The organism is Nocardia cyriacigeorgica (genome assembly GCF_005863245.1).
In the GTDB taxonomy this organism is placed as follows: Bacteria; Actinomycetota; Actinomycetes; order Mycobacteriales; family Mycobacteriaceae; genus Nocardia; species Nocardia cyriacigeorgica_C.
Genome location: NZ_VBUT01000005.1, coordinates 344,347 through 400,354, shown reverse-complemented (window position 1 = coordinate 400,354; position 56,008 = coordinate 344,347). Strand labels below are relative to the sequence as shown.

Genomic DNA, 56,008 nt, shown 5'->3' with positions numbered 1-56,008 from the left:
ACATCGCATCGACCTGTGGGGTTGGCATCGGTTCGCCAAATCCAAGACCACCGCCGAGATCGACGCCGGATTCTTCTCCCGGCTGGCGATTCTGGCGATGAAACGGCCGTGGCTGGTGATCGTGCCGATCGTGCTGGCGCTGCTGGCGTTGATCGTGCCGTTCCGCCACATCGAGTTCGGTGGCCTGAGCGAACGCTATCTCGCCGACGACAATCCGGCGCGCGTCGCGCAGGAACAGTTCGACGAGCTGTTCCCCGGTTTCCGCACCGAACCGCTGAAACTGGTAGTGGTGGGCGCGAACCCGCAGCAGCTCAGCGATATCCGCTTCCAGGCCAACCACACTCCCGGACTCACCGGGCCGTTCGAGCCTGCCGCGCCCACCAAAGACGGCATCAACGTCCTCAATGCCGGCCTGGTCGACGAACGCGCCGCCGACACCGCCATCGCCACCCTGCGCGCCATCGACGCCCCTGACGGGGTGCAGGTGATGGTGGCCGGGGTGCCCGCCCTGGAACGCGACAGCATCAACGGTCTCATCGAAGGTCTGCCGCTGCTGGCGGCGATCCTGGTGGCCGCGGCGCTGGCATTGATGTATCTGGCGTTCCGGTCGATGGTGCTCGCAGTGAAGGCCGTGGCCATGTCGGCGCTGAGCCTCGGCGCCACCCTCGGCATCCTGACCTGGATCTTCGTCGAAGGCCACGGGGCGGAGCTGTTCGATTTCACCCCGGGCCCGCTCATGTTCGCGGTGCTGGTGCTGATCGTGACGGTCGTGTTCGGGCTGTCCACCGACTACGAGGTGTTCCTGCTGTCGCGGATGTCGGAGGCCCGCGCCGAGGGCGCCGACCCGCCCGAGGCGATCCGCTACGGCATCGCCCACACCGGCGGGGTGATCACCTCGGCGGCGGCAATCCTCATCGTCGTCACCGGAGCTTTCGGGTTCTCCGATCTGGTGCTGATGAAATACATCGCCTACGGCATGATCGCCGCGCTCATCCTGGACGCGACGGTGGTGCGGATGCTGCTCACGCCCGCGCTGCTGAAAGTCATCTGGCGTGATCGCGGGCGGCCCGGCCGGGCACAGCCGGTCGCCATTGACGCCGAAAAGGCCTCAGAGCCGGCCTGATCCGTCGAGGTGTATGCCCCGGCACATGCATTGGGGGGAGGTCTCGCGCAGGCCGGCGCATCACAGAGTGTCGGGAACGCGCGGGATCCGAGCCACTGTGGCTGATCCCCGAACACCCGGGGCCAACCACGACCAACGGTGAGCCGCTGGACCCTCCTGCTACCGGAGGGCTCATGATCAGCACATGATCGTCGACGGTGTCCAGGCATGCGGGATGGAGCATTGCGAGACCACCACCCTCGGTGTGCTGCTGCGGCATCAAGGGCTGGAGCTGTCGGAGCCGATGCTGTTCGGGCTCGGTGCCGGGCTGTCGTTCATCTACTGGGACAGCAAGAGTCTGGATTTCCCGTTTCTCGGCGGGCGGGTCAAACCGTTCGAGCTGACCAGGAACCTGGCGAGCATGCTCGGGCTCGGCCTCGAGGTACGCGAAACCAGGTCCGCGCGCCGCGCGTGGGACAACGTGGTGGGTTTCCTCGCGTCCGGCCTGCCCGTCGGGTTGCAGCTCGACAGCTACTACCTGGATTATTTCGGGTCGCGGGTGCATTTCGGCGGTCACGTCGTCGCGATGTACGGCTGCGACTCCGACAACGCCTTTCTGGTCGACACCGAGCAACAAGGCGGCGCTGTCACCACCAGCCTGAGCAGCCTCGCCCAGGCCAGAGCCGCACGCGGACCCATGACCGCCCCGCACCGCTGCTTCACCCTCACCACCTCCGACGACCTGCCCGATGTGCGCGCCGCGATCGCCCCGGCCATCACCGCCTGCGCCGACGCCTTCCTGCACCCGCCGATCGCCAACCTCGGCTATCGCGGAATCGCCAAGGCCGGCACGCTGATCCGCACCTGGTTCGACCGGACCGAGGACCCGCGCCACGATCTGCCGCAGGCGGCGCTGCTGATGGAGAAGGCCGGCACCGGCGGGGCGCTGTTCCGCAACCTGTACCGCGACTTCCTCGGCGAATGCGCCGAGTTGATCGACAGCGCTGATCTGCGCACCGGGCACCGGCTCTACGCCGAGGCCGCCGACGGGTGGAGCGAGGTCGCCACACTGATCACCGAGGCCGGACTGACAGGGGATCGGCGGCTGCTCGACCGGGCAGGACAGTTGCTCGGCGATTTGTCGCGGCTCGAGCACGAGGCCATGCGGGTGCTGAGCGGTCCAGGGGCCGGCGACGCCGCTCGGCGCTGACGAAACCCGGGCCGCGTACGGAGGTCGCGTCGAGATCGGCGCCGGCGAAACCCACAGAGTTCTCTCACACGACAGGGGAGTTCGACTTCGTCCGCACGCAGTAGAGTCCGCCGGGAACGACGAGGAGAGCGAACATGGTTGGTGGGCGCAACGGATTCCTGTTGCCGGCTGGAGTGGCGTCGGTCGCGGCCGGTGCGCTGCATCTGTTCGGGGCCGGGCTACACACCGAGCACGCGACGCTGGCCCGGCTGATGGTGCTGCTGGCCGCGGCGCAGTGTGCGGCAGGATTGCTGGCGGCGGTGAGCGCACGAAAGGCCGTGCCCGCCATGGTGATCGGGGTGAACGCCGTCGCCGTGGGAGTGTGGGGGTACACGCGGTTCGCTGGGCTGCCCTGGCCCGATGGGTTGTCCGCGGCGGAGGCGCCGCAACTGCTCGACACCACGTGCGCCGTGCTGGGGGTGCTCGCGGTCGCGGGCGCTGCCCTCGCGCTGGCGCGCCCGGACGCGACGTTGCCCGGCGCGATGACCGCGACCGCCGCCGGTGTGGCGGGCGCCTTCGCTGTCGCGGCCATGCTCGGCGGTGCCGGGCATGTGCACAGCCACGGTGACGGCGGCGATCACGCGCACGCCGCGGGTGAGGAGCACACCGGCCACGACCACGACACCGGCGCGGGTTGGCCGCGCCCGTGGGATCCGGCCGATACGATCGATGTGTCCGGGGTGCCCGGCGTGACACCCGCGCAGGAGCAGCGCGCCACCGAACTGATCCGCGCCACCTTGGCCCAGCTGCCTGCCTTCTCCGACGTCAACACCATCGGCGCCTTGGGTTTCCGCTCCATCGGCGACGCGTCCACCGGTCACGAGCACTACATCAACACCGCCTACATCCGCGACGACCGCTTCCTGGACCCCGCCTACCCGGAATCGCTGGTCTACCGGGTCGACGGCGATCAACGCACACTGGTCTCGGCGATGTACATCGCGAACGACAAGAAGATCGACGACCCCGAACTGGTGGATTTCGCCGGCCCGCTCATGCAGTGGCACGTCCACGACAACCTGTGCTGGAAGCGAGGCGACAACGGTCCGGTGGTCGCCGGCGTCACCGACGACCAGGGCAGTTGCCCGCCGGGTTCGGTCAACCCGGGCGCGGGCAACCCGATGGTGCACGTGTGGATCACCGCCCACCACTGCGGACCGTTCGCTGCCCTGGAAGGCCACGGCGCAGGCCGAGCCGCCGGCACCGACGGCCGCCGCACCGACACCTGCGCCCACGACCACTCCGGTGGGCACCGCTGAACACCCCGCCGTGGTGTGAGAGGGTGGGATTTCAGTCGTGAATTCGGTACTGCCGGTGAGGGTTACGCGGCGCCGAAGGAATCCGGACAGAGGAGGGCCTTGGTGGAAGCGGCAGTGGATGTGGCCGGACTGGTGGGGTATCGCTACCGCACCGAGGACTACTACGAGGTGGGGCGGGAGAAGATCCGCGAATACGCGCGAGCGGTCCAGGATTTCCACCCGGCGCACTGGAGCGAGGACGCCGCCGCCGAGCTCGGATTCGCCGGGCTGCTCGCCCCGACCACATTCCTGTCCACCGCCGCGATGCTGGCCAACCGCCGACTACTCGAGACCGTGATGACCGGTTTCGACATGTTCGTGCAAACCGATCAAGTCTTCGAGATGTACCAGCCGGTGCTCACCGGCGACCGGCTGGCCAGCGATGTCGAGCTCTCCTCGGTGCGCCGCATCGCCGGTAAGGACCTGCTCACCATCACCAACACCTTCATCGACCAGACCGGCGACATCGTGCAGATCATGCACACCACCGTCGTCGGCATCACCGGCGCGGACGTCAGCGCCGATATCAGCGCCACGATCGAGCGCGTCGTCATGAGCGGGCTCGACACAACTCCGCGGACCACCGATTCGCCCGACCCGAACATGCCTGCGACCGCTCCGGATACGACTGCGGGTCTTTCGCCGATCTCACGCACCCGCCTCGCGCACACCGCGCTGCGATTCGACGACATCGCCGTCGGCGATGAGCTTCCCGCGCGGACGGTGACTCTGACACGCGGCGATCTGGTGAATTATGCCGGGGTCTCCGGCGATGCGAACCCGATCCATTGGCACAACGAAGTCGCCGCACTCGCGGGCCTGCCGGACGTGATCGCGCACGGCATGCTCACCATGGGCCTGGGAGCGGGATTTGTCACCGGATGGCTGGGCGACCCGGCCGCGCTCCTCAGGTACGGAGTCCGGCTGTCGAATTACGCGGTGATCGAAGCGGATTCCGCCGGAGCCGTCGAGTTCACCGGACGCATCAAATCGGTCGATCCCGATACCAGGACCGCTGTTGTCGTCATCGTGGCGAAATCGGGCGGGCGCAAGATTTTCGGGCTGGCTACCGCCGACGTTCGCCTGGCGTAGACGAGCCGAACCGGTTCCGGCCGAGCGACAATGATGCACCGCCGTTCTCGCGGCAACACCAGTGCACTCGCCGCCTGTTGTCGCCGATCTCAGATCGTGAACGTGAGCCGCCCAGGGGAGATGTAGTCGCCCGGGTCGAGCAGTGCGCGCAGTTCTGGGCGGTGGTCGGCCGGCATCCGATCCAGTTCGGCGTGCAGCGGGCGATCGTAGGTGGCGGCCGGGGCGGTGAAGCCGGGCAGCCAATTGTCGTGGTGGGCCGGGACGAAGATCTTGGGGCGGATGGCTTCGATGTAGGTGCGCGGGTCGCGCAGCCCGTTGGTGAGCTGGTTGAAACCTTGGATGGCGCCGATCTGGACGTCGGTCGGGGCGAGGCCGGCGAAGACGTCGAACACGTGCGGTGCTTTCTCCGTCAGCGGGCCCGCCGAATCGTGCCACACGAGCGAGAAACCGCCTGCACGTAGCTGATACAGCAGGCACCCGCCCTCTTCATCGCGCAGCCGCGGCAGGCCGACGCGCAGGTCGTCGAGGGTCGGCGGGTGCTGGGCGATCGCGCACAGGTCGGGCACCGGGAAGAACGGCGGCGAACCGTTCACCGGGTCAGGCGCGGTCGGCCCGGAATGCAGGTGGCGCACCGCCGTGACCTCGATATCTCCGATACGGAACTCGTGGGTCTGGCCAGGGGCGGTGCCCGCGTCACCGAGCGCGACAGTGCCGAACGCCGGATCCGGTACCTGTCCCCGGATGGTTGCGAGATGTTCAGCGGTGCCGTGCACGACCGCACCGCTGGCCTGCGCGATCCGCCCCGCGTCCCCGGCGTGATCGAAATGCCCGTGCCCGATCAGGATCGCCGCAGGCGCCAGATCAGCCAGATCTTGCGCGGTCGCAGGCACATACCCGGCACTGCTCAACCGCGGCACCCACGCATCCAGCAACACCACCGTGCCTGCGAACGCCACCGCATACGTCGCACACCCCACCCACGAGATCACCACCCGATCCGACCGCACCGCCCCCGTCCCGGCATCGACGACGTCATCGCCGAAAAACCGCCGCCGCGCCGCCACCGTTCGCGGCTCCGCCCCCGCCGTCCCAGCCCCGAGCGCCACCAAGACCCCACCACCGAGCACGCCACCCAACATGCTCCGCCTGCTCAGTAACCGCCGCGCTTCATTGCACACGCTGTAAGAAGATCACGTCCCGGGCCTGCGGACAAGGAAGCTGAACACCTTCATGGTGGCGGGTCGTTGTAGTCGCTGGGCCACCAGATCACCAGGGCCACGACCGCGAATGGAAGGCCGATCACGATGATCCAACCGAGTTGCGTCATGCTCATCGCCGTCGGCCTCCGAAGATCGTCCAGCGCGCGAACGACGCCCGCGGCGCTGCGCATTCGACGTCTGCGATGGCCATTACCCGGTTCAGCGTGATGGCGTCGATGTGTGCCACGGACGGCACGATCACGACATCGGCCCCGTGGGACTCGACCTGTTCGACCAATCCCAGGCACGGCGAGTCCGCCCAGTGCAACGGGTAATCCAGCCGCCGCGCCAGTCGACGGATCTGCGCTGGGTCCCACTCCGGGGTAGGCGATGACGGGTCGATCCAGCCACCGTCGACGGGACGGTGCGCCATTGCTGCGAGCGTCACCCGCCACAGGATGCGCCTCCAACGCTTTCGTGGTGTGGGTGCGTCGGGAAACGGCGTGCCGTGGGGGCTGTGTCCGCACGGTGTCGGTATTTCGCGTGCCCTATGCACCGGTGAGTGGGATACGCGCCGTCGTCTCCCACTGGTACCCGTGACCACGCCGTTCGAGTGCCACCATGGCGACATCCGAGACGGTCACCTCGATATGGCGGGTGCGCTGTTCGTTCGCGTCGACGGCCGCAACGGCTTCGGCCGTCAGCCCTTCGTAGATCGGATAAGCGACAGTGACATGTGGGGCGGTGGGGGTGTTCTTGACGCGCGCCTGCGGGAGTTCCGATGTTGTCGCAGTATGGAGGGCAGCGCGTAGCTCGCGTACCCGTTCGTCTGGGGTGACGAGGAATCCGATCGCCGCGCGAATATTCACCAGCCGCTCGAATGTCAGGACGAACGGCTTCTGTTGGGCGCAAGCGTGTTCGGCGGCAGCGGCGATACGGGCGAGTTGTTCGGGGGTGCTCCCACCGGCACGCGCGATCCGGTCCAGGGTGAGGTGCAGTCCCATGAGTGGAGTCGCCGCGAAGTGGTTCGGGTCCAAGCCGCGCTGGCATTCTGCCGTGGCGATATGCAGGGCGGGTGCGTGTTCGAAGGTGAGGAACCAGTAGTGGCCGAGTGGGCCTTGCTGCCCCTCGCGCGGTCGGAGCTCGCTCATGTCGGCCGATGGCGCCTACCCGGCGCCCCCGCCCCGCACCGGCAGCACCAGCTGCGCACCCGTTACCGGATGGTCGAGCACCTCGACCGGGTACTGGTAGACGCGGGTGAGTAGTTCGGTGGTGAGGACGTCGCGGGGCGGGCCGTCGGCGGCGATGCGGCCGGCGTCGAGGACGGCGACGCGGTCGGCGTAGGCGGCGGCGACGCCGAGGTCGTGCAGGACGACGACGACGGCCGCGCCGGCCGCGGCGCGTTCATCGGCCAGGCGCAGCACCGTTTCCTGGTGGCCGAGGTCGAGGGCGGCGGTCGGTTCGTCCAGTAGCAGGGTGGCGGTGTCCTGGGCGAGGACGCGGGCCAGGGCGACGCGGGCGCGTTCGCCGCCGGACAGGGAGGGGAAGGCCTGCTCGGCCAGGTGGGTGACGTCGGTGGCGGCCATGGAGGCGGCGATGATCTCCTGGTCGCGTTCACGCATCGCGGTGCGCTGCCAGGGGGCGCGGCCCATCGCCACCACCGCGCGCGCCGAGAACGGGAAGCCGACGGTGTGGCTTTGCGGCAGGACGGCGCGGCGGCGCGCCATGTCCAGTGGCGTCCAGTCGGTGACGGGGCGGCCGTCGAGTTCGACGCTGCCTTCGGTGGGGTCCAGTTCGCCGGCCAGCACCGCCAGCAGGGTTGATTTGCCCGCACCGTTGGGGCCGACCAATGCCACAACTTCGCCTGCGGCGACCTCGAAGTCGACCTCGGCCAGCACCCGACGCGGTTTCGCGCCGCCGCCGTGCCGGTCCACGCTCACACCGCGCGCACGCAGTGTCACCGCGCCGCGCGCGGGAGTGGAGGGCAGCTCATGTGCCCGCGACAGCACCGCTTCCCAACTGTTCTTCAGGCCCGTCACGCGGTCACCGCCATCACCGCACCGCTGCCCGGACGCGCGACCACCGCATTCGGCGCATGGCTCGCGACGTCATCCCAGCGGCGCAGGGCCGGTGCCGCACGGCCCGCGTGGTGTTCGCTCATGCCCATCCTCCCGAGCGTGCGCGGGTGCGGCGCAGCAGCCAGAAGAAGAACGGCCCGCCGATCAGCGAGGTCAGCATGCCCAGCGGCAGGTCGGCATTGTCGACCAGGGAGCGTGCGGCCACGTCGGCGGCCAGCAGCACCACCGCGCCGAGCACCGCGCTGAGCGGGATCAGTACCCGATGCCCGGGTCCGACCAGCATGCGCACCAGGTGCGGCACGATCAGCCCGACGAACAAGATGATGCCGCTGAACGCGACACCGGCGGTGGTCAGGATCGCCACCATCACGATCACATTGCGCCGCAACCGCTCCACATCGACGCCCAGGTGCCGGGCCGCCGATTCACCCAGCGACAGCAGATCCAATTTCGGTGCCACCACGATCGCCGCGCACACCCCGACGACGGTGAGCACGGCCACCACCCACACCGCCGACCAGGTGGCGCCGTTGAGGCTGCCCAACTGCCAGAACACGATCTGATCGCGTGCCGCGGGCGAGGCCACGAACAGCAGGAACGCGATGAGGCCGCTGGCGAAGGCGTTGATGGCGACACCGGTGAGCACCAGCGTCACCACTTCGGTGCGGCCGTTGGACCGGGCCAGCAGATACACCAGCGCCGTGGTCGCCAAACCGGCCACGAACGCGGCCGCGGCCACCGACCACGCCGCCACGAACGCCCCGCCCACCACGATGACGGTGCCCGCGCCGACCGCCGCACCCGCCGACACCCCGATAACACCCGGTTCGGCCAGTGGATTGGCGAACACACCCTGCAACAACGCACCCGCTGTCGCCAGCGCGGCGCCGACCAGGATCGCCAGCATCACTCGCGGGAACCGCACCTCCCACAGCGTCACCTCACCGGCGGGATGCGCGGGCATCGGCCCCCAGTCCAGGCCGATGCGGTGCAGCACCGATCCGGTGACTTCGGCGATGCTCGTCGGTACCTGCCCGATCGCCGCCGACGCCAGCGCCAGCACGATCAGCGCCGCGATCGCCACCACGAACACCAGCGTCGTGCGGGACCAGCGCGCTGTGGCGGGCCGTCGTTCGGCGAGCTTCACCTGCTCGCTCATGCGCCCGCCTCGCGGGTGACCGGCCGCCCATCGCGCGGCGAGGTGGCGGTGAACGGGCGGGCGGGGCGTTGGTTCATGCGCGCGCCGGCGAGCCCGCGGCGTCCGGGGATGACGCTCATGCCCCTGCCGGACCGTAGACGGCTTCGGCCAGCGCCTCGATGACGCGGCCGGTGTTGGGTCCGAAGCTCAGTAGCACCGCATCCGACATGTCCACGATGCGCTGGTTGCGGCCCGCCGGGGTTTGCGCGATCCCGGGGATCTTGGCCACACCTTCGACCCCGCCCACCGATTTCAGGCCGTCGGTCATCACCAGCAGCACATCCGGGGCCGCGGTGATCATGGCTTCGCTGGTGATCGCGGTGAACGGTTCACTCACCCCGGCTTCGGTGCCGGCATCGCGGCCGCCGATGGCGGCGATCAACGCATCGGCACCCGAACCGGGCCCGGCGAGCATGGTGATGGCGGTGGAGCGCAGGTACAGGAACGCGATCTTCAGCGGCGGATTCTGCGCGGGTACCGCGGCGGAGGCGGCGGCGATCTCGTCGCGGGTGCGCTGGGCCAGTGCCTGACCGCGCTCGGGGACGCCGAGCGCGGCGGCGACGGCCTCGATCTGCGGGACGACGCCCTCCATGGTGCGCTGCGGATCGAAGTAGACGACCGTGACGCCGGTGGCGCGCAACTGCTCCCGCACCGCCGGTGAGGCGCTGGTGGTGTCGGTGAGGAACACCGTCGGCCGCAACGCCAGGATCGATTCGACGTTCAGCGATCCGTTGCCGCCGGTGACGTTGGGCAGGTCGGCCACTTCGGGAAAGACACCGGAGGTGGAGCGTCCGACGAGGTTGTCGCCGAGCCCGAGCGCCCACACCGTCTGCATGAGGGTGCCGTAGCGGTCGGCGGCGATGATGCGGTCGGCGGAGGTGACGGTGACCTCGGTGCCGTCGAAGGAGCGCACCGTGGCCGGCAGCGCCGGGGTCGGTGCCGGGCCGATCGGGGTCGGTGCCGCGTCGGCCAGGTGCGCGGTGGCCGGGCCGCGGCGGCCGTCGACGGCGCCCTGACTGCCGGCTCCGCACCCGGTCGAGCACACCAGCACACCGAGAGCGAGCACCGCGAGCAGGGCTCGGACCCACCCGGATCGGACACGGTCATACCTCATGTAGGCAAGCCTAACGGCGGGCCCGGCAGCGGTGGGGCCTCGGTACGGCATATCACTGTCCGAATCCCCTGGCCCACGGGCAATCACCACGGCTAGTCCGTGCGCGCGCTCACATCATCGAGCGCCGCGGCGATGGCACGCGGCAGCTCGAGGGTCTCGGCGGCCAGCACGCCGGTCAACTGGCCGATATCGCGGGCGCCGACGAACATGCTCGCCACGCCCGGCCGGTCCCGGATCCAGGCCAGCGCCACCGCCAGCGGTGAGGTCGCCAACCCGTCGGCGGCGGTGACGAGCGCGTCCACCACGCGAGTGGCGCGGTCGTCGAGGCGGCCGCGGATCTCGGCGGCGGTGGCCTCATCGGCGCCGCGGGAATCGGCGGGGACCCCGTCGCGGTATTTGCCGGTGAGGATGCCGCCGGCCAGTGGTGCGGTGGCGATCATGCCGACACCGTGGTGGGCGGCGGCGGGCACGGTGTCGTCCTCGGCCGAACGTGCCAGCAGCGAATACGGTGTCTGGGTGACGGTGATCGGCGCCATCGCGGCCAGGCTCGCCAGCTGCCAAGCGGTGAACCCGCGCACCCCCGCATACCGGACCCGGCCCGAACGCAGCGCCAACTCCACCGTGGCGGCCACCTCCTCGAGCGGGGTGCGGGGATCCCAGGCCGCGATATGCCAGATGTCGAGATGATCGGTGCCCAGTTCCAGCAGAGTGCGATCCAGTTGACGCAGCAGCGTGCGGCGTGAGGTGTCCACGCCGATGCCCGGCGCCTGCGGCAGCGGCGGTGTGCCGTCGGCGGCGGGCGGGGCGGGGCGGGGATGCAGGCCCGCGCACCCGCTGAGCACCAGGTCGTCGCGGGAGACCAGATCGCCGAGCAGGTCGGCCAGGATCCGCTGCGCGGCGCCGCCGGCGTAGACCGGGGAGGTGTCGACGAGCGTGCCGCCGGCCTCGACGAACGCCATCAACTGCACCGCTGCCTGGTCGGCATCGGTGCGGCTGCCCCAGGTGTGGGTGGCCAACCCGATCCGCGACACCCGCAGGCCGCTGCGACCGACCGTCCGCTGTTCCATCACCGTGTCCGCGCATTCGTCACGGCGCCAAGCGTAGAGCCTGATCCGCCGGTGCGGCCCCTCTCGCGCGCCGGGTCGCGCGTCGTGTGGGCCACACCGCAGCCCGCCCAACCCCGTCCGGCACCATCGAGGTCAACACGGTACTGTCGCTGCGAGATAGCGGTCCGAACGCCGGGGTCACCCGCCGATGAACCAATCATCTTCTCGGAACGGACATTTCGGCGGCAGTACAGGAGGGTGAGTGATAGGCGAGTCGATGACCTGGCTCCAGGCGATAGTGCTCGGCCTGGTGCAGGGGCTGACCGAGTTCCTGCCGATCTCCTCCTCCGGACATCTACGGATCGTGTCGTCGGTGTTCTTCGGCGACGACGCCGGCGCCTCCTTCACCGCCGTCACCCAGCTCGGCACCGAGGCCGCGGTGCTGGTGTACTTCGCCAAGGACATCTGGCGCATCGTGAAAGTCTGGTGCGACACGGTGTTCGAGAAGCTGACCCAGCGCTCCCGCGAGACGGTGCCGCTGAGCGAACAGGTCACCACGAAACTGCCCGTCGTCACCGGATCCGGGCCGCTCGGCTACGACCCCGACGCCGACGCCCAACGCGAACTCGACTACCGCATCGGCTGGTATGTGATCATCGCCACCATCCCGATCGGGGTGCTGGGGTTCGTGTTCAAAGACGTCATCCGCACCGGTGCCCGCAACCTGTGGCTGGTGTCGTTCATGTTGATCGCGTTCGCGCTGGTCATCGCGGCCGCCGAATACTACGGCCGCAAGACCCGCCCGATCGAACAGCTCACCACCCGCGACGGGTTGATCATGGGCTTCGCCCAGTGCCTGGCGCTGATCCCGGGCGTCTCCCGCTCCGGCGCCACCTCCAGCGCGGGCCTGTTCCTCGGGCTCGAACGCGAGGCCGCGGTGCGGTTCTCGTTCCTGCTCGCCATCCCCGCCGTCACCGCCTCGGGTCTGTTCAGCCTCCCCGATGCCTTCGAACCCGCAGGTGAAGGCCTCAACGCCAGCGGCGCGCAGCTGCTGGTGGCCACCCTGATCGCGTTCGCCGCCGGCTACGCCTCGGTCGCCTGGCTGCTGCGTTTCGTCAGCAATCACAGCCTCTACTGGTTCGTCGGCTACCGCATCGTGCTCGGGCTGATCGTGATGGGCCTGCTCGCGGGCGGGGTGGTGTCGGCCACGTGATCGCTAGGCTGGCGCCATGACGGTGATCCTGCTGCGCCACGGTGTGTCGACCTCCAACACCGCGCACACACTGGCCGGCCGCAGCCCCGGCGTCGAACTCACCGACCGCGGCGCCGAACAAGCCCGCTCGGTCGCCGAACGCCTCGGCGGTCTGCCGATCCAGCAGATCGTCATCTCACCGATGCTGCGCTGCCAGCGCACCGTCGCCCCACTCGCCGAGAAGACCGGCCTGGAACCGGTCGTGGAGGCGCGGCTGGCCGAAGTCGACTACGGCGACTGGACCGGCCGAGCGATCTCGGAACTGCTGGAGGAACCGCTGTGGAAGGTCGTGCAACGGCACGCCTCCGGCGCGGTGTTCCCCGGCGGTGAGGGCCTCGCCGACGTCCAGGCCCGCGCGGTCGCCGCGGTCCGCGAACACGACCGCACCCTCGCCGAAGCGCACGGCGGTGACGTGCTGTGGGTGGCGTGCACCCACGGCGACGTCATCAAATCCGTCCTCGCCGACGCGCTCGGCCTGCACCTGGACGGCTTCCAGCGCATCGTGGTCGAACCGGCCTCCATCAGCGTGGTCCGCTACACCCCGACCGCGCCGTATGTGACCCGGATCAACGACACCGGCCCCGATCTCGACGGCCTGGCCCCCGTACCCGGACGAGCCGCCGCCGAGTCGGGTCCGGTGCCCGGGGGTGAGATCGGTGCGGGCGGGAACACGGATAATGGGAATGCGCGGCCCAGCGATTCCTTGTCATGAGTAGTCGGCCGAACCGGGCAGTCGCGGCCGCGTCGACCCCGACACGGGCGCCGCGGGCCGAACATGATCACGTATCAGGAGGTGCATGTGTCACGCGCAATCCATGTATTCCGCACCCCCGAACGTTTCGTCGCCGGAACCGTCGGTGAGCCGGGCGATCGCGCGTTCTACCTGCAGGCCGTGCAAGAACCCCGCGTGGTCAGCGTGCTGCTGGAAAAGCAGCAGGTGAAGGTGCTCGCCGACCGCATGGGTCTGCTGCTGGACGAAGTGGCGCGCCGCTTCGGCGCCGAGGTGCCGCCGCAAGCCGACGACGTCAGCGACACCGCGCCCCTGGTCACCCCGATCGACGCCGAATTCCGGGTCGGCACCATGGGCTTGGGCTGGGACGCCGACGCCGGCGCGGTCGTGGTGGAACTGCTCGCGATCACCGAAACCGAAGTCGACGAATCGGTGGTGCTCGACGACACCGAAGAAGGCCCCGACGCGGTGCGGGTGTTCCTCACCCCGATGCAGGCGCGCGAGTTCGCGCTGCGATCGGCGCGCGTGATCGCGGCCGGGCGCCCGCCGTGCCCGCTGTGCGGGGAACCGCTGTCGGCGCGCGGGCACATGTGCGTGCGCACCAACGGCTACAAACGCGGCGACATCTTCGGCGCCACCGAGCTGGAGGAATGAGCCGTGCCCGCGGCAGGTGACGAGTTCGGCACCGGCGAGCTGACGGTGATCGGGCGCGTGACCACCGCGAGCAACGTCACCCTCGTCTGCGATATCGGTGACGGCGAGAATCCCCTGCGGGTGGTGTACAAGCCGGTGCGCGGGGAGCAGCCGCTGTGGGATTTCCCCGACGGCACCCTCGCCGGACGCGAAGTCGCCTCGTACCTGATCTCCGAAGCGCTGGGCTGGTCGGTCATCCCCGAGACGATCCTGCGCGACGGTCCGTTCGGGCCGGGCATGGTGCAACGCTGGATCACCGCCGCCGACAATCACACCGACCGCGGCCACCGCCTCGATCTGGTCGACCTGTGCCCGCCGGGCGCGGTGCCCGACGGTTTCCGCGAAGTGCTGCGCGCCCTGGACCCCGAAGGCAACGAGGTCTCGCTCATCCACGCCGACGACCCGCGCCTGCACCGGATGGCGGTGCTGGATGTGCTGCTCAACAACGCCGACCGCAAAGGCGGGCACGCGCTGGAAGGCATCGACGGCCAGGTGTACGGCGTCGACCACGGCATCTGCCTGCACACCGAACACAAACTGCGCACCGTGCTGTGGGGGTGGGCCGGGCAACCCATCGACGACACCCTGCTCGCCGATATCGAAGCCTTCACCAACGCGCTGCCGGGCGAGCTGGCCGACACCCTGTCCGCCCATATCACCGACGCCGAGATCGACGCGCTCCTCGACCGCGCCAAACGGCTGCTCGACGAACCGACCATGCCGCTGCCGGTGACCGCGCGCCCCATTCCGTGGCCGGCGTTCTGAGCCCCGCGCGGGTCATCGGTTCTGTCTGAGCCAAACCCTTGACAACGCCGCGTGGCCGGTTCCGTGCAGGTCCGCGCCCGCGTATCGCATGCCGTGTCACGCGTGTGCGCCGGGGTGCGCGCCGACGGCCTCCACGACACCTTTACCCTCGAAGAATGCAGTCCTGGTCCGATACCCCGATCCCGACGGTCCCCGGAGCAGGACCCCCGTTGCGGTTGTTCGACACCGCCGACCGGCAGGTGCGCCCGGTGACCCCCGGCGCCACCGCGACGATGTACGTGTGCGGCATCACCCCCTACGACGCCACCCACCTCGGCCACGCCGCCACCTACCTGACCTTCGATCTGATCAACCGGATCTGGCGCGACGGCGGCCATGAGGTGCACTACGTGCAGAACGTCACCGACGTCGACGACCCGCTGTTCGAACGCGCCGCCCGCGACGGCGTCGACTGGCGCGAACTGGGCACCAGCGAGATCGAGCTCTACCGCGAGGACATGACCGCGCTGCGGATCGTCCCGCCGCGCGACTACATCGGCGCCATCGAATCGGTCGACGAGGTGGTGGAGTTCGTCGGCAAACTCGTCGCCTCCGGCGCCGCCTACACCGTCGACGATGCCGAATTCCCCGACATCTACTTCCGCGCCGACGCCACCGAACAGTTCGGCTACGAATCCGGCTACGACCGGGAGACCATGGAACGGTTGTTCGCCGAACGCGGCGGCGACCCCGACCGTCCCGGCAAACGCGACACCATCGACGCCCTGCTGTGGCGGGCGGCGCGCCCCGGCGAACCGTCGTGGCCGTCGCCGTTCGGTCCGGGCCGCCCGGGCTGGCATATCGAATGCGCCGCGATCGCGGTGAACCGCCTCGGCACCGAGTTCGACATCCAGGGCGGCGGCAGCGACCTGATCTACCCGCACCACGAGTACTCCGCCGCGCACGCCGAAGCACTCGTCGCCGGACGCCGCTTCGCCCGCCACTACGTCCATGCCGGGCTGATCGGTTTGGACGGGGAGAAGATGTCGAAATCCAAGGGCAACCTGGTGCTGGTGTCGAAGCTGCGCCGCGCCGGGGTGGATCCGGCCGCGATCCGGTTGGGTCTGCTGGCCGGGCACTACCGCCAGGACCGCATGTGGACCGACACCGTGCTCGACGACGCCCTCGCCCGGCTGGACCGCTGGCGCCGCGCCGCCGCCCTGCCCGCCGCCGGTGCCGCCACCGACACCATCGCCCGCCTGCGCCAGCACCTGGCCGACGACCTCGACACCCCGAAGGCGCTGGCGGCGATCGACAACTGGGCCGATGAGGCACTCACCTACGGCGGCACCGACACCGGCGCCCCGGCCGCCGTCGCCACCGCAGTGGACGCACTGCTGGGCGTGCGGCTGTGAGCTGCTGACCCCGACTCTTCCGCAAGGTCGGCCGGCCTATCGGTGGCCGACTGTGCGGCGGAGCCCCACTGATCCGAGTATTGGTCAGCGGTCGTAGGCGATCTGTGACCGAATGACGGGTGCGCCGGTGGTGTGGTTGTGTCGGCGTCGAGGTCGTTCGTCACCCGATGATCTTCGGTGCTCTCCTCCCACGTCCGGGCAACGCGGGGGCTTCGGACTTACTCGTCTAGGTGAGCGCTTGGACGGCGGTGGCGAACATGGTCTGTTTGATGGCGGCCAGGGTGCCGGGGTCCTTGGCGCCCAGCGGGGCCAGTAGTTCGGTTGCGGCGGAGACGAGTTCGCCTTCGGGTGCGGTGGCGTCGACGATGCCCGCTGCCGCGGCGTCCACACCGCCCCAGCGGCGGCCGGTCGTCATGGAGGCCACGGCGGTTTGCGGGGTGAGCTTGGCTTGGATCAGGGCCGCCATGCCGGGGGTGAACGGGATGCGGATGTCGACCTCGGGGAAACAGAAGTAGCCGCGGTCGGCGCGCATGATGCGGTAGTCGTGGGCGATGGCGAGCATCGCACCGGCACCGAAGGCGTGGCCGGGCATGGCGGCGACCGTGGGGACGCCGAGGGTGAGTACGCGTGCGAAGAGGGCGTGGACCTGGGCGACGTACCAGTCGGCGCGTTCGCCGTTGGCCGACAGCCATTCCAGGTCCAGGCCGTTGGAGTAGAACTTGCCGCTCGCGGTGGTGATGAGGGCGTGGGCGCCGTCGGCGAGGACGGCGTCGAGGTGGGCGTTAAGCTCGTCGAGGAAGGTGGGGGAGAAGCGGTTCTCGCCGTCTCCGAGGTCGAGGACGGCGATCTTGTCGTGGTAGTCGAGGGTGGGCATGGGGGCTCCTTTGTTGTTCGGGGTCGAGGGTTTTCCGGGGTCTAGTCGGGTGGTCCGATGTCGAGGACGGCGCGCACCGCGGCTTCCAGCTGACGCTGGGCGTGTGGTGCGTCGATCTGGTTGCGGCGCAACAGGATCGCTGTGGGGAGATCGACCAGGCAGGTGGTGATGACGGCGACGGCGCGTCCGTCGCGGCGATCCCACATCGCGTCCGCGAGCCGAATCATCAAGGCCACCAACGCCTGGTCGGTGCCGGCGAGTTCGGTGGCGAGGGTGTCGGGTAGGTCGTCGCCGAGGAGCTGTTCCCGCGAGATGGTCAGCAGCAGCGCCGAGGAATCCGGGTGCTCGCGGGTGAAGTCCGCGGGTGTGCGGGCGGCCGCGACGACGGCGTCGACGCTGGCGGCGGAGCCGGGTTGCGGCGTGGCCGGGAGGACGGCGTCGACGTGGGTGGTTTGCAGGTCCAGGAACCGGTGCGCGGCCCGCAGCCAGGCCCGTGCCAGCAGTTCGGCGCGTGAGCCGAAGCTGTGGTAGATCGCGCCGTTGGAGACGCCGGTCGCGGCGGCGACGGCGCGGATGGTCACCGCGGCCGGGCCGGAGCGCGCGGCCAGGTTCTCGGCGGCGTCGAGGACGGCGTCGGGGTCGTGGATGCGGGGGCGGGGCATGCGTCCACCATAACAGAGCGAGTGCTCTGTTATGGACTGGGGCGGGGCCAGTGGCCGGGGCGGCGACTGAGTCGTCGCGCATGTGGACGAGTACTGACAGTGCGGCCCCTGTGCCGCACGCTGCCGGATTCTGAACGGCGATCGGCCGCGCGGGCGCCTGTTTCCTTCCCGCGCTTAACGTTTCACGAAGTAACTGATACCCGATGACACTCTGTAATCGGCGTCGTGACTCGGCTACCCTCGGGCCAGCCGACGACACGATGGGGTACCGTTCGGTCCTTCCACCCAGCCCATACCAGAGAACGGCGCCGTATGTCACGAGTGGTCACCAAGGAGCAGTACTTCCACACCGGACTGGAAGTGCTGGCCGAACTCGGCTTCAAGAACCTCAATATCGGTGTGCTGTGCCGGCGCCTCGGTGTCACCAGCGGCTCCTTCTACCATCATTTCGGCAGCTGGCAGGGTTTCGTCGACGCCCTGCTCGATCATTGGGAGAACCGTCAGGTCCTGATCCTGCGCACCCTCAACTTCAACCAGGGCCATCCCGACGACGACATCCGCGCCATGTCCGATCTGGCGCTGGGCCTGCATCATGCCGCCGAAGCCGCCATCCGTGCGTGGGCGGCCAATGACGAATCGGTGAATCTGGCGGTCAAGCGGGTCGACGAATCCCGTAGGCGCACCGTGCACAAGGCGATCAAAGGGGTGGTCGGCGATGATGAGACCGCTGCCGTGGTCACCGAACTGGGGATGGCGATGCTGATCGGTTTCCAGCAGACCGCCACCGGTGAGCAGCCCATCGGCCTGGACCGGCTGCTCACCGAGTACGCGCGCCTGATCTACACCCACGCCCGGCGGGTAGCGGCCACCTCTTAGAGTGGGGTCATGGCGGGCGCGCTCGTCGTCGACCGGAGGCGGTGGCTGGGGCACCGCTGGGATCGCCATGGCTTCGGCGCCAGCGGTACGGATCTGGACGATCTGTTGCTGCTCGGTGTTCAGGACGGGCGACCCGATGGGGCGTTGCGGTCGCTGCGAGCACGGTCGATGACGGCGCGGATCGGGCCCGACGGACCGCTGGTGGCGATGTGGTCGGTGCGCGGCGCCCCGCATGTACACCGCCTCGACCGGCTCGACTTCGTCACCGCAGCCCACACCCCGATCCCGTCCGATTCCGGTGGCGCGGACCGGGTGCGGGCGGTCGAGGTCGTCGCCGAGGCCCTTCGCGCGGTGGTGACCGGCCCGATCAGCAAGTCCGACGCCAGTACCGCTGTCACTCGACGGGTCCCGGAGGAGCTGGTGTCGTGGTGTGCACGCTGCCGCGCCCACCATGTCCCGGACGGGTTGTTCCGCACCGCGGGCTGCCGGGCCCAGATCCTGGTGGGGGCAGACGAGCGGCGCGCGACCCTGCTGTTTCCGGCGCCCGAACACCCGCGCGAACATCCGCGTCGCCCGCGCGCCACGCTGCTCGACACCTTCTTCCGCGTGAACGGGCCGATCACCCGCGCCTTGTTCGCCGATTGGCTGGGCGTCGAGCCCGCCGATATCGCCGCGGAGTGGCAGGGCGCCGATCTGGTGCCGGTGCGTATCGACGACCGCCGCTACAGCCTGCCGGCCGCCCTGGCCGACGACCTGCTTGCCGCACCGGCCCCCGCCGGCACGGTCCTCGTACCGCCGCACGACCCGTATCTGCGCCAGGCCGACCGAGCGCTGCTGGTGCCGGATGCGGCGCGCCGCAAGCTGATCTGGCGGCCGGTGTCGGCGCCCGGTGCGGTGCTCGACGCCGGTGAGGTGATGGGCATCTGGCGTTACCGCAGCAGCGGCAATGTCGTCACCGTCACCGGATTCGATACACCCACCCCGGGGCTGCGCAAGCGGGTTCGCCAGGCGGCGGCGGCCGTGCTCGCGGTGTCCGGCACGCGCGACCTCGAGGTGGAGTGGGAGTAGCCGCTGCCTGTCGTCGGCAGGCCCGCTGCCGGCGCGGCGCGCGCTGCCCTTCCGGCGGTGAGATCGCCTCCGCGGCACCGCATCCGCCGCCGTGCGGGACTCGGCTCGGCGAACGGTGAGACAGTGCCGCTGTCATCGCGACATCCGGTTCTGCGGGATGTGCAGGCCCTGAGCGGGGCCGGCGCGAGACGGTGGCGGACCAGGTTTCCCGGGTGGTGCGATAGGCGTCGCGAACCAGCGCAGGTGCGGCGACAATGGATCGATCAGCTCGCCCGAGGAGGCACCGATGAGTCTCACCGCAGACGAGGTACGCGCGATCACGTTCAGTAGGCCGCGGTGGGGTGCGCGCGGCTATCGAGAGGACGAGGTGGATGCCTTCCTCGACCGGGTCGAAGCGACGTTGCGCGGCGCCGATCGGCTGACCGCGACCGAGGTGCGCGACATCGCGTTCCGGCGGCCGCGATTCGGTCACCGTGGATATGACGAACGCGAAGTCGACGCCTTCTTGGACCTGGTGGAGAAGACCCTCACCGGATAGCGGCGCGCCCGAGGGCTCTACTCGGCGCGCCGCATCAGGACCGGCGAATCATCCGTCGGCGTCGGCGAGGGCCGAGTTGTGGTGCCGGGTCAGTTCGGGGAGCGGTGGGTCAGTGCGGCGGTGAGCCCTCCCAACGGTGCGGCGAGGGCGTCGCGGTATTCGGTGGGGGTGATGGCGCGGTGGTCGCGCAGCAGGCGCAGCGCGGTGGCGAGGTCGGCGGTGAGCCGTTGCCGCTCGGAGTCGGGGAGGGCGGCGACGGCGTCGAGGGCGCGCTGGTAGCGGCGGCTGCCCGGGGCGGGGGTGAGTGAGCTGCCGTGCAGGCCGGTGAATCCCAGGGCCAGTGTGGCGAGCGTCAGATAGAACACCGGGGTGGGGGTGGTGTCCGAGGTCCAGATCCGGCTCTCGAGTATCCCGATCCCGAACGCGGGCACGAAGCCGGCCGAGAACACCACACCGCCCCATACCGCGTCGGCGCCGGTGCCGTAGCCGCGCCAGGCACGCACCCATCCGGTGATCTGCAATCCAGCGCAGGCCCCCATCAGCGTTGCGGCGAGCACCCACGCGGGGCGCGGGTGCGAGGCGCCGAGCCAGAACGCGACCGCACCGGCGGCGGCGACGGTGAGCGCGGCGGCGCAATACCAGCCACCGCGCCACGGCAGGACCCGTCCCCGGATCCGAAGCAGCAGCTGGATGTGCGGGTAGCCGGTGAACAGGTGCGCCTCGAGCGTCGCCCAGCTCACTGCGCGCCGTCGCCGCCGGGTGTGCGCCCAAGCGGTCGCCGGCGCCGATTCTGTTGACGCAATCTTCATCTCGGCCTCCCACCTGCTGTGGCACCAGTGTGGCAGGCGTGTTCGCCAGGTTGCCGAGCGCCGTTGCGGCTCGCGCAGGTGGATGGGCATGTGGACCAGTCCGTGCAGCGCGAGCCCGTCGCGGGGGACGGGGTCGGCGGCGAGGGAGAGACCGGGGAAGCGGCGCAGCAGGGCGGGTAAGGCGATCTGGGCTTCGAGGCGGGCCAGAGGTGCGCCGAGGCAGTAGTGGATGCCGCCGCCGAAGGACAGGGGTGGTTCGCCGTCGCGGTCCAGTCGCAGCTGGTGCGGGTTGTCGAAGATGTCGGGGTCGTGGTTGGCGGCGCCGAGCAGCATCACCACGCGCCGGCCGGCGTCGAGGTGTAGTCCCGCGACGTCGATGGCTTCGGGGGCGGTGCGTGAGGTGAGCAGCTGCACGGGGGAGTTGTAGCGCAGCAGTTCCTCGACGGCGGTGGTGGCCAATTCGGGGCGTTCCCGCAGCTGCCGGGCCTGGTCGGGGTGGTCGAGCAGGGCGCGCAGGCCGTTGGCGAGCAAGCCGGTGGTGGTTTCGAATCCGGCGGCGAACAGCAGCGCGGCCATGGTGATCAGTTCGTCGTCGGGCAGCCCGTCGTCGGGGGCGGCGAGCGCGGACAGCAGATCGTCGGCGGGTTCGCGGCGCCGCCTGGCGATCAGGTCGCGCAGGTAGTCGATGATGGTGTCGGCCGCGGCGTCGGCGGCGGTGACGGTGGGTTCGTCGAGCCGGTCCAGCACCGCGGTCCAGTCCCGCACCAGCGGCTGGAACCGCATCCGGTCGGCCTCGGGGATGCCGAGCAGTTCACCGATCACGGTGACCGGCAACGGGAAAGCGAATTCGTCGATGAATTCGACCGGACCGTTCATGCCCGCGGTGTCCATCCGGTCGAGCAGTCCGTTGACCAGTCCCTCGATCGCCGTCCGCATCCCGGCCACCCGCCGGCTGGTGAACGCACCGGATACCAGGCGCCGCAGCCGGGTGTGTTCGGGTGGATTGGCCACCAGCATGCTGGCGAAGATCAACCGCAGCCCGGGCCGCTGCCGCCAGTGCGGGAATCCGTTGGCGGCCAGCGATGTTTCCGGCCGTTTGCGGAGCCGATGGTCGCGTGCCAGCGCCGACACCAGGCGGTATCCGGTGACGACGATCGTCCCGTCGGGCGCGGGAACCGCGGGCCCACAGGCCCGCAGCTGTTCATACAGCGGATAGGGGTCGGCGCGGCCCTCGGGTTCGGTGAGCTTCAGCAGTACCTGTCCGACGACGTCCGCGGTGGTGGTGTCGACGCTCATGATCGGCCCCCTGATTGGTCGCGTGCGAGCTCACCGACGAGCGTACCGGCCCGATCCGGCCGGTACCCGCGGTCGAGCCGGCGACCCGGATCGCGTTGTACTTTTCTCCAATCCGCGCCCGGTGTTGCGGTGGGAATGCTCGGTTTCGGCGCGAATGCGATCCGCGCCGGTCACCGGAACTCGTAGCGTCGCCACGAATTTCGAATCAATTCCGGGTGCGGTGGCGCGCCGAGGATCGGCGCCTGCGCACCGGGTGTGCGTGAGAGGGCAGACATGGGTTGGGGAATGCGACGCGCCGCACGGGCGGCGGCGGTGCTGGCGGGCGCGGCGATCATGGCCGCGGGAGCAACGATGGGCCAGGTCCAGGCGGGTCCGCGGATACCGCTCACCGAACAGCTGCTGGCCGACCAGATCAATCAGGCCACCGCACGGCCGGGCGGCGCGACCGCGGTGGCGTCGACCGGGAGTGCCGGTGCGGTGGCCGGCCGGTCCACGGTCGCGGCGGGGCGCGCCGGTTTCTGCGTGTTCGCCCTCAACTACGGGCAGGCCGGTGTGCTCGAAGGCGGTGGTCTCGGCCCGCTGCTGCCTGGTCGCAACGCCGTCGGCCCGATGGCGCAATCGTCGCGTCAGCTCGCCGATTTCGTGGACCGGGTGCTGGGGGAGACGGGTGCGGAATCGGTGGATATCGTCGCCCACTCCCAGGGTGGCACCGTGTCGAACCACTGTCTGAAGTTCGACGGCGGCACGTCGAAGGTCGATCGGCTGATCACGCTCGGCGCCACCCATCACGGCACCAGCCTGCTCGGCATCGCCGCGCGGCTGGTCGGCGGTGGCGGTGACCTCTGAGGTCCGGGCCACCGCGCACCCAGCGGCCGACGATGGTCAGGCCGATGCGGCTGCTCGGCGCAGCGCGTCGAGGGTGGTCTCGGGTGAGGTGTTGAAGCAGAACCGGATTCCCGGTGCCGCCTCGGCGATGACGTTGACCAGGCGTTCGAACAACAGGGTGTGCTCGGGCAGGGCCCGCACCGCACCGCCCACCATGACCAGGTCGAACGATCGGTGGGCCAGCAGGTCGCGGACTTCGGCTTCGGCTTGTGCGGGGGATGCCTGGACCATGCAGGTCGTGACATCGAATTCGGTGTCGTGCAGGGCGGCGTTGGCGGCGTCGACCCTGGCCGTGAGGTGCTCCTCGTCCAAGTCGGGGAAACGACCGTAGTCCAGGGCGTGCGGATGCAAGCCGATGGTCAGAGCCCGCAGGCGTGTGGGTGTTTCGGGCATTCGGCAAGACCTCCAGGCAGGGTGCGGCCGCCCGTCGGCATGAGACGATAGGCCCTGTTCACCACATATAGCTTTAATGACAAAGATATTTTGGGGAGAAAGGTATGTCAACCGACGACGGTCTATCCCTGGACGACAGTGTCCGAGCCATGGTGGCGCTCATGCCGCGCCTGGTCGGCCGCGCGAAACGCCTGCCGGTGCCCGACGCGCTGCGATCGTTCGATCTGGCACCGCGGCATCTGTCGTTGTTGACCTACGTGCTGCTCGACGGACCGCTCACCGTGAACGAGCTGGCCAGGCGGCTGGAGGTGGCGCCGACCACTGTGAGCCTGATGATCGGCGACCTCAGCCGCCAGGGCGTGCTGGACCGCCGCACCGACGACAACGACCGGCGACGAACCCTCGTCTCCATCGCCGACGCGCACCGTGAGGCGGTGCAAGCCTGGCTCGGTGGTGCGGACCGGGGGTGGCGCGCCGCACTGGGCCCACTGACCGCCGAACAGCGAGCCTTGGTCATCGCCACACTTCGCGCGTATGAGGAAGCCGTCGGGCCCGGCTGAGGTCGCTGAGTCGTTCACGGCTGGTCACGGTCGTCACTGGGGCTCGGTCCAGTCGTAGCTCAACGCCGCGGCCCGGCTCCACTGCCGGTAGCCGCGGTCGCGGTCGGCGGCGCTCAGAGTGGGCTCCCAGCGGCCGGCGATATGGCGGTTGCGGCGCAGCCCATCCATATCGGGCCACAACCCGACCGCCAGCCCGGCCGCGTACGCCGCACCCAGCGACACGGTTTCAGCGAACAGCGGCCGCTGCACCGGCACTCCGAGCGCGTCGGAGATCTGTTGCATCAGAAGATAATTCGAGGTCATGCCGCCGTCCACGCGCAGCTCGTCCACGGGCCTGCCGGTGTCGGCGTTGAGCGCATCCACCACCTCCCGGGTCTGCCACGCGGTCGCCTCGAGCACCGCCCGCGCCAGATGCCCGCGCGTGATGTAAGAGGTCAGCCCGGCGATCACGCCGCGCGCTTCGGCCTGCCAGCGTGGTGCGAACAATCCCGAAAACGCCGGCACCACCGAGCATCCGCCGTTATCGGTGACGGTGGCGGCCAGGGTTTCGATCTCGGGGGCGGCGTCGATGAGCCCGAGCCGGTCGCGCAGCCACTGCACCAGCGAACCGGTGGAGGCGATCGATCCTTCCAGCGCATAGTGGGCGGGCTCGTCGCCGAGCCGGAAACCGACGGTGGTCAACAACCCGTGCTGTGACCGCACCGGCGCGATCCCGGTATTGGACAGCAGGAACGCGCCGGTACCGTAGGTGCATTTCGTTTCCCCGGCCGCGAAACAGGTCTGCCCGACCAGCGCCGCCTGCTGATCGCCCAGCGCGGCCGCGATCGGAATACCCGACGGCTCGATCACGGTGTGGCCGTAGATCTCGGCGCTGGACCGGATCTCGGGCAGCATCGCACGCGGAATATCGAAGAACTCGAGCAGCCGCGGATCCCAGTCGAGGGTGTGCAGGTTCATCAGCAGGGTGCGCCCGGCATTGCTGACATCGGTGACGTGCACGCCGCCGGTGAGATTCCAGATCAGCCAGCTGTCCATGGTGCCGAACAGGATGTCGCCGCGTTCGGCGCCCGCGCGCAGGCGCTCGTCGCGGTCGAGCAACCAGCGGATACGTGGTGCGGCGAAATAACCGAGCAGCGGCAGCCCACTGCGTTCACTCACCTCCTCGACCCCGGGCCGCGCGGACAACTCGGCGACGAGGTCGTCGGTTCTGGTGTCCTGCCAGACGATGGCGTTGCCCACCGGACGCCCGGTGCGCCGATCCCACAGCACCGTCGTCTCACGCTGATTGGCGATCCCGATCCCCACCACCTGCCCGGCACCGATCCCGGCCGCGGCAACCGCCCGCCCGATCAACGCCTGCACATGACGGCGCACCTCGTTCGCATCGTGTTCGACCCGCCCGGCCGCCGGATACAGCTGACGATGCTCCCGCTGCACCACCGACACCAACTGCCCGGCCGCGTCGTAGACGATCGCGCGACTCGACGTCGTGCCCTGGTCGACAGCCAGCACGAATCGGTTACTCGAGCGGCCCGCCGCTCTCATCATCGCCGCACCCGCGCCCGGTCGGCGGCGATATCGGCCGAGATCGCCGCCGCCGCCGAGCGCACCGACTCCACCAGCCCCGACCGCGCCACCGCACCACGGCACACCCGGTCCACCGCCCCCACCACACCGATCGCACCGACGACGCGTCCACCGGGATCACGGATCGGCGCCGCCACCGACGCCCGATCGGAGGCGAATTCCCCGATGTCGGTGGCGAACCCCTGCCCCCGCACCTGCGCGATCTGCGCCTGCAACGCACGCGGCGCGGTGACCGTGCGGTGGGAGTAGGCGGGCAGTTCACCGCCGCGTTCGGCGAGGCCGGGCGTGTAGGCCAGCAGCACTTTGCCCAATGCCGTCGCGTGCAACGGCACCACCACACCCACCCGCAGCCGCTGCGCGGACCGATCCGGCCGGAACACGTGATGCACGATCTGCACACCGTCGTCGTGCACCGCACCCATGCGCACCGATTCCCCCGACCGCGCCGCCAACGTGTCGGCCCAGTTCATCGCATACGAGCGCAACACATTGGTGTCCATGCTCGCCCCGGAGGGTCCCGCGCCCATCCGGTATTTGCCGGTGCGCGGATCCTGCTCGACATACCCGACCCCGTGCAGCGTGCGCAGCAACCCGTGCACGGTCGCCTTCGGCAGCGCCAGCGCACCCGCCACCTCGGTCACCCCGATACCGAACGGCGCCTGCGCCACCAGCGCCATGATCGCGGCGGCACGTTCGATCGACTGAATCGCTCCCGGCACCCCACCACCGTAGCGCGCAAACCGTTCGACATTGTCGAACGCACCCCGTTGTCGGCGGCCGCGACGGTTCCTAGGTTCGGCAGTGGCCGCTCCTGCGACGAGGCAGGCAGCCCCGGACAGCGGAGAACAGATGACCGACCTCATCGGCGCCCTCGACCAAGGCACCACCAGCACCCGATTCCTCGTCTTCGACCACACCGGAACCGTCATCGCCGGCCACCAACTCGAACACCAGCAGATCCTGCCGCGCCCCGGCTGGGTCGAACACAACCCCGTCGAAATCTGGGAACGCAGCTGCGCGGTCATCCAGACCGCCCTCGGCCGCCACGGCCTACGCGCCGGCGACCTCGCCGCCATCGGCCTGACCAACCAGCGCGAAACCACCGTCATCTGGGACCGCCACACCGGCCGCCCCCACCACAACGCCATCGTCTGGCAAGACACCCGCACCGACCGCATCGCCGCCGAACTCGACGCCACCGCAGGCCCGCTCATCCGCCACCGCACCGGACTCCCACCGGCCACCTACTTCTCCGGCGGCAAAATCCGCTGGCTCCTCGACAACCGACCCGGCCTGCGCGCCGCCGCCGAACGCGGCGACGCCCTCGTCGGCACCATCGACACCTGGCTGCTGTGGAACCTCACCGGCGGCACCCGCGGCGGCATCCACCGCACCGACGTCACCAACGCCGCCCGCACCATGCTCATGGACCTCGACACCCTCGACTGGGACGACGAACTACTCACCCTGTTCGACATCCCACGCACCATGCTGCCCGCCATCACCGCCTCCGCCCACCCCACCCACTACGGCCACACCCACCCCGACGGACCCTTCGCCGCCGCCGTCCCCATCACCGCCGCCGTCGGCGACCAGCAAGCCGCCATGATCGGCCAGGTCTGCTTCGACCCCGGCCAAGCCAAAAACACCTACGGCACCGGCAACTTCCTGCTCCTCAACACCGGCACCACCCCCGTCCGATCGAACAACGGCCTACTCACCACCGTCTGCTACCAACTCGGCGACCAACCCGCCGTCTACGCCCTCGAAGGCTCCATCGCCGTCACCGGATCCGCCGTCCAATGGCTACGCGACCAACTCGGCATCATCTCCGGCGCCGCCCACAGCGAAACCCTCGCCGCCGAAGTCGACGACAACGGCGGCGTCTACTTCGTGCCCGCCTTCTCCGGCCTGTTCGCCCCGCACTGGCGCTCCGACGCCCGCGGCGCCATCGTCGGCCTCACCCGCTACGCCACCAACGCCCACATCGCCCGCGCCACCCTCGAAGCCATCTGCTACCAAACCCGCGACGTCATCGACGCCATGACCAGCGACTCCGGCGTCGACCTGCGAGTACTACGCGTCGACGGCGGCGTCACCGCCAACAACCTGTGCATGCAGATCCAAGCCGACATCCTCGGCGTCCCCGTCAGCCGCCCCGTCATCACCGAAACCACCGCCCTCGGCGCCGCCTACGCCGCAGGCCTGGCCATCGGCTACTGGCGCGACACCGGCGAACTACGCCGGCACTGGCGCGAAGACACCCGCTGGCAGCCCACCTGGACCGAACAGCAACGCGCCCACGGCTACACCGGCTGGACCAAAGCCCTCGGCCGCACCCTCGACTGGGCCACCCCCTGATACCCACCACCACAAAGGACCCCCGATGACCACCCCCGCGCTCACCACCCCGCGACCGCTCAACCCCACCACCCGCGCCCACGCCCTGCACACCATGGCCGGCACCGAGCTCGACGTCCTCGTCATCGGCGCAGGCGTCGTCGGCGCGGGCACCGCCCTCGACGCCGTCACCCGCGGCCTGCGCGTCGGCCTCGTCGAAGCCCGCGACTACGCCTCCGGCACCTCCAGCCGCTCCTCCAAACTCATCCACGGCGGCCTGCGCTACCTCAAACAACTCGACTTCGGCCTCGTCTTCGAAGCCCTGCGCGAACGCTCCCTCATCCTCGACACCCTCGCCCCCCACCTGGCCACACCCGTCGAATTCGTCTACCCGCTCGAACGTCCCGTCCTCGACCGCGCCTGGGCCGGAGCCGGCATCGGCGTCTACGACATCCTCGGCGCAGGCCGCGGCGTCCCCGCCCACCACCGCCACCTCGGCCGCCGCGCCACCCTCGACCGATTCCCCGGCGCCAAACGCGACCGCATCCGCGGCGGCGTCAGCTTCTACGAAGGCCAGATCGACGACGCCCGCCACACCATGACGCTGGCCCGCACCGCCGCCACCCACGGCGCCCTCTGCGCATCCAGCACCCGCGTCATCGACTTCCTCCGCGACGGCGACACCATCACCGGCGCCATCGTCGAAGACCTCGAAACCGGCCACCGCTTCGACATCCGCGCCACCCGCGTCATCAACGCCGCAGGCCCCTGGACCGACCAGATCCAGGCCATGCTCGACGCCACCCCGCAATTCCGGATCCGCACCTCCAAAGGCGTCCACATCGTCGTACCCCGCGACCGCATCGACGCCACCACCGGACTCATCACCGAAACCGACAAGAGCCTGCTGTTCGTCATCCCGTGCCCGTGGAGCGAGAAGCACTGGGTCATCGGCACCACCGACACCCCCTGGGACCACGACCTGGCCCACCCTGCCGCCACCCGCGCCGACATCGACTACATCCTCACCCAGGTCAACCGGCTACTGGAAAACCCCATCGGCCACGACGACATCGTCGGCGTCTACACCGGCCTGCGCCCGCTGCTCGCCGGCAACACCGACCAGACCACCGCACTCTCGCGCGAACACGCCGTCGTCACCCCCGTCCCCGGACTCGTCCTCGTCGCCGGCGGCAAATACACCACCTACCGCGTCATGGCCGCCGACGCCGTCGACGCCGCCATCACCGGCCTACCCCGACGCATCGGCCCCACCCGCACCCACACCGTCCCGCTCGTCGGCGCCCACGGCTACACCGAACTGTCGTTGTCGCGCGCCCGCCTCGCCGACGACATGGGACTCCCACCCGCCACCATCGACCACCTGCTCGGCCGCTACGGCAGCGCCATCACCGAAATCCACGACCTCATCACCACCGACCCCCACCTCGCGGACCCCCTCGGCACCACCGGCTACCTGCGCGCCGAGATCGTCTACGCCGTCACCCACGAAGGCGCCCTGCATCTCGACGACATCCTCACCCGCCGCACCCACCTGTCCATCGAAACCACCGACCGCGGCACCGCCGTCGCCGCCGAAGCCGCCGCCCTCGCCGCACCACACCTCGGCTGGGACCACACCGACATCGCCCGCGAAATCGAGCGCTACACCGCACGCGTCGCCGCCGAACTCGACGCCCAGCACCAACCCGACGACGCCACCGCCGACGCCATCCGCCGCACCGCACCCGACTCGCGAAGCACCCCCGCCACACCGGTCGGCGCCTGAACCGCGCTCGCGTCACGCACCGCACGCGGGGGAGCGGTGCGTGACCAGCGCGTCCCCGACGCCCGATCCAGCCGCCGGGTCGGCGAGCACTGCCTGCAACAACGCATCGGCTGTCACTGATGCGGCGCCGACCAAGGTCGCCGACATCAGCATCCACACGACCACCACGCACCGAACCAGGAACGCACCACGACGTCACCGGCGCATCGAAGCCACCTCCACCGAGACCAGACCACGCGAAGCTGGGCAGCACCGCCAACACATGGCAGCATCACCAGAGTGAGCACCCCAGCCACCGAGCAACACCTGCGCGACCTGGCCCGGCTCCGACGCGTCCGCGACCGCATCGACCGCGAATACGCCCAACCCCTCGACGTCGAAGCCCTCGCCCGCGACGCCCACATGTCCGCAGGACACCTCAGCCGCCAGTTCAAACAGGCCTACGGCGAATCCCCGTACTCCTACCTGATGACCCGCCGCATCGAACGCGCCATGGCCCTGCTGCGCGCAGGCGAACTCAGCGTCACCGAAGTCTGCTTCGCCGTCGGCTGCCAATCCCTCGGCACCTTCAGCACCCGCTTCACCGAACTCGTCGGCATGCCACCCAGCGCCTACCGCCGCCAAGCCACCCACACCGACGGCATGCCCTCCTGCGTCGCCAAAAAGGTCACCAGACCGATCAGGAATCGAGAAGCGCCGCTCTCACCACGCAATTAGCGTGACCAGCATGACCAACCACCTCACCATCGCCCAGACCTACCTGCCGCACACCGACCCCGAAGCCGCCATCGGCTTCTACCGCGACGTCCTCGGCTTCGAAGTCCGCAACGACGTCGGCTACCAGGGCATGCACTGGATCACCGTCGGCCCGCCCGACCAGCCCGCCACCTCCATCGTGCTCTACCCACCCGAAGCCGACCCCGGCGTCACCGACGACGAACGCCGCACCATCAGCGAAATGATGGCCAAAGGCACCTACGCCAGCCTCAACCTCGCCACCAAAGACGTCGACGGCGTCTTCGACCAACTCCAAGCCAAAGGCGCCGAAGTCGTCCAGGAACCCACCGACCAGCCCTACGGCATCCGCGACTGCGCCATCCGCGACCCCTCCGGCAACCTGCTGCGCATCCAGCAGATCAACTGACATCACCGGCCCCGCCCGCAGACACCCACCACACCCGGCGGGCGGGATCGGCACACAACCACCCGCAGCCGCATACGATCACCACAGCACCGCCCGGCCGCACCGGCGATCGGCACGTGTCCGCGAACAGATGGAGAACCCCAGCATGAGCCCGGCCAAGACCGCCGCCGCAGCGCCGGCCCAGCCACACCCCGCCGACACCCACGACATCATCCGTGTCCAAGGCGCCCGCGAGAACAACCTCAAAGACATCAGCGTCGACATCCCCAAACGCCGCCTCACCGTCTTCACCGGCGTCTCCGGATCCGGCAAGAGCTCACTGGTCTTCTCCACCATCGCCGCCGAATCCCAGCGGATGATCAACGAAACCTACAGCGCCTTCGTCCAAGGGTTCATGCCCAACCTCGCCCGCCCCGACGTCGACGCCCTCGACGGCCTCACCACCGCCATCATCGTCGACCAGGAACGCATGGGCGCCAACGTCCGCTCCACCGTCGGCACCGCCACCGACGCCAACGCCCTGCTGCGCATCCTGTTCAGCCGCCTCGGCACACCCCACATCGGCTCACCCCAAGCGTTCTCCTTCAACGTCGCCTCCATCAGCGGCGCCGGCGCCGTCACCATCGAAAAAGCCGGCCACACCGTCAAAGAACGCCGCAGCTTCAACATCACCGGCGGCATGTGCCCACGCTGCGAAGGCATGGGCAACGTCTCCGACTTCGACCTCACCCAGCTCTACGACGACAGCAAATCCCTGCGCGAAGGCGCCCTCACCATCCCCGGCTACAGCATGGACGGCTGGTACGGGCGCATCTTCATGGGCTCCGGCTTCCTCGACCCCGACAAACCCATCCGCAAATACACCAAACGCGAACTCAACGACCTGCTCTACAAAGAAGCCACCCGCATCAAGGTCGACAACGTCAACGTCACCTACGAAGGCCTCATCCCACGCATCCAGAAATCGTTCCTGTCCAAGGACCGCGAAGCGATGCAACCCCACATCCGCGCCTTCGTCGACCGCGCCATCACCTTCACCACCTGCCCCGAATGCGACGGCACCCGCCTCAGCGAAGCCGCCCGCTCCTCCAAGATCAACGGCATCAGCATCGCCGACGCCTGCGCCATGCAGATCAGCGACCTCGCCGACTGGGTCCGCGACCTCGACGAACCCTCCGTCGCACCCCTGCTCACCACCCTGCGCCACACCCTCGAAGGCTTCGTCGAAATCGGCCTCGGCTACCTCTCACTCGACCGCCCCGCGGGCACCCTCTCCGGCGGTGAAGCCCAGCGCACCAAGATGATCCGCCACCTCGGCTCCGCCCTCACAGACGTCACCTACGTCTTCGACGAACCCACCATCGGCCTGCACCCGCACGACATCCAGCGCATGAACGACCTGCTGCTGCGGCTGCGCGACAAAGGCAACACCGTGCTCGTCGTCGAACACAAACCCGAAGCCATCGCCATCGCCGACCACATCATCGACCTCGGCCCCGGCGCGGGCACCGGCGGCGGAACCGTCTGCTACCAAGGCGACATCGACGGCCTGCGCACCAGCGGCACCCTCACCGGACGCCACCTCGGCTACCGCGCCACCCTCAAGAAAACCGTGCGAAAGGCCGACGGCGCCCTCGAAATCCGCGGCGCCAACCAGAACAACCTCGTCGACGTCGACGTCGACATCCCCACCGGCGTCCTCACCGTCGTCACCGGCGTCGCCGGCTCCGGAAAAAGCTCACTCATCCACGGCAACCTCGCCCGACGCGACGGCGTGGTCGTCGTCGACCAGGGCGCCATCAAGGGCTCGCGCCGCTCCAACCCCGCCACCTACACCGGCCTGCTCGACCCCATCCGCAAAGCCTTCGCCAAAGCCAACGGCGTCAAACCCGCACTGTTCTCGGCCAACTCCGAAGGCGCCTGCCCCGCCTGCAACGGCGCCGGCGTCATCTACACCGACCTCGGCATGATGGCCACCATGGAAACCCCCTGCGAAGAATGCGAGGGCAAGCGTTTCCTGGCCGAAGTGCTCGACTACAAACTCGGCGGCCGCGACATCAGCGAAGTGCTCGCCATGCCCGTCAGCGAGGCCGAAGAATTCTTCGGCACCGGTGACGCCCGCACCCCGGCCGCACACAAGATCCTGCAACGCCTCGCCGACGTCGGCCTCGGCTACCTCACCATCGGACAGCCACTGACCACCCTGTCCGGCGGCGAACGCCAACGCCTGAAACTGGCCACCCACATGGGGGAGAAGGGCGGGGTCTACATCCTCGACGAACCCACCACCGGCCTGCACCTCGCCGACGTCGACAACCTGCTCGGCCTGCTCGACCGGCTCGTCGACGCCGGCAAAACCGTCATCGTCATCGAACACCACCAGGCCGTGATGGCCCACGCCGACTGGATCATCGACCTCGGCCCCGGCGCAGGCCACGACGGCGGCAAGATCGTCTTCGAAGGCACCCCCGCCGACCTCGTCGCCGACCGCTCCACCCTCACCGGCGAACACCTCGCCGACTACGTCGGCGCCTGACCAGGCACCCCCGTGTCGCCCGCCGCGCAGCCACCGCGGCGGGCGACACGGTAAGAAACGGCCCCGCACCGACACCAATAGGGCATGGTCACTCCAACGCGCCCAGCACGCCCCCGATGCGCACCGGCCGACATCCTGGACTGGCGCAGACGCTGGCTGGTGGTATCGGGATTCCCACCGTGGTTGGCTGAAGCCGTGGCATCCGATCCCGGCTCCGACCTCCTCGCGCTCTCCCAGCTCGTCGACCGAGGCTGCACACCAGAGCTGGCCGTGCGCATCCTGGCGCCGCAGCCCGGAACCGAGACCCCGCCGTGAGCACCCCACCACCGCCGGCGCCACACACCCACCAACCGACCAGCAATGGCTGACCGACCTCACCGACGACGGTCCCGCCGGACACCACGCCATAGCCCGGCTACGCGACGTCCTGCTACGCGCCACCCGCCACCAGATCTGGCGGCTACGCCACCTGCTGGCCGGAGCGGGCGCCGCCGAACTCGAAGACCTCGCCCAGCAATGCGCCGACGACGCCGTGATCGCCGTACTGCGCCAACTCCCGACCTTCCAGGGCCGCAGCCGATTCACCACCTGGGCCTACAAATTCGGCGTACACCACGCGGGAGTCGCGGTACGCCGCCAGGCCTGGCGGCACCGGGAAATCCTGCTGCCGGACACCTTGACATCGATCGCGGACAAATCGCCGACACCGGAGGCCGTCTTCGACGCCACCGAACTCGGCCAGGCGATAGCAGCGGCCATCGCCCGCGACCTCACCCCGCATCAGCGGCGCATCCTGCTGGCCCTGGTCGTCGAGCAGGTGCCGATCGACGTGCTCGCCGAACGCCTGGGCAGTACCCGCAACGCCCTCTACAAAACCCTGCACGACGCCAGGCACCGACTGCGAACCGCCCTCATCGCCGGTGGACATCTCGAAACCCGCACCGATCGGAGCAGCTCATGACCGATCCGCACACCACACCGACCCCCGAGATCATCACCGGACTGCTGGCCGACACCAGCCCATACCTGTCCTGTGACGAGTGCTTCGACCGGATCGACGAATACGTCGAACGCCGCATCGCCGACCCGCACTACGACGACCTCGCCATGCGCGTGCACCTCGCCGGGTGCGGCGCGTGCGCCGAAGAAGCCGCGACCCTGCACGATCTGCTCGAAGGACACGCACGGTAACGGCGCGAAAACCGCGCAGCCGGTGGGTAAGACCCGCGCCGCTGCCGTCACTAACACTGTGAACCGGTTCAGCTCGGCGACGTGCCGAGCCCACCCCACGGGGCCCGGTCGTCCCTCGCATCCGTTGTCAGGAGAAATCGAATGACTGTGCACGCCACTCGAACCCAGGCTTCCGACCTCACCGAACCCGGCTACCAGGCGTTCTGGGCATTGCGGCTCGGCTTCGGTGTGCTGCCCATCCTGTTCGGGCTCGACAAATTCCTCAACGTCCTCACCGACGACTGGACTCGCTATCTCGCCGGAGTCGTGAACGACCTCGTTCCCGGTGATGCGCACACCGCGATGAATATCGTCGGCGTCATCGAAATCGTCGCCGGGATCGCCGTACTCGTGTTCCCGCGCCTCGGCGCGCCGCTCGTGGCGGCCTGGCTGGGCGGGATCATCATCAACCTGCTGATCGTCGGCGGCTACGGCGATATCGCGTTGCGTGACTTCGGCCTGATGGCCGCGGCGCTGGTGCTGACCCGTCTGGCGTGGGCCTACCCGAACGGACTGCCCACCAGGCAGTCGTGACGTCCGGTCGCCGAACATAGGCGAGGCGCTAATGTCCGAAACCCCTCCCTATATTCGTCACTGTGACGAATATAGGGAGGGGTTTGTGTGTTGCGCCAGGGGAGTGGATCGAACCGGTCCTGCCCGAGATATGGTGCGCACCCTCGGCTTAGCGCGATGCCGGCCGTTCGAGTACGCACCGCGCGCATGTCGGCATCCCATGCTGGGGTCGACAGACGGGACGTCGCATCCGGCGTCCACCGTGCGACACAAGGGTTCGGGTGATCGTGCGCCGAAGCGCTGCGCTCGAAGCACTGCGACCTGACATAACGCTGTCGCGCATCGCGGGATGAACGGGATGACAGTCACTGCATACACGCGGCGAGTGCAGACGTTGTCGAGTGGCAACCTTCTCGGCGCGGACTTCACCGGGACCCACTCAGGATCTGTTTGCTCGGCACCACATCCGAAGCGAATGCCACCCCTTCCGGCCTCGCCGTAGAACTACCGATAATCAACATTACGTAAACTAGCCGGAATCCCGGCCATCCCCTCCGGCCCACTCGCTATCGTCTCGGTGTCACAGATCGCCAGCCTCCGGCGTCGTTGTAAGTGACACAGTCGAGCGTGAGCTGACAGGAGCTACAGATGGTGGATGACGCACCGGGCAGCGTGGATGGTGCTGCGGATTCTGCGACCGAGACCTTCCTCGCGCATCGCAATCTGCTGTTCACCGTCGCCTACGAGTTGCTCGGGTCGGCCGCCGATGCCGAGGACGTATTGCAGGAGACGTGGCTGCGGTGGTCCGAGGTCGATCTCGAGACGGTGCGGGACCGGCGGGCGTATCTGGTGCGCATCACCACCCGGCAGGCGTTGACGCGGCTGCGGACGCTGGGTCGTCGCCGCGAGTCCTATGTCGGCCCGTGGCTGCCGGAACCGCTACTGACCTCCCCCGACGTCGCCGATGACGTCGAGCTGGCCGACAGTGTGTCGATGGCGATGCTGCTGGTGCTCGAGACGCTGGCGCCGGTCGAGCGCGCGGTGTTCGTGCTGCGTGAAGTGTTCGCGCTGGGCTACGACGAGATCGCTGAAGCCGTGGACAAGAGCCCGGCCGCGGTGCGCCAGATCGCCCACCGGGCGCGCGAGCATGTGGCGGCGCGGCGGCCGCGCGGGCCGGTGTCGGCCGATGAGACCCGCGGTGTGCTCGATGCGTTCCAGCGGGCGCTGCACACCGGTGATCTGCAAGCTCTGCTCGATGTGCTGGCACCGGAGGTGGTGTTGCTCGGCGACGGCGGCGGGATCAAGCAGGCGTTGCCGCGGCCGGTGGTGGGTGCGTTGCCGGTGGCGAAGCTGTTCGCACTGAGCTGGGATCGGGTGGGCGCGGCGGCATCGTTCGATACCGCGCTGGTCAACGGCACGCCCGCGTTGGTGTTGCGGCTGGACGGCGAGCTGGACAGTGTGCTGTCGGTGCGGATCGAGGACGGACTGATCACCGGCCTGTACGCGGTGCGCAATCCGGAGAAGTTGTCGCGGATGGAGCGTGAGATCACGGTGAGCCGCTGAGCTCACCGCTCCCCTGCGATACCCGATTCGCCAGGTGAATCGGGTATCGCAAACCGCTCCCGGCGGACACTTGAATGGGTAATACTTCTGACTGTGTCCACCACCTCGGACTTCGAGCGCATGCTCCGTGGTGCTGCACTGCGTGTGACGGCGCCGCGCGTGGCGGTGCTGTCGGCCGTGCACGAACATCCCCATTCCGATACCGAGTCGATTCTGCGGTCGGTGCGCCAGACGTTGGGCGCGGTGTCGCATCAGGCGGTCTACGACGTCTTGCGCGCCCTGACGGCGGCGGGTCTGTTGCGCCGGATTCAGCCGATGGGGTCGGTCGCGCGGTATGAGACGCGGGTCGGTGACAACCATCATCATGTCGTGTGCCGCAGCTGCGGTGCGATCGCCGATGTGGAGTGCGCCGTCGGCGCGGCGCCGTGCCTGACCGCTTCCGATGACAACGGTTTCGTGCTCGACGAGGCGGAGGTCATCTATTGGGGCGTGTGCCCTGAGTGTTCGTCGTCGCAGTCTTTGCCCGCACCCGGGTGATCACCAGCTCGGGTCACCCCTCCTCGAAAGGAACGTCGTGTCTGACAAGCCACCTACCAGTGAGAACACTGCCAGTGTCAGTGAAAGCGAGAACCCGGTGATCCCCTCGCCCACCCCGAAGGCGAGCCGGCCGCGGTCCAATCGTGACTGGTGGCCGGATCAGGTGGATCTGCAGGTGTTGCACCAGCATTCGGAGCTGTCGAATCCGTTCGGTCCCGATTTCGATTATGCGCGTGAGTTCGCGTCGTTGGATGTGGAGGCGGTCAAGCGCGACATCTTCGAGGTGATGACGACCTCGCAGGACTGGTGGCCGGCCGACTACGGCCATTATGGCCCGTTGTTCATCCGGATGAGCTGGCATGCGGCGGGCACCTACCGTATCGCCGATGGTCGCGGCGGCGGCGGTGAGGGCGCGCAGCGGTTCGCGCCGCTCAACAGCTGGCCCGATAACGCGAGCCTGGACAAGGCGCGCCGGTTGTTGTGGCCGATCAAACAGAAGTACGGCCGCAAGTTGTCGTGGGCGGATCTGCTGGTGTTCGCGGGTAACTGTGCGTTGGAGTCGATGGGTTTCCAGACGTTTGGTTTCGCGTTCGGTCGTGAGGACATCTGGGAGCCGGATCAGGTGTTCTGGGGTCCGGAGGACACCTGGCTCGGCGATGAGCGCTACAGCGGTGATCGCGAGTTGGCGAAACCGTATGCGGCGGTGCAGATGGGTTTGATCTATGTGAATCCGGAGGGCCCGAACGGGGTGCCGGATCCGGTGGCCGCGGCGCGCGATATCCGGGAGACGTTCGGCCGGATGGCGATGAACGATGTGGAGACCGCGGCGTTGATCGTGGGTGGTCACACGTTCGGTAAGACCCATGGTGCGGGTCCGGCGGAGGGACATGTGGGTCCGGAGCCGGAGGGGGCGCCGCTCGAGGAACAGGGGCTCGGCTGGAAGAGCACGTTCGGTACGGGTGTCGGTAAGGATGCGATCACCAGTGGTCTGGAGGGTACGTGGACGCCGACGCCGACGAAGTGGGACAACAGTTTCCTGGAGACGCTCTACGGTCATGAGTGGGAGATGACCAAGAGCCCGGCCGGTGCGTGGCAGTGGATTCCGAAGGATGGGGCGTCGGCGGATGCGGTGCCGGATGCGCATGATGCGTCGAAGTCGCATCCGCCGGTGATGTTGACGACGGATCTGTCGTTGCGGATGGATCCGGTGTATGAGCAGATCACGCGCCGCTGGCTGGAGCATCCGGAGGAGTTGACCGAGGAGTTCGCGAAGGCCTGGTACAAGCTGCTGCACCGGGATATGGGTCCGGTGTCGCGGTATCTGGGTCCGTGGGTTCCGGAGCCGCAGTTGTGGCAGGACCCGGTGCCTGAGGTCGATCACGAGTTGATCGATGCCGAGGATATCGCGGCGTTGAAGTCGCAGATCGTGTCGTCGGGGTTGTCGGTGGCGCAGTTGGTGTCGACGGCGTGGGCGGCGGCGGCGTCGTTCCGTGGCACCGATAAGCGTGGTGGCGCCAATGGCGGGCGGATCCGGTTGCAGCCGCAGCGCGGTTGGGAGGTCAACGAGCCCGATGAGCTGGCGCAGGTGGTGCGGGTGCTCGAGGGCATTCAGGAGTCGTTCAACTCCGCCCAGAGTGGCAACAAGCGGGTGTCGTTCGCGGATCTTGTGGTGTTGGGTGGTTGTGCGGCGGTGGAGTTGGCGGCCCGCGATGCCGGGGTGCCGGTGCTGGTGCCGTTCACGCCGGGGCGCACCGATGCCACGCAGGAGCAGACCGATGTGGAGTCGTTCGCGGTGCTCGAGCCCAGTGCCGATGGGTTCCGCAACTACTACGGCAAGGGCAATCTGCTCTCGGCCGAGCATCTGTTGATCGACAAGGCGAATCTGCTGGGTTTGACGGCGCCGGAGATGACGGTGCTGGTCGGCGGTTTGCGGATGCTGGGTGCGAATTATCAGCAGTCGCAGTTGGGTGTGCTGAGTTCGGCGCCGGGTTCGCTGACCAATGATTTCTTCGTGAATCTGCTCGACATGAGCACCAGGTGGGAGGCGTCGGGCGCTGACGACGGCACCTATGTCGGTAAGGACCGGGTGTCGGGTGCGCCGAAGTGGACGGCGAGCCGGGTGGATCTGGTGTTCGGGTCGAATTCGCAGTTGCGGGCGTTGGCGGAGGTGTATGCCACCGATGATGCGAAGGAGAAGTTCGTCGCCGATTTCGTGGCGGCGTGGAACAAGGTGATGAATGCGGATCGGTTCGATCTGAAGTGAGGTGGGCGGCGACCGGCTCGCGGGCCGGTCGCCGTCTCTCCCCCGTTGTGTCGCGTTGTCAGGGCGATGCGGTCAGGTCGTTCGACCACGTTTGATACCGGGTCGGTCCGCGACGGTGGGGTTCGGGCGTAGGCTCGATGGTGTCGGGGGCTTTTCGTACGAACCATCCGTGGTTTCGTCGTCGCCCGGCCAGTGAACAGGGCCCGTTATGCGGTCCCGGTCAGGAGCGTCGTGATGACGCGACACCACGAGCCGACTTTGTTGGAACGCTCGCCACGTTTTTCCCTCCGCACCAGACCTTCCGCCACAGGGCGGTCACCAGCGCCGCCTGTCCCCCGCCCGGGTGTGGTCGATGGGGCCTGGTGGCCTCATACGAACGACTTGGTCGCCGAAATGGCCGATCTGGGAGCACTATTGGCCGATCGAGCCGACGGCGTCGACCGCGTCATGTACAGCCTGGACGCCTGGCGGCCGGCCCCGCGGCGCGCGATGTTCGGCGGGCATCCGGTTCGTCTGGACGGATATCGATATCTGCGCGGCGACACCGTCTGTGTCGTAGGCCTCGACCGCGAGCGTCTCGTTCTGCTGGTCATCGCGCCGGACACCGTCGCCGCCGATGCGCAGGCACTGTTGGCGGCTGCGTCCGGGCCGGATGGCGGACGCACCGCCGGCGAACTCGTGGCCGCCGATAGTCGTCGCCGCGACCGCTTCCAGCAGCAAGCCGCGTTGTACCGCTGGGACGACGAAGGCGGCCACAGCGCGGCGGCGGCCCCACGCGCTCGGCGTGCGGGCTCGGCGATACCTCCAGCCGCTGCTGGTGGTCTGCAATGACGCAGAACCCGCCGCAGGATAGGGGCGGTGCCGCCGCCGACCGTGGTCTGGGTCAGTTCCGGGCCACCGCCGGTGGTGGGCAACCGTTCGATCTGCCGACCCGAACTCCGCGGTTGGCGCTGAGTGAGCGTGGCGCACAACCTGGGAGTGTCGATGGTGCTTGGTGGCCCAGAACCGACAACCTGACCACCGAGTTACACAACCTGGTCACGGCCCTCACCTCTCGTCTGGGCCGCACCAGCCGCATCGCGTTCGACTGGAATGCGCTGAGCCGGTCCCAACGCCGCATCGATCCGCCCGACGGGATCGAGGTCACCGGGCCGCTCCCGGACCAGCCGCCCGAGGTGATGGTTGTTTTCGGTCCGGGCGACCGGTGTCTACGCCTGCTGGTGATCGATCCCGACACTGCCCCGGCCGACGCCGAAGCACAGATCCGCGCCGCCACCGGCACGACTGCGGACCGGCCGCACTCCTGACCTTCCGGCAGGCCGTTGTCGGGCGGTGAGTTCCTCGATCTCGACCACCTGCCGTCAGGGCCTCGGCCGAGGCAGCGCGCCGTAACGCGACCGCCGCTGCCGCGCTGTGGTCGCGCGTCTCAGGGCACGATGACGGCGCGTCCGCGCAGGGTTCCGGCGGCGAGTCGCCGGTAGGCCTCGGGCGCGTCGTCGAGGGTGAAGCGTTCGACGGCGATGTCGAGGACGCCGGCGTGGGCGAGGTCGATGAGTTCGATCAGTTCGCTGCGGGTGCCCCAGTAGGGTGCGGTGACGGCGGTTTCGTAGGGGCTGATGCCGAAGCCGACGCGGGCGGCGGATTGTCCGTCGCCGAGTCCGACGATGGTCACATCGGCTGCGACGCCCGCGACGGCCATGGCGGTGTCGACGGTGGGCTGGTAGCCGACGAAGTCCAGCACGAGGGCGGCGCCGGCGGGTCCGGTGATCGCGCGGACATTGTCGGCGGCGGCGGCGTCGGAGAGCACCGCCTCGTGGGCGCCGACGGATGTTGCGAAGGCGAGTTTGTCGTCGGTGACGTCGAGGGCGATCACCCGCGCCGGTGAGAGGTGGCGCAGCAACTGGATTGCGACATGCCCCAGTCCCCCGCTGCCGATGACGACGGCGAACGTGCCGGGCACCAGCTTCGGCAGTGAGCGTTTGATGGCGTGGTACGGGGTGAGTCCGGCGTCGGTGAGCGGCACGGTCGCGACCGGGTCGAGGTCGCCGATGGGGACGAGGTGGCGTGCGGAGTCGACGATCATGTATTCGGCGATGGCGCCGGGCGCGCCGAGGCCGGGCGGGAAGATGCCGAGTTCGGCGGCGCGGGAGCAGTAGTTTTCGGCGCCCTGGGAGCAGAACCAGCAGGTGCCGCACCCCCATGGCCCGTAGACGACGACCGGCTCCCCCAGTTCGAGCCCGGTGACGCCGGCGCCGAGGGCGGCGACGGTGCCCGCACCTTCGTGGCCGAGGGTGAGCGGTAGCGGAAAGGTCAGCGCCTCGGCGGGCAGGGACATGACGAAGTCGTCGGAATGGCAGACCCCGGCGGCGGTGATTTTCAGCAGCACTTGGCCGGGGCCCGGTTCGGGGGTGGGGATCTCGCGGACTTCCGGTTCCGCACCGACCGCCGCGTATTGGAGAGCCTTCATCGCACGTCCTCCGTTCGATGCTGGTTGTTCTCACGATCGCACGCGGGCCCGGCATCCGTGTGGCAAATCGCCGCGGCTCGTGCGGGTCGGTAGGCGCGGCCGAAGATCACCCGCGTGCGGTAGGCCGAGGGTGCGCCGCAGCGCACGCAGGCTGATTTCGCCGGCGGTGCGCGTCTACCAGACGAGGGTCAGGTCGGGGATGCGGACGCGGCCGAAGAAACGTTTGTCGATATCGCTGCCGTCGTGGTTGTAGCCGTTCATGAGTTCGGCCAGTTCGTCGGCGAGGGCTTGCAGGGCGGGGCTGATGACGTCGATGCCGTCCTCGCGCACCCACCCCCAGTCGGGTGGGACGTTGTCGATGGTGATGTCGATGCAGCTGTGGTGTGGTGTGTCGACGGTGTAGGTGATCTGCGGTGGGGCGTCGCCGATCGGGTCGCGCAGGGCGGGTTCGGCGGGGTGGGCCGGGCGTGGGGCGAAGGTGGCGCGGGCCAGGACGATGTCGGCGCGGATCATGTCGGCGATGCGTTCGAGGTCGGCGTGGAGGCCCACCCGGTGATGGCGGTTGCCGTAGGTGCGGTCACCGACAGCTGGTCCGGTGCCGGTTCTGCTGAGGATGCGATCGAGCATGCGCTGGGCGGTGGCGCGTTCCTCGTCGCCGGTGTTGGGGTGCTCGATGAGCGCGCGCAGGCGGGAGATCCGCAAGGTTGCACTGGTCGCCATCGTCGCAGGGTATCGGAACGGGTCTGATCAGCGGCGTAACGCTTGCCGGATGGCGAGTTCGACCGGTGCGAGGTCCTCGGCCGGTCCGTCGATGCGCAGGTCTCGGGTCGGGGTGAGTTTCGGTTGTCCGAGGATGCGTGGGGCGCTGCCGCGGTTGGGTTGGCCGGCGTGCACGAGGAACGGGTGGCACAGGTACACGTCTCCGGCCCCTCCGGTGGCGAAGGCCGTGGGGAGGTGGCCGGTGGCGGTGTCGGCGCGGGCGGCGAGTGTGCGCGCGTCCAGGCCGGTGTCGCCTTCGGGTTCGAGCAGGCGGGCGACGTGGTGGTGGGAGCCGACGCGCAGCCGGGTCAGTGCGTCGTTGTCGCCGACGTCGGTGAACAGGAACAGCATCAGCAGGGCGCGGTCGCGGGAGCCGACGTTGGCGCGCCAGGTGAGGTAGTCGCCGGGTACGGAGTGCTCGCCGGGAAAGCTGACGTCGACATGCCAGCCGTCGAGGACTGCTGGTTCGTCGCCGGGATACCGGATGACGAACCCGCCCAGTGTGTTTCGTGGTTCCCATCGGCCGCGGCCGACGAGGGTGTCGAACGCGGCGTGCAGTGCCGGGGTGTTGGCGGCGTCGAGGAATGGCTGCTGGTCGTAGTCGCCGAGACCGAGGGCGGGGCCGGTCCGGGTGCCGGGGTCGATATCGCGCCACAGGATCTCGCGGCATGCGTGGGCGAGTTCACGCGAGAAGGCGCCGCGGATCCGGACGAAGCCGTTGTCGATGAAGTCAGCGACCTGTGCGTCGTCGAGCATGCGGTCAGCGTCGCGGATACGCGGCGTTCGGCGCAATCGGTTTTCGGCACGGTGTTCAGCGTCGGTGGCCGCTCGCCCCCGGGAGCTCAGACCGCGCGCCCGGCACCGTCTCCGAGCAGTGCCCGCACGTCGGGCAGGTTGCCGATCCGCTGCGTCGCCGGGCGGCCCGGTGCCTCGGTTTGCGCACTCCCGGTGGCGCGCAACCGCGCCCGCACCTGCTCCGGGGTGGCGCGGCCGGACCCTGCCGCGCCGAGCGCGCCCTGATAGCAGGCGATGGCGCCGACGACGATCGGTGAGGCGCTCGAGGTTCCGCTGAACGTGTCGGAGTACCAGAGGTCTTCGTCGCCGCCGCCTTGCAGGTCGCCGTAGCCGGTGGTGGTGACCTCACGCCCCCAGCCCTGGGCGTCGACGCGGGCACCGTAGTTGGAGAAGTCCAGCCGGGAACGGGCCGGGCCGTGATCGCGGCCGTGGGTGCCCGGCGGCGGTGCACCGGCGCCCACCACGATCGCCCCGGAATCGGCGACCCCGCCGCGGAACGGATTACGCCACGTCGACGGGAATTCGGCGGGTTTGGTGTCGTAGATCGCCGCGTCCAGATCCTCGGCGCCGTTGCCCGCGGCTTCCACCACCACCACGCCGCGGCCGATGGCGTAGCGGATGGCGGCCCAGTCGTCGGGCCACCATTCGATCGCGATATAGCCGCGCTGGTCGGGGCGCCCGGCGTAGTTGAATCGCGGTCCCGGGCGATGCAACTCGATCAACAGGATGTCGCCGGCACTCAACGCGTCGGCGGCCGAACGGATCGCGGCCGCGGAGCCGGCGCCGCCGAACACCGACACCGCGCGGATCCCGGCCTCCGGTGCGATGCCGGTGATGCCGAAACCATTGACGTCGCCGCTGATCTGCCCGGCCACCGCGGTGCCGTGGTTGCGCCACCCCAGATCCGGTGACGGGCTGCCTCCGATGACCCCGCCCTGGTTGTCGAGCAGGTCCTCATGGGTGAACCGCCACGCGCCTTCGACATCGATGACCCGGACTCCGGTGCCGCGGCCACCGGGCTGCGTCCACGCCCACTGCGCGTTCACCCCGTCCGGTGCCGCCCCCAGGTAGCCCTGCCGCGCCATGAAATCCGGTGTGACCGCTGGCGGTTCGGTGAGGGCGCGGGCCGCGACATCGGCGACGGCATTGCTGATCGGCGGCGCCAGCGGCGGTTCGGCGGGTGGTTTCACATACGCGGCGGCGACCGCGTCGTCGGCGCGCAGCCGTTCGGCTTCGGCGTCCAGGTCGTCGGCGACGCCGCCGACGGTGAAATAGTTCAGCAGTTCGGCGCCACCGGGCTCGGCCGGTGTGCCCGCGAGGCGGTGTTCGAGCCGACGCGGCGGCCCGAACACCCGCGACAGCGCGGCGTTCGGTAACAGCTCCCCCAGTCGCGTTTCTGCCGAGGCGTTTTCCCGCAGGACGGCGGGGTCGATGGCGGCGACGGCGCCGTGTGTGACAACGACAAGCTCGGGCGGGGTGCGGGGCGGCCGGAACCCGGTCGGGCCGAGCGAATTACGACGCTGATCTGGTGATCCCATGTCGTCAAGTCAACCCGTTGCGGGGCTGCGCCGCCAGCGGTTCGGCGTTTCAGCGCCCCATGGCGTGTCCGCTGCCGGGTGGCATGACGATAGTGGTGTCGGCCGTCGGCCGCGGCGGCGCAGGCCGCGGAGGTGCCGGTTCGGGCTGCGGCGGCTGCTCGGCGGGAGCTTTACGGGCGGTGAGGATTTCGGTGATCCCCAGAGCGATCATGCAGCAACCGGCGGTGGCGGCCAGGATGTCGACCGAATCGAACGGCACGATCGCCACCACGATCCCGACGATCAACGTCGCCAGCCCGATCACCTCCTGCACACCACGCCCCGGAGTGTCGTCGTCGTCCCACACCGCGGCGATCGCGTGCACCACCCCGCGCACCGACCATCCGACACCGAGCCACATCGCCACCAGCAGCACCCACTCCCCGCTGCGGAACGCGAGCAGCCCCAGCACCGCCGACACCGCACCCGCCAGGAACATCAATACGCGGGGAAAACGCCCGAGCCCCGACCCGAACGCGATGGTCAGTTGCAGTACCGCACTCACCAGCAGATACGCCCCCGCCAACGCGGCCAGCGTCGCCACCGACTTGCCCGGCCACATCATGATCGCGACCCCCAGCAGCACCGAGCAGATGCCGACAACCAGGACCGTCTGCCGCACACCGCGACCCAACACCGACACCGGACCCGAATCCTCGTAGGTGGGCATAGCGACATGATATGGCCAACCCATGCCGTTTGCCGAACGATTGCCACAATCGCCCGGTCAGCGCTCGATCACGAACCAGCTCGCCCCTGCCGGCAACAGCCCCTGGCGTCGTCTCCCCGGTGGCGCCTCGGCCGCCGCGTCGGGCGAACCAGCCCGGTCCGGCCCTCCGGGGGCGGACCGGCAATCGATGCGACGGCGAGATCTGGGTGTGCGGCTCGGGTCACGCCAGGTGAGGATGACGGTGGTGGCTGCGACCAGCGGGCTCGCGGGCAACAGCGAACCCGAGGGCGAGGGCGGTGGTGCACAGCACCGGATCAGCGCCCGCCGCGTTGCCCACTCCGAATCGGCGCCCGCGCCGCCACGGCGAGCTAGATTGTGGGAGTGAAAGCTTCACCTGTGTGCCTCGGGGCTCTCGTCGGCGCGATCGTCGGCACACTCCTGATTTCACCGGTTGCCGCCGTGTACGCGGCCCCGGCGTTGACGATGTCGGCGATCAGCGGCGACGCCATGCTGTTCACGATCGCCCTGCTCGGCGCCTGCCTACTGACCGGAATTCTCGTCGGAGCAGCCCTGGGCGGCGCTTTCGGTTGCGCCATCGCAGCCGATCGCCGCAACGGAGGCTTTCACTGCCGCGGCGACGTGTGATCGACCCGGCCGCCCACTGCTAGCGGGCATCGGCACTGTGAACGGACAGGGAAAGCAATACCAGGGCATCGTGTTCGGGTGTTTCCGGTGCCGCTTGGTAGAGCAGGACGCGTTGTCCGCTGCCGGTGTGGTGCAGGACATCGTTGGCGAGGGTGAGGTGGCCGATCACCGGATGCCGGAACGCCGTCTCGCCACCGCGCTTGACCCAGACCTGGTGTTGCCGCCACATCCCGTCGAATTCGCCGCTGACTGCGGATAACTCTTCGACCAGGGTCGCGACCGGTTCCGGGGACGCCGGCTCGGCCGAGCGCAGCTGCGCGACACAGTTGCGTGCCACCCTGTCCCAGTCGGCGAACAGCGTCCGGGCCGCGGCGTGCAGGAAGGTGTAGCGGATCGTGTTGCGTTGCGCGAGTGGCCAGTCGCCGAGCCCGGGCATCAGTGCCAGACCTTCCACATTGGCCGCCAGCACGTCGTTGATTTCGTTGAGTACGTAGGCCGGGCTGGGCCGCACCGAATCCAGCAGCAACCGCAGGCCCGGCGGGACCGGCTGGGCGTCGACGGGGCGCCGGCGTGGCAGGCGACCAGCGGTCCGGTCGGCGAGGGCCAGCAAGTGCGCGTGCTCGTCATCGGTCAGCCGCAACGCCCGTGCCAAGGCGCCGAGGACGGCGTCGCTGGGGGCGGTTTCGCGGCCCTGCTCGATGCGGGTGTAGTAGTCCATACTCACCCCCGCCAACGCTGCCAGCTCCTCCCGCCGCAGCCCCGGAGTTCGCCGGTTCCCCGGCCCGACCGGCAAGCCTGCCTCGGCAGGACCGATCGCCCCACGCCGGGCCCGCAGGAACCGCGCCAACGCATTCATTCCTCGAGTGTGCCACCGGCCCACCACGTCATGGGTGGCCGTGTCACACCCAGGAACCACGCGGCCTTCCCGGGTTCTGCGCGCCGACGCAGGGTCGAATGCATGACGGAAACTGTGATCATCGGCGGAGCATCCGGAATGGGGTTGGCTCTGGCACATGCCCTTGTCGGCGAGGGCGAGGACGTCACCATCGCCGGCCGATCCGCTGATCGGCTCGCCGCGGCGCGGACGGCCCTCGAGCGCACCGGACACGGCCGGGTGCGCACCAGGCGAGCCGACATCAGCCGCGAGGACGAGGTCGCCGACCTGTTCGCCACGGACCGGCCGGTCGATCATGTGGTCGTCACCGCCGCCGACGCCACCGGGGTATACGGCCCGACTGCTCGGCTCGCCACCGACACCGCGCGTTCGGTGCTGAACACCAAGCTGCTGGGTGCATGGCTCATCGGCAAATACGCGGCCGGCGCGGTGACCGAATCGCTTACGTTCACCTCGGGTATCAATGCCTACCGGCCCAACGGGTCGAACACGATCATGGCCGCGGCGAACGGCGCGCTGGCATCACTGGCGGCCGGGCTGGCCATCGAAATGGCGCCGGTACGGGTGAATGTCGTATCGCCCGGCTGGGTCGACACCCCCATCTGGAACCAGCTCGGCATGGACACCCAGCAGGCCTTCACCGAGATGGCACAGCGACTTCCCGCGCGGCGTGTCGGCGTCGCCGACGATATCGCCCAGGCTTTTCTCGCCGTCCTGCGTAACCGGTTCATCACCGCGACCGTCCTGCATGTCGATGGCGGCCACCGATTCGTCTGAGGTGCCACCGACATATCGACTGTGCACCTCGCCCGCAGGTCCCACGGCGCCGATCACGTTCGCGGGCGGCACGTCGTGACGATCCGGCGCTCTGACACGACATCGGTATCCGTACCTGCCACTGCCGGCCGCCGCGGCCGGGGGCTGCCGAGGGCAGCGGAATTCACTCCTTATGTGGCCCCGTGGGTGTGCGCAGGCACCGGGACACCCTCAGGTGAGGTCCGGCGCCTTGGTGCCTGCCTCGAGCAAAGCATCGAGTTGCCGTTCGGCGCGTTCGGCACGGGCCAAGGTTTGCGCGCGGGCGTCGTCGAGGGCGGCGATGCGCTGCGCCGCGTCGGCGTTGGCCTTGTCGATGGCAGCGGCGGCTTCCGCGCGGGCCGCCGCCAGGTCGGCGGTGGCGGCACGGCGGGTGTCGGCGAGTTCGGTGCGGACCGCGCCGAGTTCGATTCGCACCCGGTCGAGTTCGGCGCGGATCTCCTGGATCGTCTGTGCGCGTTCGGCGGCCGTGCGTTCGGCGCGTTCGATGGCGCGTTCGGCGTCGGCGGCGCGTTGGACGGCGAGGTCGCGTTCGGCGGCCGCGGCGGTGACCTGCTGGGTGGCGGCGCGACGGATCTGTTCGATCTCGGTGGCGGCGGTGGTGCGTACCCGCTCGATTTCTTCGCGGGTCTGTTCGCGTAGCCGTTCGATGTCGTCGGCGCATTGCTGGCGGATGGCGCGGATATCGGCGTCGGCGGCGCTGCGGGCGGCGAAGACGTCGGCAGCGGCCTGTGTGGTGACCGTTTCGACTTCGCGCAGTGCCTCGTCGCGGTCGGCGCGCGCTCGGGCGGCGTCGGCGTCGGCCTCGGCGATGCGCGCCTCCGCGGCTTCTGCTGCCGCCGCGGCGTCTTCGGCGGCTTCTTCGGCGCGCAGCCGCTGCTCGTCGGCGCTGCGGCGGGCCTGTTCGGCGTCGGCGGCGGCCACTTCGGCTTCGGCGATGCGGCGGGCGGCGTCGGCCTGGATCTGCTGGATCTGTGCCTCGGCCACCGACGGGTCGGCCAGGGTCGCGAGTTCGGCGACGGCGGCGTTGAGGGTGGTGCCCAACTGTTGTGCCAGGCCACGGAACTGTTCGAGCAGCTCATCGGCGCGCACGCGTGCCGCGGTCGCCGGTCCAGGCTGCGTCACAGTGACGGAAGCTCCCGGTGCTGTCGACTCCTGTTGCTGCCGTTGACGTTCCCGCCACGCCCGCCACCGCGTGTGCTCGGGAAGGTCACAGTATTCCGAGGGCCGCCCCGGTCCCCCGCCCTTGGTGATCGGCCGCGCACAGCCCGGGAAGTTGCATACGTTCGCCACCCGTAAATCGTAGCGTTGGTTTCGTTGGCGGCGACGTAATGACACGAAACGAAACCCGAAGATTCGCTGCGAATTCGGCGCGCCCTGACCGCCGATAAGTGAACATTATCGGGGGTCAGAACGAGTGGCGCTCGCGGCGCGATAACGCCGGTCGACACACGCCCGCAGAGCCGAACGCCACCTCCGGCCGGTTACGAAAACTAGGGTCGCTGGTACGTTCGTCCCACAATGGTGAGCGCGCCCGCGTTCGATTCGCCGGCGACCGTCCGCCGGCATGCGGGGCGCGGCCGCCGTCGACACCCTGCTCCCCGACCCAGCCCGACCGCACCGGTGACATCGGTTCCCTCCGCACCCGACCGGACGCGGCCCGCGACATCTGTCGGCGCACCGAGCTTCCACCCGACCCTCTGGCAACATCCTGCGAGGTGAACTGGCCGCCGAATTCCGCGAACACTTCGACAGCCGGCCGCAACTGGGCAACTTCGCATCGGTAGTCGTCGGCGATGGCGGCCGAACGCTGGTGTCGTGTGCCGAGTCGCGGTGCCGCTGAACCGCAGTCGACCGGGGTCACCGCTATCGAAATGGCCGTTCTTTCCTCGAGAGCGGTGACCGTCCGGCGCTAACGGCTCGGTCTCACGTCAGGTGCCGGGTGAAGAACCGGTTGGCCTCTTCTCCGGCGTAGGGCGGGACGCCGGTATGGCCGCCCATGTTGGCATGCAATGTCTTCTCCTTCGAGCCGAAGGCGTCGAACACATCGAGTGCCATCTGCCGGTCGTTTCCCTCGTCATCCCATTGCAGCAGCACGTGCAGCGGGATGGTGACGTGGCGGGCTTCCTCGACTATGGCGCGGGGCACGTAACTCCCGGCGAACAGGACGGCGGCGGTGATCCGCGGCTCGACCACCGCCAGCCGGGTGCCGATGGAGATCACCCCGCCGGAATACCCGACCGGACCACGGATCTCGGGCTGCGCGAGGAGGGCGTCGAGCGCGGCCCGCCATTCCGGGACGGCCTGGTCGACCAGCGGGAGGACGAGGCGGTCGACGACGTCGTCGGAGACCGGCTCCCCCGCCTGCACTGCTCGGCGCAACTCGGCCCGGGCTTCCTCGGCGTCGGCCGAGCGCGGCCGCTCACCGCTCCAGGGGAGTTCGATCGTGGCTGCGGTGAAACCCTGAGCGACGGTGTGCCGGGCCCGGTCCAGCAGCCGCGGGTACATCGCCGGCAGTCCGCCCGGGTGGCCGAGCAGGATCAGCGGGACCGGCGCGGAGATGGACGTGGGCGTCCACAGGATGCCCGGGATCTCGTCGAGGGTGAAGGTGCGCTCGAGGATGTCGTCGTCGAGGCGCTGTTCGGTGATGAAGTGCACGATGGTGCCTTTCGGGAGTGCTCGTGAACGGCGCTCCCGGACGACCTATCGCCCGACCGTGACCCCTGAGGGGAGCACCCATGTCGATACTGCGTTCACGGGTATCACCTCCTCGTTCTCTGGCACGGCCTCGACAAGGTAGCAGTGACGTCCGTTGTTCGCCAACGGGTTTTCCCGTGAACCGGCGACGCCGCGCTGCCGTCGTCCCGACTCCCACATCGGTGCCCCGGACCGCGAATCCACGGCGACGAATCTGTCCGGCCGCATCGCCGCTGCCCGACCGCGGTGCTCGCTGTTGGGTTTGGGCCGAAGGCGAGGAGATGGCTTCGATGCGCAATGGGTCGGGAGACGAGTACTCCATCATGTTCTCGGTGGCCGGGGTATGTGTCCGGGGCTTCAGCCACGAGTCGCCGATGAGCCCGTACGGCCGTGACTGCCGGCCCTGGCCGGGCGTGATCGACGATGTTCCCGATGTCTTCATGCCCTTCATCGAGGAGCCGGCGTTCACCGACGAGGACGGCGTGCCTGTTGTGACGGCCTGCTTGTGGCGGGAGGCGACAGATGATCAGTGGCACCACGGCACGATCGGCTTCCCTTCGGACCATGCCGACCCTGATGGGGCGACATACCTGTTCCAACTACTGGTCGACCGCTCACCTGAAACGTTCCAGCGCTTCGCCGAGGACTATTACGAGGTCTCTGTGGACCTGAAAGCGGTGAGGGACGTGTATGCCGTGCGGCCGCTGGACCAGGAACTCGTGTCGTCGTTGAACGTAGAGGCCACCCTGGCGGACCTGGCCCAAGCCATCTCCGAAATCGGATATCCGCATGCCCGCTGAAAGCCGATCTGCCTGCCCACCGGCACATTCTGGTGGACCGCCGCTTTCCTCGACCGGGTGTTCGCAGTCGGCACGGTGAGTAACGGCGCGCCATCGCGATGAGTGTCGCATCTCGCGCGAATCAGTGTGCGGGAGTTCGGCGGCCAGGATCCGGCGCGGCGCACTGCCGCAGCCGAGGCGTAGGCCGATCGGGACGTACGTGCACAGGATTTTCGAGAAGCACGACAGAGGGTGTCGTGATTTGCCGGGAGTCTTGATCGGCGGCCGTCGGACAGCCCGATCGGCCGGTTCACGAAGGAGCGTTCACGTGGGTTCTCAGGTCAATCCGTGCATCACGTTCGACGGCAACGCGCGGGAGGCGATGGAGTTCTATCAGCAGGTCTTCGGTGGCACGTTGGAGGTTTCGACGGTCGCGGACTTCGGCTCACCGGCCTCGCCGAACGCTGACAAGGTCATGCATTCCCGCTTGGACACCGCGGCCGGCTACACGTTGATGGCCTGGGACTTCCCGGTAGACAGGCCCGGCCACCCTCCTCATCGGCCGGGCAACAATGTCGCGGTCTTCCTCGGTGGCGATGACGGAGAACTCCGCGACTACTTCGAGAAGTTGTCCGTCGGTGGCACCGTCACGCTGCCTCTCGACACGCAGGTGTGGGGAGATGAGGCGGGCTCACTCGTGGACCGATTCGGGATCAGCTGGATGTTCAACATCACCGCCCGGCACCGCTGATCGGCGAACTGTCTGATTGGTAACCGCGTCGTCCCGGCCGAGCACCGATCCCCCGCCGGTGATCGGCCACGCGATCCACGCAGGCGCGCCCAATGCGCGATGGCGCGCGAGGTTCGGCTCAGATCCGCGGGGTCCCCCACTGCATGAGCTTGTCGACCGGCACGCCCCACGCCTGTACCGCCGCGCGCGGAACGAAGGTCGTGATCTCGGGAATCCCGGCCGATTCCGGGACCGTAGCGATCAGGTGCAGGTAGGTGCCGTCGTCGAGGCGAATCGAGAAGGGCTGGTCGGCGAAGTCGGGTTCGGCGTCGAACAACAACTCCGGCTCGGCAGCGACCCAGGGCTCCAGCAGGTGTTCGACCTGGGTGAACGTGGCATGAGTGAGCCATTCACGTTGCGCCCGTGCGGTGGAGAAGTCGTCGATGGCGCCGAAGCACAGCACCGGCCAGTCCTCGACGTCGCTGCGGCGGCACAGCTCGGCCAGCTCGGTGAGGTTGACATCATGCGTTTCCGGATCGGGGTCTCCGGCGGCCACGCTGACATAGCCGGCGTCGATGTCTTGGCCGTCGGCTCCGAAGGAACCCAACGCGGAGTCGACCTCCCGGGCGAACCTGCCGTACTCCTCAGGGCTGAAGAAGGCGCACCAGTCGGGCACCGGACCGGCTGGTGCGTCCGTGCCGGGTGGTTCGACCGAATCCGCTTCGGCACATGCCTCGAGCAGCGGGACAGCAGCTCCGCGCAGGATGCCGGCCTCTCGGTCCCGAAGCAGGCGGCGCACGAAGAATTCCGGGACGACACCCACCGGGAACTCCCCACCGACATTGGCGCGGATGACCACGGTGCGGTTGTAGGGGTTGTGGTCGTCACCGGCACGGTCCTGGTATCCCCACCGCGCCGACGCCGCCCGCACCAGCACCTCACCGATGTAACGCAGTGTGCCGGTGGCGAACTCGGCCTCCGGCTCGAACCCGGCACCGTCGGGATAACGCGCGAGGACGATCGGTTCCAAAGCGTCCAGAGAGTCGAGGGTGAAGTCGAACGGAAAGTCCGCGGGCAGGTAACTGCGCCGCCACTGCTCGACAGCGCCTCCCATATCGGCCAGCCAACGGTCCAGGAACACCCGCGCCTGCTCGGTCATGGTCTTACGGTCCTCGGCCATATACGCCGCGGTTCGGTCATCGGTGTGCACGAAAACCATCCTGGCAGCAAAGTCGATCGGTTCCCGTCTGCGAGAGGGGCACTCACCTCTTCCGCGCGACATGGCCGCGCGGCAGGTGAGTCGCCGAGGCCCGCCGGGAGGCCTTTGCTCGATCATCAGGCAACCAGCTCAGGGACCGCCTGCTTCGCCGGAATCACTTCGGTCATCCGCAGGGCCGAGTCACCGGCGTACAACGCTGCCCGATCCGCCGACGCCGCCGGTGCGCCTGCGAGCGGTGATATCGCCCATGCCGGCTTGCACCACCCAGGTCCAGCCGGAGCCTATCGGGAAGGCGGACGCGGTCGACTGTATAGATCCAGCCGGATCTGTTGCGCGCTATGCGAATATGGACACTCGCCGTCCGGGCAGGAGATTCTCGTGAACGATTCACCCGACCACGTCGTCGGCAATCTTTTCGCGGGAACTGCCTGGCACTATGCGCGGTATCGGCCCGGGTATCCGGAGATGTTCTTCTCCGACCTCATCGCGTCGTACCACCTCGACGGCAGTGGCCGCCTGCTCGACCTCGGCTGCGGCACCGGGCAGCTGATACTGGGGTTGGCGGCCCATGTCGCTGAAGCGGTCGGCGTCGATCCCGAATCCGCAATGCTGGTGGAGGCGGCCCGCCGAGCGCAGGCCGCCCAGATCACCAATGTCACATGGTTGCAGGGACGTGCCGAGGACTTGCCCGATAGCCTCGCCTGCTTCGACCTGGTGACCATGGGCCGCTCATTCCACTGGATGGAACGCGAGCGAATCCTCGGCAGTCTCGAAGAGGTGGTCGGTGATCGCCTGCCGTGATCGACGCGGGCGGTTCCTTGTGCACCGGCGTCCCCGGAGCAGTCCGCGGTTTCCGGGCTACTACAACTGGCTGGTCGGCGGTGCGGTCGCCGCCGGTGAGTCCTACGAGGACGCGGCCCGGCGGGAGCTGGCCGAGGAACTAGGAGTCCGCGCCGCCCCGCGGTTCGTCGGCAAATTCCTGTGCCGCGGAGCGATCGCGCCCTATTGGATGGGCATTCATGAGACCGTCCTCGATGGGCCCGTCACCGTGGATGCTTCGGAAATCAGCCGGTCCGAGTGGCTGACGCCGCCGAGCCTACGGAAGGCATTGCGGCAGTGGCCGTTCGTGCCCGACAGCATCGAGGCGTTCGGTACCTACTCCCGGGCGAGCAGTCGTGGGCGCGGCAGATCGCGCTGACGCCGGACAGCCCTGGCGCCAGTCGTCCGATGAACCTGCCCGCATCGACATCACCGGACCCGCACAGACTCCTGATCGCGCACCGCGGATTCGAGCGGTCCCTGCGCGCAGGCCTGCGGATCGAGGTGGGCGCCGTCGGCGATGAGGCCGCGCGCGGTGCGCATCTCACCGGGGCAGCCGAGGCCTGCCGCGCCGACGAGCCGGCCCGCGCGCAAGGCAAGCACCGCGGGCGTTTCGGTGTCCGCTCCTCGAATGACGAGTTCGTCGTCGGCGCCGATGCGGCCGGCGAATTGCAGGTTCACCCCGTACTGGGTGGACCACCCGAACGGCACCTCGGGTGCGGTGGGCGCGGCGTCGAGCATGCTGCGGGCCGCGGCGGCGCCTTGGGATCGGGCGCTGTTCCAGTGCTCGCTGCGCTCGAAACCGCCGAGCTCGGGGACGTAACGGTTGGCGACATCGCCCGCGGCGTAGATGTCCGGCACCGACGTGCGGTAGTGCTCGTCGACGCGAATGCCGTTGTCGATGACCACACCTGCTGTCTCGGCCAACCCGGTGTCGGGCATCGAACCGATGGCCACCAGCACCGATGACGCCGTCCACTGGCGGCCGTCGGCCGCGGTGGCGGTGACGGCGCTGTCGGTGTGGTCGAGCCGGTCGAGGGTGACGTCGTTGTGGATCGCGACGCCGTGACCGGTGTGCAGGCGGTGGATGTGGGCGCCGAGAACCGCGGGCACGACCCGGTCGAGGGGGCTGGAGGCGGCGTGCACCACCGTCACCGCCACACCGAGTCCCCGTGCGGTCGCCGCGACCTCGCAGCCGATGAGTCCCGCCCCCACCACCAGCAGGGAGCCGCCGTCGAACAGCAGTGCGCGCAGGGTGTCGGCGTCGGCGATCGATCGCATGGTCCGCGCCGCCGGGTGCTGGCCGGGCAGTGTGCGGGGCCGCGCGCCGGTGGCCAGCAGCAGGCGGTCGTAGTCCAGTGGTGTGCCGTCGGCCAACCGGATCCGGTTGCGGTCGGGTTCGATCCGGTCCACCCAGGTTCCGGGACGGATGTCGATGTCGGCGGCGCGCCACGAATCCGCGGAATCGAT

59 protein-coding genes and 1 pseudogene (2 of these 60 running past the window's edge) are annotated in these 56,008 nt (G+C 69.0%); 34 read left to right on the top strand and 26 right to left on the bottom strand.

Features of this window, described 5'->3' with window-relative positions:
- The 4 genes and pseudogenes from FEK34_RS15030 to FEK34_RS15015 form a co-directional block, all read left to right on the top strand.
- Positions 1–1,123: pseudogene (locus FEK34_RS15030) on the top strand (MMPL family transporter); it begins 1,063 nt to the left of the window's first position.
- A 184-nt stretch (positions 1,124–1,307) separates the two neighbouring features.
- On the top strand, positions 1,308–2,312 hold the full coding sequence (locus FEK34_RS15025; protein ID WP_138448481.1) for a BtrH N-terminal domain-containing protein: 1,005 nt from the start codon (positions 1,308–1,310) through the stop codon (positions 2,310–2,312).
- 134 nt (positions 2,313–2,446) lie between these two features.
- Positions 2,447–3,610 carry a hypothetical protein gene (locus FEK34_RS15020; RefSeq protein WP_138448480.1) on the top strand — a complete coding sequence of 388 codons (1,164 nt, stop codon included), beginning with the start codon at positions 2,447–2,449 and terminating at the stop codon, positions 3,608–3,610.
- A gap of 99 nt (positions 3,611–3,709) precedes the next feature.
- Positions 3,710–4,741, top strand: a complete 1,032-nt coding sequence (locus FEK34_RS15015; protein ID WP_138448479.1) for a fused (3R)-hydroxyacyl-ACP dehydratase subunits HadA/HadB — start codon at positions 3,710–3,712, stop codon at positions 4,739–4,741.
- Positions 4,742–4,830: 89 nt separating this feature from the next.
- Here the strand turns inward: FEK34_RS15015 and FEK34_RS15010 are convergent, their stop codons facing one another.
- The 9 genes from FEK34_RS15010 to FEK34_RS14980 all read right to left on the bottom strand — a co-directional run bounded on the left by FEK34_RS15010 (position 4,831) and on the right by FEK34_RS14980 (position 11,397).
- Positions 4,831–5,805 carry an MBL fold metallo-hydrolase gene (locus tag FEK34_RS15010; protein ID WP_249359195.1) on the bottom strand — a complete coding sequence of 325 codons (975 nt, stop codon included), beginning with the start codon at positions 5,803–5,805 and terminating at the stop codon, positions 4,831–4,833.
- A 265-nt stretch (positions 5,806–6,070) separates the two neighbouring features.
- Positions 6,071–6,388: a hypothetical protein gene (locus tag FEK34_RS15005; RefSeq protein ID WP_249359193.1), complete on the bottom strand. Its 318-nt coding sequence runs from the start codon at positions 6,386–6,388 to the stop codon at positions 6,071–6,073.
- A gap of 100 nt (positions 6,389–6,488) precedes the next feature.
- Complete coding sequence (locus FEK34_RS15000) at positions 6,489–7,091, bottom strand: 2'-5' RNA ligase family protein (RefSeq protein ID WP_138448477.1); 603 nt, start codon at positions 7,089–7,091, stop codon at positions 6,489–6,491.
- A gap of 15 nt (positions 7,092–7,106) precedes the next feature.
- Positions 7,107–7,979, bottom strand: a complete 873-nt coding sequence (locus tag FEK34_RS14995) for a heme ABC transporter ATP-binding protein (RefSeq protein WP_138448476.1) — start codon at positions 7,977–7,979, stop codon at positions 7,107–7,109.
- Positions 7,976–8,101, bottom strand: coding sequence for a hypothetical protein (locus FEK34_RS31165; RefSeq protein WP_283206603.1), 126 nt, complete (start codon positions 8,099–8,101; stop codon positions 7,976–7,978). The genes FEK34_RS14995 and FEK34_RS31165 overlap by 4 nt, the downstream gene beginning before the upstream one ends.
- Positions 8,098–9,177 (bottom strand): FecCD family ABC transporter permease, encoded by a 1,080-nt coding sequence (locus FEK34_RS14990; protein ID WP_138448475.1) that lies wholly within the window; start codon positions 9,175–9,177, stop codon positions 8,098–8,100. The genes FEK34_RS31165 and FEK34_RS14990 overlap by 4 nt, the downstream gene beginning before the upstream one ends.
- Positions 9,174–9,296 (bottom strand): hypothetical protein, encoded by a 123-nt coding sequence (locus tag FEK34_RS31160; RefSeq protein WP_283206602.1) that lies wholly within the window; start codon positions 9,294–9,296, stop codon positions 9,174–9,176. Before FEK34_RS31160 ends, FEK34_RS14990 begins: the two co-directional genes overlap by 4 nt.
- On the bottom strand, positions 9,293–10,330 hold the full coding sequence (locus tag FEK34_RS14985; RefSeq protein ID WP_138448474.1) for a heme/hemin ABC transporter substrate-binding protein: 1,038 nt from the start codon (positions 10,328–10,330) through the stop codon (positions 9,293–9,295). Before FEK34_RS14985 ends, FEK34_RS31160 begins: the two co-directional genes overlap by 4 nt.
- A gap of 92 nt (positions 10,331–10,422) precedes the next feature.
- Positions 10,423–11,397: an aldo/keto reductase gene (locus tag FEK34_RS14980; protein ID WP_138448473.1), complete on the bottom strand. Its 975-nt coding sequence runs from the start codon at positions 11,395–11,397 to the stop codon at positions 10,423–10,425.
- A 256-nt stretch (positions 11,398–11,653) separates the two neighbouring features.
- On the opposite strand from FEK34_RS14980, the gene FEK34_RS14975 reads away from it, so the two are divergent.
- The 5 genes from FEK34_RS14975 (at position 11,654) to mshC (ending at position 16,210) form a co-directional block, all read left to right on the top strand.
- Complete coding sequence (locus tag FEK34_RS14975; RefSeq protein WP_138448472.1) at positions 11,654–12,589, top strand: undecaprenyl-diphosphate phosphatase; 936 nt, start codon at positions 11,654–11,656, stop codon at positions 12,587–12,589.
- 16 nt (positions 12,590–12,605) lie between these two features.
- A complete protein-coding gene (locus FEK34_RS14970) occupies positions 12,606–13,340 on the top strand; it encodes a histidine phosphatase family protein (RefSeq protein ID WP_138448471.1) in 735 nt (244 codons plus the stop codon).
- 87 nt (positions 13,341–13,427) lie between these two features.
- Positions 13,428–14,012 carry a DUF3090 domain-containing protein gene (locus tag FEK34_RS14965; protein WP_138448470.1) on the top strand — a complete coding sequence of 195 codons (585 nt, stop codon included), beginning with the start codon at positions 13,428–13,430 and terminating at the stop codon, positions 14,010–14,012.
- Between the two features lie 3 nt (positions 14,013–14,015).
- Positions 14,016–14,816: an SCO1664 family protein gene (locus FEK34_RS14960; RefSeq protein ID WP_138448469.1), complete on the top strand. Its 801-nt coding sequence runs from the start codon at positions 14,016–14,018 to the stop codon at positions 14,814–14,816.
- Between the two features lie 155 nt (positions 14,817–14,971).
- The gene (gene mshC, locus FEK34_RS14955) at positions 14,972–16,210 is read left to right on the top strand and encodes a cysteine--1-D-myo-inosityl 2-amino-2-deoxy-alpha-D-glucopyranoside ligase (protein ID WP_138448468.1); all 1,239 of its coding nucleotides are present in this window, start codon (positions 14,972–14,974) and stop codon (positions 16,208–16,210) included.
- 226 nt (positions 16,211–16,436) lie between these two features.
- Here mshC and FEK34_RS14950 read toward each other — a convergent pair whose 3' ends face one another.
- Together FEK34_RS14950 and FEK34_RS14945 are read right to left on the bottom strand one after the other, a co-directional pair.
- A complete protein-coding gene (locus FEK34_RS14950; protein WP_138448467.1) occupies positions 16,437–17,084 on the bottom strand; it encodes an enoyl-CoA hydratase-related protein in 648 nt (215 codons plus the stop codon).
- A gap of 41 nt (positions 17,085–17,125) precedes the next feature.
- Positions 17,126–17,746, bottom strand: a complete 621-nt coding sequence (locus FEK34_RS14945; RefSeq protein ID WP_138448466.1) for a TetR/AcrR family transcriptional regulator — start codon at positions 17,744–17,746, stop codon at positions 17,126–17,128.
- 312 nt (positions 17,747–18,058) lie between these two features.
- On the opposite strand from FEK34_RS14945, the gene FEK34_RS14940 reads away from it, so the two are divergent.
- From FEK34_RS14940 to FEK34_RS31155, 3 genes are all read left to right on the top strand, one after another.
- A complete protein-coding gene (locus FEK34_RS14940; protein WP_138448465.1) occupies positions 18,059–18,622 on the top strand; it encodes a TetR/AcrR family transcriptional regulator in 564 nt (187 codons plus the stop codon).
- Between the two features lie 9 nt (positions 18,623–18,631).
- Entirely contained in the window at positions 18,632–19,690 is a 1,059-nt protein-coding gene (locus tag FEK34_RS14935; protein WP_138448464.1) for a DNA glycosylase AlkZ-like family protein, read from the top strand.
- A 286-nt stretch (positions 19,691–19,976) separates the two neighbouring features.
- The gene (locus FEK34_RS31155) at positions 19,977–20,228 is read left to right on the top strand and encodes a DivIVA domain-containing protein (RefSeq protein WP_138448463.1); all 252 of its coding nucleotides are present in this window, start codon (positions 19,977–19,979) and stop codon (positions 20,226–20,228) included.
- A gap of 89 nt (positions 20,229–20,317) precedes the next feature.
- Here the strand turns inward: FEK34_RS31155 and FEK34_RS30785 are convergent, their stop codons facing one another.
- A complete protein-coding gene (locus FEK34_RS30785; RefSeq protein WP_249359191.1) occupies positions 20,318–22,333 on the bottom strand; it encodes a cytochrome P450 in 2,016 nt (671 codons plus the stop codon).
- Positions 22,334–22,618: 285 nt separating this feature from the next.
- On the opposite strand from FEK34_RS30785, the gene FEK34_RS14920 reads away from it, so the two are divergent.
- On the top strand, positions 22,619–23,179 hold the full coding sequence (locus tag FEK34_RS14920) for an esterase/lipase family protein (RefSeq protein WP_349292430.1): 561 nt from the start codon (positions 22,619–22,621) through the stop codon (positions 23,177–23,179).
- A gap of 36 nt (positions 23,180–23,215) precedes the next feature.
- Here the strand turns inward: FEK34_RS14920 and FEK34_RS14915 are convergent, their stop codons facing one another.
- The gene (locus tag FEK34_RS14915) at positions 23,216–23,611 is read right to left on the bottom strand and encodes a hypothetical protein (RefSeq protein WP_138448462.1); all 396 of its coding nucleotides are present in this window, start codon (positions 23,609–23,611) and stop codon (positions 23,216–23,218) included.
- A 104-nt stretch (positions 23,612–23,715) separates the two neighbouring features.
- On the opposite strand from FEK34_RS14915, the gene FEK34_RS14910 reads away from it, so the two are divergent.
- On the top strand, positions 23,716–24,171 hold the full coding sequence (locus tag FEK34_RS14910) for a MarR family winged helix-turn-helix transcriptional regulator (RefSeq protein WP_138448461.1): 456 nt from the start codon (positions 23,716–23,718) through the stop codon (positions 24,169–24,171).
- A gap of 33 nt (positions 24,172–24,204) precedes the next feature.
- Here the strand turns inward: FEK34_RS14910 and glpK (FEK34_RS14905) are convergent, their stop codons facing one another.
- On the bottom strand, positions 24,205–25,716 hold the full coding sequence (gene glpK / locus FEK34_RS14905) for a glycerol kinase GlpK (protein ID WP_138448602.1): 1,512 nt from the start codon (positions 25,714–25,716) through the stop codon (positions 24,205–24,207).
- Complete coding sequence (locus FEK34_RS14900; RefSeq protein WP_138448460.1) at positions 25,716–26,477, bottom strand: IclR family transcriptional regulator; 762 nt, start codon at positions 26,475–26,477, stop codon at positions 25,716–25,718. The genes glpK (FEK34_RS14905) and FEK34_RS14900 overlap by 1 nt, the downstream gene beginning before the upstream one ends.
- Positions 26,478–26,607: 130 nt before the next feature.
- Between FEK34_RS14900 and glpK (FEK34_RS14895) the strand changes: the two genes are divergently transcribed.
- Both glpK (FEK34_RS14895) and FEK34_RS14890 read left to right on the top strand, forming a co-directional pair.
- Positions 26,608–28,119 carry a glycerol kinase GlpK gene (gene glpK, locus FEK34_RS14895; protein ID WP_138448459.1) on the top strand — a complete coding sequence of 504 codons (1,512 nt, stop codon included), beginning with the start codon at positions 26,608–26,610 and terminating at the stop codon, positions 28,117–28,119.
- 25 nt (positions 28,120–28,144) lie between these two features.
- Positions 28,145–29,887: a glycerol-3-phosphate dehydrogenase/oxidase gene (locus FEK34_RS14890; protein WP_138448458.1), complete on the top strand. Its 1,743-nt coding sequence runs from the start codon at positions 28,145–28,147 to the stop codon at positions 29,885–29,887.
- Between the two features lie 12 nt (positions 29,888–29,899).
- On the opposite strand, the gene FEK34_RS29995 is transcribed toward FEK34_RS14890, so the two are convergent.
- Positions 29,900–30,055: a hypothetical protein gene (locus FEK34_RS29995; RefSeq protein WP_171048225.1), complete on the bottom strand. Its 156-nt coding sequence runs from the start codon at positions 30,053–30,055 to the stop codon at positions 29,900–29,902.
- Between the two features lie 111 nt (positions 30,056–30,166).
- Between FEK34_RS29995 and FEK34_RS14885 the strand changes: the two genes are divergently transcribed.
- From FEK34_RS14885 to FEK34_RS14830, 11 genes are all read left to right on the top strand, one after another.
- A complete protein-coding gene (locus FEK34_RS14885) occupies positions 30,167–30,604 on the top strand; it encodes a helix-turn-helix transcriptional regulator (protein WP_138448457.1) in 438 nt (145 codons plus the stop codon).
- Positions 30,605–30,614: 10 nt separating this feature from the next.
- Positions 30,615–31,031, top strand: a complete 417-nt coding sequence (locus FEK34_RS14880; RefSeq protein ID WP_138448456.1) for a VOC family protein — start codon at positions 30,615–30,617, stop codon at positions 31,029–31,031.
- Positions 31,032–31,176: 145 nt separating this feature from the next.
- Positions 31,177–33,567, top strand: coding sequence for an ATP-binding cassette domain-containing protein (locus tag FEK34_RS14875; protein WP_138448455.1), 2,391 nt, complete (start codon positions 31,177–31,179; stop codon positions 33,565–33,567).
- Between the two features lie 364 nt (positions 33,568–33,931).
- A complete protein-coding gene (locus FEK34_RS14865; protein WP_138448453.1) occupies positions 33,932–34,528 on the top strand; it encodes an RNA polymerase sigma factor in 597 nt (198 codons plus the stop codon).
- A complete protein-coding gene (locus tag FEK34_RS14860; protein ID WP_138448452.1) occupies positions 34,525–34,758 on the top strand; it encodes a hypothetical protein in 234 nt (77 codons plus the stop codon). The genes FEK34_RS14865 and FEK34_RS14860 overlap by 4 nt, the downstream gene beginning before the upstream one ends.
- A 141-nt stretch (positions 34,759–34,899) precedes the next feature.
- Positions 34,900–35,331, top strand: coding sequence for a hypothetical protein (locus tag FEK34_RS14855; protein ID WP_138448451.1), 432 nt, complete (start codon positions 34,900–34,902; stop codon positions 35,329–35,331).
- A gap of 627 nt (positions 35,332–35,958) precedes the next feature.
- On the top strand, positions 35,959–36,873 hold the full coding sequence (locus FEK34_RS14850; protein WP_138448450.1) for an RNA polymerase sigma-70 factor: 915 nt from the start codon (positions 35,959–35,961) through the stop codon (positions 36,871–36,873).
- Between the two features lie 120 nt (positions 36,874–36,993).
- The gene (locus FEK34_RS14845) at positions 36,994–37,410 is read left to right on the top strand and encodes a Fur family transcriptional regulator (RefSeq protein WP_432760955.1); all 417 of its coding nucleotides are present in this window, start codon (positions 36,994–36,996) and stop codon (positions 37,408–37,410) included.
- Between the two features lie 37 nt (positions 37,411–37,447).
- Positions 37,448–39,673, top strand: a complete 2,226-nt coding sequence (gene katG / locus FEK34_RS14840) for a catalase/peroxidase HPI (protein ID WP_138448448.1) — start codon at positions 37,448–37,450, stop codon at positions 39,671–39,673.
- Between the two features lie 234 nt (positions 39,674–39,907).
- Complete coding sequence (locus FEK34_RS14835) at positions 39,908–40,504, top strand: DUF5994 family protein (RefSeq protein ID WP_249359187.1); 597 nt, start codon at positions 39,908–39,910, stop codon at positions 40,502–40,504.
- A complete protein-coding gene (locus FEK34_RS14830; protein ID WP_249359184.1) occupies positions 40,501–40,980 on the top strand; it encodes a DUF5994 family protein in 480 nt (159 codons plus the stop codon). Before FEK34_RS14835 ends, FEK34_RS14830 begins: the two co-directional genes overlap by 4 nt.
- Positions 40,981–41,099: 119 nt before the next feature.
- Here the strand turns inward: FEK34_RS14830 and FEK34_RS14825 are convergent, their stop codons facing one another.
- The 5 genes from FEK34_RS14825 to FEK34_RS14805 form a co-directional block, all read right to left on the bottom strand.
- Entirely contained in the window at positions 41,100–42,140 is a 1,041-nt protein-coding gene (locus tag FEK34_RS14825) for an NAD(P)-dependent alcohol dehydrogenase (RefSeq protein WP_138448446.1), read from the bottom strand.
- Positions 42,141–42,314: 174 nt separating this feature from the next.
- Entirely contained in the window at positions 42,315–42,860 is a 546-nt protein-coding gene (locus tag FEK34_RS14820) for a hypothetical protein (RefSeq protein WP_138448445.1), read from the bottom strand.
- Between the two features lie 27 nt (positions 42,861–42,887).
- Entirely contained in the window at positions 42,888–43,655 is a 768-nt protein-coding gene (locus FEK34_RS14815; RefSeq protein WP_138448444.1) for a phytanoyl-CoA dioxygenase, read from the bottom strand.
- An 86-nt stretch (positions 43,656–43,741) separates the two neighbouring features.
- On the bottom strand, positions 43,742–45,232 hold the full coding sequence (locus tag FEK34_RS14810; protein ID WP_138448443.1) for a S8 family serine peptidase: 1,491 nt from the start codon (positions 45,230–45,232) through the stop codon (positions 43,742–43,744).
- A gap of 49 nt (positions 45,233–45,281) precedes the next feature.
- Positions 45,282–45,941 (bottom strand): HdeD family acid-resistance protein, encoded by a 660-nt coding sequence (locus FEK34_RS14805; protein ID WP_171048224.1) that lies wholly within the window; start codon positions 45,939–45,941, stop codon positions 45,282–45,284.
- Between the two features lie 244 nt (positions 45,942–46,185).
- Between FEK34_RS14805 and FEK34_RS29990 the strand changes: the two genes are divergently transcribed.
- Together FEK34_RS29990 and FEK34_RS14800 are read left to right on the top strand one after the other, a co-directional pair.
- Entirely contained in the window at positions 46,186–46,326 is a 141-nt protein-coding gene (locus tag FEK34_RS29990) for a hypothetical protein (RefSeq protein WP_171048223.1), read from the top strand.
- Positions 46,323–46,586, top strand: coding sequence for a hypothetical protein (locus FEK34_RS14800; protein WP_138448441.1), 264 nt, complete (start codon positions 46,323–46,325; stop codon positions 46,584–46,586). The genes FEK34_RS29990 and FEK34_RS14800 overlap by 4 nt, the downstream gene beginning before the upstream one ends.
- Positions 46,587–46,605: 19 nt before the next feature.
- Here FEK34_RS14800 and FEK34_RS14795 read toward each other — a convergent pair whose 3' ends face one another.
- Positions 46,606–47,442, bottom strand: coding sequence for a helix-turn-helix transcriptional regulator (locus tag FEK34_RS14795; RefSeq protein ID WP_171048222.1), 837 nt, complete (start codon positions 47,440–47,442; stop codon positions 46,606–46,608).
- 102 nt (positions 47,443–47,544) lie between these two features.
- Between FEK34_RS14795 and FEK34_RS14790 the strand changes: the two genes are divergently transcribed.
- Complete coding sequence (locus FEK34_RS14790; protein ID WP_212748759.1) at positions 47,545–48,258, top strand: SDR family oxidoreductase; 714 nt, start codon at positions 47,545–47,547, stop codon at positions 48,256–48,258.
- 210 nt (positions 48,259–48,468) lie between these two features.
- Here FEK34_RS14790 and FEK34_RS14785 read toward each other — a convergent pair whose 3' ends face one another.
- Entirely contained in the window at positions 48,469–49,419 is a 951-nt protein-coding gene (locus FEK34_RS14785; RefSeq protein ID WP_171048221.1) for a hypothetical protein, read from the bottom strand.
- A gap of 801 nt (positions 49,420–50,220) precedes the next feature.
- Entirely contained in the window at positions 50,221–50,952 is a 732-nt protein-coding gene (locus FEK34_RS14780; protein WP_138448439.1) for a dienelactone hydrolase family protein, read from the bottom strand.
- 320 nt (positions 50,953–51,272) lie between these two features.
- Here FEK34_RS14780 and FEK34_RS14770 point away from each other — a divergent pair, with 320 nt between their 5' ends.
- Both FEK34_RS14770 and FEK34_RS14765 read left to right on the top strand, forming a co-directional pair.
- Positions 51,273–51,791, top strand: a complete 519-nt coding sequence (locus FEK34_RS14770; RefSeq protein ID WP_138448437.1) for a hypothetical protein — start codon at positions 51,273–51,275, stop codon at positions 51,789–51,791.
- 307 nt (positions 51,792–52,098) lie between these two features.
- Positions 52,099–52,521, top strand: coding sequence for a VOC family protein (locus FEK34_RS14765; RefSeq protein WP_138448436.1), 423 nt, complete (start codon positions 52,099–52,101; stop codon positions 52,519–52,521).
- Between the two features lie 118 nt (positions 52,522–52,639).
- On the opposite strand, the gene FEK34_RS14760 is transcribed toward FEK34_RS14765, so the two are convergent.
- Positions 52,640–53,719 carry a hypothetical protein gene (locus FEK34_RS14760; RefSeq protein ID WP_138448435.1) on the bottom strand — a complete coding sequence of 360 codons (1,080 nt, stop codon included), beginning with the start codon at positions 53,717–53,719 and terminating at the stop codon, positions 52,640–52,642.
- 378 nt (positions 53,720–54,097) lie between these two features.
- On the opposite strand from FEK34_RS14760, the gene FEK34_RS14755 reads away from it, so the two are divergent.
- Both FEK34_RS14755 and FEK34_RS14750 read left to right on the top strand, forming a co-directional pair.
- Complete coding sequence (locus FEK34_RS14755) at positions 54,098–54,520, top strand: class I SAM-dependent methyltransferase (RefSeq protein ID WP_138448434.1); 423 nt, start codon at positions 54,098–54,100, stop codon at positions 54,518–54,520.
- A complete protein-coding gene (locus FEK34_RS14750; protein ID WP_138448433.1) occupies positions 54,504–54,917 on the top strand; it encodes an NUDIX domain-containing protein in 414 nt (137 codons plus the stop codon). The genes FEK34_RS14755 and FEK34_RS14750 overlap by 17 nt, the downstream gene beginning before the upstream one ends.
- Positions 54,918–54,967: 50 nt before the next feature.
- Here FEK34_RS14750 and FEK34_RS14745 read toward each other — a convergent pair whose 3' ends face one another.
- A protein-coding gene (locus FEK34_RS14745) for an NAD(P)/FAD-dependent oxidoreductase (protein WP_138448432.1) crosses the window boundary here: on the bottom strand, positions 54,968–56,008 show its 3' portion. It continues 183 nt past the right edge of the window; 1,041 of the gene's 1,224 nt are visible here — the last part of the coding sequence; the start codon falls outside the window, past its right edge; the stop codon is at positions 54,968–54,970.

Coding starts and splice junctions, on each gene's coding strand:
- FEK34_RS14805 (WP_171048224.1), bottom strand. CDS start 45,941: ATGCCCACCTACGAGGATTCGGGTCCGGTGTCGGTGTTGGGTCGCGGT.
- FEK34_RS14945 (WP_138448466.1), bottom strand. CDS start 17,746: ATGCCCCGCCCCCGCATCCACGACCCCGACGCCGTCCTCGACGCCGCC.
- FEK34_RS15020 (WP_138448480.1), top strand. CDS start 2,447: ATGGTTGGTGGGCGCAACGGATTCCTGTTGCCGGCTGGAGTGGCGTCG.
- FEK34_RS14830 (WP_249359184.1), top strand. CDS start 40,501: ATGACGCAGAACCCGCCGCAGGATAGGGGCGGTGCCGCCGCCGACCGT.
- FEK34_RS14920 (WP_349292430.1), top strand. CDS start 22,619: ATGCGACGCGCCGCACGGGCGGCGGCGGTGCTGGCGGGCGCGGCGATC.
- FEK34_RS14825 (WP_138448446.1), bottom strand. CDS start 42,140: ATGAAGGCTCTCCAATACGCGGCGGTCGGTGCGGAACCGGAAGTCCGC.
- FEK34_RS30785 (WP_249359191.1), bottom strand. CDS start 22,333: ATGAGCGTCGACACCACCACCGCGGACGTCGTCGGACAGGTACTGCTG.
- FEK34_RS15025 (WP_138448481.1), top strand. CDS start 1,308: ATGATCGTCGACGGTGTCCAGGCATGCGGGATGGAGCATTGCGAGACC.
- FEK34_RS14880 (WP_138448456.1), top strand. CDS start 30,615: ATGACCAACCACCTCACCATCGCCCAGACCTACCTGCCGCACACCGAC.
- FEK34_RS14850 (WP_138448450.1), top strand. CDS start 35,959: ATGGTGGATGACGCACCGGGCAGCGTGGATGGTGCTGCGGATTCTGCG.
- FEK34_RS31160 (WP_283206602.1), bottom strand. CDS start 9,296: ATGAGCGTCATCCCCGGACGCCGCGGGCTCGCCGGCGCGCGCATGAAC.
- FEK34_RS14975 (WP_138448472.1), top strand. CDS start 11,654: ATGACCTGGCTCCAGGCGATAGTGCTCGGCCTGGTGCAGGGGCTGACC.
- FEK34_RS14940 (WP_138448465.1), top strand. CDS start 18,059: ATGTCACGAGTGGTCACCAAGGAGCAGTACTTCCACACCGGACTGGAA.
- FEK34_RS14875 (WP_138448455.1), top strand. CDS start 31,177: ATGAGCCCGGCCAAGACCGCCGCCGCAGCGCCGGCCCAGCCACACCCC.
- FEK34_RS31155 (WP_138448463.1), top strand. CDS start 19,977: ATGAGTCTCACCGCAGACGAGGTACGCGCGATCACGTTCAGTAGGCCG.
- FEK34_RS15000 (WP_138448477.1), bottom strand. CDS start 7,091: ATGAGCGAGCTCCGACCGCGCGAGGGGCAGCAAGGCCCACTCGGCCAC.
- FEK34_RS14985 (WP_138448474.1), bottom strand. CDS start 10,330: ATGAGGTATGACCGTGTCCGATCCGGGTGGGTCCGAGCCCTGCTCGCG.
- FEK34_RS14890 (WP_138448458.1), top strand. CDS start 28,145: ATGACCACCCCCGCGCTCACCACCCCGCGACCGCTCAACCCCACCACC.
- FEK34_RS14770 (WP_138448437.1), top strand. CDS start 51,273: ATGGCTTCGATGCGCAATGGGTCGGGAGACGAGTACTCCATCATGTTC.
- FEK34_RS14970 (WP_138448471.1), top strand. CDS start 12,606: ATGACGGTGATCCTGCTGCGCCACGGTGTGTCGACCTCCAACACCGCG.
- FEK34_RS14915 (WP_138448462.1), bottom strand. CDS start 23,611: ATGCCCGAAACACCCACACGCCTGCGGGCTCTGACCATCGGCTTGCAT.
- FEK34_RS14795 (WP_171048222.1), bottom strand. CDS start 47,442: ATGAATGCGTTGGCGCGGTTCCTGCGGGCCCGGCGTGGGGCGATCGGT.
- mshC (WP_138448468.1), top strand. CDS start 14,972: ATGCAGTCCTGGTCCGATACCCCGATCCCGACGGTCCCCGGAGCAGGA.
- FEK34_RS14950 (WP_138448467.1), bottom strand. CDS start 17,084: ATGCCCACCCTCGACTACCACGACAAGATCGCCGTCCTCGACCTCGGA.
- FEK34_RS14855 (WP_138448451.1), top strand. CDS start 34,900: ATGACTGTGCACGCCACTCGAACCCAGGCTTCCGACCTCACCGAACCC.
- FEK34_RS14835 (WP_249359187.1), top strand. CDS start 39,908: ATGACGCGACACCACGAGCCGACTTTGTTGGAACGCTCGCCACGTTTT.
- FEK34_RS14815 (WP_138448444.1), bottom strand. CDS start 43,655: ATGCTCGACGACGCACAGGTCGCTGACTTCATCGACAACGGCTTCGTC.
- FEK34_RS14980 (WP_138448473.1), bottom strand. CDS start 11,397: ATGGAACAGCGGACGGTCGGTCGCAGCGGCCTGCGGGTGTCGCGGATC.
- glpK (WP_138448602.1), bottom strand. CDS start 25,716: ATGAGAGCGGCGGGCCGCTCGAGTAACCGATTCGTGCTGGCTGTCGAC.
- FEK34_RS14935 (WP_138448464.1), top strand. CDS start 18,632: ATGGCGGGCGCGCTCGTCGTCGACCGGAGGCGGTGGCTGGGGCACCGC.
- FEK34_RS14860 (WP_138448452.1), top strand. CDS start 34,525: ATGACCGATCCGCACACCACACCGACCCCCGAGATCATCACCGGACTG.
- FEK34_RS14820 (WP_138448445.1), bottom strand. CDS start 42,860: ATGGCGACCAGTGCAACCTTGCGGATCTCCCGCCTGCGCGCGCTCATC.
- FEK34_RS14760 (WP_138448435.1), bottom strand. CDS start 53,719: ATGGTTTTCGTGCACACCGATGACCGAACCGCGGCGTATATGGCCGAG.
- FEK34_RS14810 (WP_138448443.1), bottom strand. CDS start 45,232: ATGGGATCACCAGATCAGCGTCGTAATTCGCTCGGCCCGACCGGGTTC.
- FEK34_RS31165 (WP_283206603.1), bottom strand. CDS start 8,101: ATGAGCGAACACCACGCGGGCCGTGCGGCACCGGCCCTGCGCCGCTGG.
- FEK34_RS14910 (WP_138448461.1), top strand. CDS start 23,716: ATGTCAACCGACGACGGTCTATCCCTGGACGACAGTGTCCGAGCCATG.
- FEK34_RS14790 (WP_212748759.1), top strand. CDS start 47,545: ATGACGGAAACTGTGATCATCGGCGGAGCATCCGGAATGGGGTTGGCT.
- FEK34_RS14990 (WP_138448475.1), bottom strand. CDS start 9,177: ATGAGCGAGCAGGTGAAGCTCGCCGAACGACGGCCCGCCACAGCGCGC.
- FEK34_RS14845 (WP_432760955.1), top strand. CDS start 36,994: ATGCTCCGTGGTGCTGCACTGCGTGTGACGGCGCCGCGCGTGGCGGTG.
- glpK (WP_138448459.1), top strand. CDS start 26,608: ATGACCGACCTCATCGGCGCCCTCGACCAAGGCACCACCAGCACCCGA.